Genomic DNA, 55328 nt, shown 5'->3' with positions numbered 1-55328 from the left:
CCCGGACAGGTCGACGGTCATCGGCACGGTGCCGCCACGGCTGCGGCGCAACAGCTCCTGGCGTACGGCGGAAGCAGTCACCGCATCCACCGGCCCTTCCACCCGGACCCGCGCCTCGTCGTCCCCCGGAAGCTCGGTGATCGCCAGATCAGCGACGGCCCCTGCCCCGGCGCCCGTCTCGTCGAGGCTGGTCAGCAGGCGTCCTGGACGGCTCAGCGGATGCCGCAGGGTGGCGACCGTGCCGTCCGGGCCCGGCTCCACCCGCAGGCTCTCCACCAGCTGCGCGGTGAGCGCCAGACCCCGGCCGCGCGCCGGTTGCCGTTCCGGCGCCCGCCAGCCGCCGTGATCGGTGACGATGGCCTCGACCACCCCGGACGCCTCCAGCCGGGCCCGGATCTCCACCTTGTCGCCGCCGGCCGCGTGCTCGATGGCGTTGGTGGCCAGCTCACCGATGGCGTGCTGGAGCAGGAAGACGTCGCCGGCGCCGGCGCCGGCCGCGCCCAGCCAGCGGGCGAGCTCGACCCGGGAGCCGCGCAGAGCGGCCGGCTGCGCCGGAAGTTCCAGGACCATCTCGGGTACGGGGGGAACGCGCTGCGCCGCCAGCAGGGTGATGTCGTCGGCGTGCCCACCGAAGCGGACCAGCAGCTCCAGGGTCTGGGTGCAGACCCGTTCGGCGACCGTGGCCGCCGGATCGTGCAGGGCCCGCCCGGCCGCCGCGTCCGCCGCGACCCGGGCCAGCTCACCGTCGGGGTCCGGGCCGGCGCCGGGCCGTTCCAGGATGCCGTCGGTGTAGAGCAGCAGCGTGTCCCCGAGTTCCAGACGGGCCGTCCGCACCGGGAACGTCCCGCCGGTGCCGAGCGGTGTGCCGCGGGTGCCGGGCAGGTACCGGGCCTCGCCGGACGCCGGGATGACCAGCGGCGCCGGATGCCCGGCCGTGCAGTACTCCAGATCTCCGCTGCCCGGGTCGAGCACGGCCAGGCAGACCGTCGCCGCGTACGCCGCACGCACCCGCCGGGCCAGCCGGTCCACCGCCGTCAGCGCCTCCACCACACCGGCCCCGGCGTCGAGCCGTTCCTGCAGCACCGCCCGTAGCTGCCCCATCACCCCGGACGCGGTCACCCCGTGCCCGACGACGTCCCCGGTGATCAGGGCGATCCGCCCGTCCGGTGTGGTGACCGCGTCGAACCAGTCGCCGCCGGCCCGGGTGTCCGCGTCGGCGAGCAGGTAGCCGGCGGCCACCTGCAGGCCGGGCAGCACCGGCAGCCCGGCCGGCAGGAGCTCCCGCTGCAGGGCGTCGATCACCTCCCGGCTCTGCTCGTAGCGTTTCCGCAGCCGGTCCGCCTCCTGCTCGGCGGCCTGCTGCTCGCGGGCCAGGGCGGTGACGTCGAACGCCGCCCCGATCACACCGCGCAGCCCGCCGTCCGGGCGGCGCCACGGGACGATGGTGAACGTGGCGTACATCTCGTGGACCGACCCGTCGGGCTGGTCCAGATGGGCCCGCCACTGCCGGCCCATGATCGGCGTGCCGGTGCGGTAGACCTCGTAGTACGCGTCCACGAACTGCTGACCGGTGAGATCGCTGAGCACGTCCCGGATCGGGCGACCGATCCCGTCGCGTCCGGGCAGGACCGCCCTGGTGGCCGCGTTGTACGCCACCAGCAGCAGGTCCGGCCCTTCACAGACGGCGACGATGAACGGCAGCTGATCGACGGCGGCGATCAGCGCCTCGAGATCGCCCGCTTCCGGTATGTCCACGCCCGCCACCCTGCCATCGTGCCGGTCCGCCCGCCAGAAGGCGCCGGGTGTCACTCGGCCAGGGGGAGTTCGATCGTGTGTGACGTGTGCGACGCCTTCACCGACAGGTACCGCACGTTCGCCGCGGACAGGTGCACCCCGGTCGGGATCCGCTGGGTCACCTCGATGCCGAGATCGGTGAGCTGGCCGGCCTTGTCCGGGTTGTTGCTGAGCAGCCGGACCCGGTCCACGCCGAGGGCCAGCAGCATCTGCGCGGCGGCCGTGTAGTCCCGCTCGTCCTCACCGCGGCCCAGGGCGACGTTCGCCTCGTACGTGTCCAGGCCGTCGTCCTGCAGCGCGTAGGCGTCCAGCTTCGCGTACAACCCGATGCCGCGGCCCTCCTGCCGCAGGTAGAGCAGGAACCCGCCCTGGTCGGCGATCCGCTCCACCGCCTCCCGCAGCTGCGGCCCGCAGTCGCAGCGCTGGCTGCCGAACACGTCCCCGGTCAGGCACTCGCTGTGCGGCCGCACCAGCGGCGCCCGGCCGCCGGCCGCCGACTTGGTCAGGGCCCGTTGCCAGTCGCCGAGACCGAGCGCCAGATGCTCCTTGCCGTCGGCGAGCCCGTCGAACGTCATCACCCGCGCGCTGGTCGTGTAACCGTCGGGAAAACGCAGCGGCACGGTGACCTGCCGCCGGATACTCGCCTTGGTGATCGCCGGGGCTTCGGACATGGGTCCTCCTCATTGGTTCGCGCCGTCAATGCTCTGCCCAGAGATCGCCTTCCGCACACGGGGATAATGGTGAGGACAATCTCTGGAGGCGTCATCAGTGGCTGATCGTCCTTACACCTTGCTCAGTTGTGGCATGTCCATCGACGGATATCTCGACGACGCCTCCGAGGAGCGGCTGCTCCTGTCCAACGACGCCGACTTCGACCGGGTCGACGCGGTCCGCGCCGAGTGCGACGCGATCCTGGTCGGCGCCGCGACGATCCGCCAGGACAACCCGCGTCTGCTGGTGCGCTCCGCGGCCCGCCGCGCCGCCCGGATCGCCCGAGGGGAAGATCCGGACCCGGTGAAGGTCACCGTAACGGGCAGCTGCCACCTCGACCCCGAGGCGTCGTTCTTCACCACGGGTGCGGCGGACAAGCTGGTCTACTGTGCGACGCCCGCGGCCGGCGACGCCCGTGAGCGGCTCGGCGACCGGGCGACAGTCGTCGACGGCGGTGATCCGGTCGACGTCCGGCTCGTCACGGCCGACCTGGCCGCGCGCGGCATCCGGCGGCTGATGGTCGAGGGCGGCGGCCGGATGCACACCCAGTTCCTCACCGCCGGGCTGGCCGACGAGTTGCAGCTGGTGGTGGCCCCGTTCTTCGTCGGTGACTCGCGGGCGCCCCGGTTCGTGCACGACGGCGACTTCCCGTGGACCTCCCGCCACCGGGCGACCCTCGCCGAGGTCCGCCCGATCGGCGACGTGGTGCTGCTGCGGTACGCGCTGTCGGAGCGGTTCGGGGAGGACTTCGCCGGCGGACATGGTGAACGGCTGGATCAAGCCGCGACGCTCCCGGAGTAAGCGGGCTGCCGCACCGGGAGCGGCAGGACGATCGGCTGCGGCAGGACGACCGGCTGCGGCACGGCGACCGGCTGCGGCGGCACCACGGCGGCGACCAGCGGCTTCCTCGTCTCGGCGCGGCGCGCGACCAGCCGTACCACCAGGATCGCCGCACCCGGGAGCGCCGCGACGAAAGCCAGAATGCCGTACGCCACCGCGATCGTCAGACCCTGCGCCGCGCTCAGGCCCGCCGCGCCGAACGCCCAGGCCATCACGCCTTCGCGCGGGCCCCAGCCGCCGATGTTCACCGGCAGGCCCATCGCGATCAGCGCCAGCAGCAGCAGCGGCGCCAGCTCCAGCAGCGAGGCGGAGGTGCCGGCCGCGTACGCCGCCACCAGGAACGTCGCCAGATGCCCGGCCAGCACCGCCGCCGACGCCACCAGCACGCCCGGCCCGTTGCGCCGCGACAGCAGCCCCGCGCGGATCTCCGCCAGGCCGGTGCGGGCCTTCGCGCTGCCCCGGTTCCGCAGGGCGCGCATGCCGAGGAAGACCAGGACGCCGGCCGAGGCGACGCTCGCGGCCACCGCGGCGACCTGCGATCCGTGCGCCTTCAGGAGATCAAGAACGGGTGAGGGTACGGAGAACAGCACCGCCGCCCCGACTCCCAGCAGCACCAGCTGCCCTGCCGTACGTTCCAGGACCACCGCCCGGACCCCACGCCCCAGGTCGCCCTCATCCCTGCCGTGCCGCACCGCGCGCCCGACGTCACCGAGGATCCCGCCCGGCAGCGCCGCGTTCAGGAACAGCGCCTGGTAGTAGTCGGCGGTCGCGTCCTTCAGCGTCAGCCTCATGCCGAGCCCGCGCGCCACCAGGCACCACCGCCACGCGCTGAGGACCGTGGTCGCCGCACCGATCGCCAGCGCCGCCAGCAGCGCGCCCCCATCCAGGACCCGCATGCCGTCCAGGAACGCGCCGGTCCCGAGTCGCCACAGCACCAACGCCAGAATCCCGGCGCCACCCAGCAGCCGCAGCCACGCCCAGATCGATCGGTTCACGGTTCCAGTCCCCTCGTCGCTTTCAGGAACTAGTACGCCCGTGCCGTGGCCCGCGGTTCACTTGATGATCGTGTTCACCCGAAGATCGGTGTTCCGCCTTCTTCCGCGTGTTGAGTTCGGCCGTCATGCACGCCCGAACTCAACACGCTCGGGTTGTCAGTCGAAGGTGGCGAGCAGATCCGCGTGGCCGACGGAAGCCTGCGGGAGGGCGGCCAGACGGCGGTCCAGGTAGTCGCCGAGCGGCAGGTCCGGGCGCTGCTCGCGCGCCGCGCCGACCCAGCCGCGCAGCCACTCCACGGTCAGTGCGGGGTGCTCCGGGCCCAGACGCCAGGGACTCGGGCGTACGGTCACCCGCGCGCCCGCCCTCCGGAACGCCTCCGCCGCGACCTCCGGGGCGTCCGGGCCGAGCAGGCGGCGGCCGTCGTGCGTACGCCGCTGGTGCTCGTTGAAAGCCGCCACCACCTGCGCGTCCAGGGGATCCTCCGGCGTCAGCCGCACCTCGCCGGTCACCGACAGGGTGAACAGCACTGTCACCCGGGCCTCGGCGCAGACCGCCGCCAGCCGTTCCACCTCACCGGCCGTGAGCAGGTCCAGCAGCGCCGAACAGGTCACCAGATCGGTGCCCGCGAGGTCGGCCGCGGTCAGATCCGTCACGTTCAGCTGTTGCGTGCGCACGGTCGTGCCGTCGGGCATCCCGGCCGCGGCCCTCCGGAGCAGCGCCGGATCCAGATCGGTCATGATCCAGTGCTGGGGTGTGCCCAGGTGCGGGGACAGCCACCTGCCGAGCGAACCGGTTCCGCAGCCCAGGTCGCGGACCGTCCGTACCGTCTCCGGCAACTGCCCCACCAGATCGAGCGCCCGCGCGGCGGCGTCCGCGGGCTCCCGCAGGTCCAGCCAGGTGGCACTGAACTCGCCGGCCGGTTCACCGCCGGGCCCGGTCTCGCTGAACGTCCCCAGTTCGCCGGCCGCGGCGTCGCGCGGCCCGGCTCCCGGCAGCGGCCCGTTCAACCTGCCGGCCCCGTCGCCGTCGGTCGCCGCGCGCCGGCCTGTCTCGATCCTGCCGTGCACCTCGGTCATCGGAAAACCTCCGTGGAAACCCCCGGCTTCAGCCGTGGGGAGGAAACGGAATCCCTGCGGAGCAGGGCAGGGAAAGCCGATCCGCCGCCGAGGCGGATAGGCGTCACCACGAGCGGGGCGTGACTTGCCGCAGCCTCGTGATGAAGCATCGGCGCCGCGAGGGCGACCTCGACACGGCGGAGCGTAACCGTGCCGGTGCTGACGATGTCAGACATGCGAGTCACCGTTCTTGGACAGCGGGTCGGGTGCTATCTGAGCTGGGAAATCCTCGGATTCATCCGTGGGGATGGCGTTAAGGTCGTGCCTCCCTCGGCATCGTCGCTCTCGTCAGGCGTGCGGCTCGGTATTCGCGGGACCCGTTCGCGCCAGGTCAGTGTTCGCCGGAAGTGGCGAGTCCATCCAGCACCTCCCGGAGGAGCCGGGCGGTCTCGTCCCAGCCGGTCAGTTCCGCGCGGCGGGCCAGGGCGTGGCGGCGCCAGCGTTCCCGCAGATCGGGGTCGGTCAGCCAATCACGCAGGGCGGCGGCCAGCGCCTCCGGATCGTCCGGGGGGATCAGGCGGCCGGGGATGCCGCCGTCCGGGGCGGCGCCGAGCGCCTCCGGCACGCCGCCGACATCCGCGGCCACCACCGGGAGTCCGCGGGCCAGGGCTTCGGTCACGACCATGCCGTACGTCTCCGCCCGCGACGGCAACACGAACAGATCCGCGTTCGCATAGACATCGTCCAGCGCGTCTCCACTGAGCGCCCCGACAAACCGCACACAGTTCCCATTGTTCCGGTCGTTCCCGCCATTCCGGTCGTTCCCACTGTTCCCGTCGTTCCCGCTGTTCCCGTTCCGGTCGTTCCCGCCGTTCCGGTCGTTCCCACGATTCCGGTCTTTCCCGGCGGCGTTTCCGGCGTTGCCGTTTCCCGCCGGATCTTGGGCGGTGGTTTCCCTTGGGGAGCGGTCGGTCGTCCAAGATCGGGAGATGTCGTCGGCGGTGTCCTTCGCGCTGTCCGGGAACGTTGAGCCGGCGTCGGAAAGGGTGAGGGTCGCGGGTGGGGTGAGAGTGGAGTTCGGGAGGTTGCCGGCGCCGGCGACGGTGCACGTCCACGGCAGGCCGGCGGGGAGCCGGTGGAGGGCGTCGAGCAGCAGGTCCTGGCCCTTGCGGTGGGTCAGCGACGCCACGTTGAGCAGGCGGTGACCGGTCGGGGAAGGGGCTGCCGGGGGTGCGGGGTCGACACCCGGGGGGATGGCGTGGACGCCGGAGATGCCGTGGAGTTCCTCGACGCGGCGGGCGGCGGGTGTGCTGGTGGCGATCACCGTGGTGGCCAGGCGCAGGGTTCGGGACTCCAGGGCCCGCAGCTCGGCGGCCTCGGAGGCGGGCAGGCCCGTCTCGTCGCTGAGCGGCAGGTGAACCAGGACGGCGAGCATGAGGCGGGCGGCGTGCGGTTCCAGCAGGTCCGGTACGCCACAGGCGATCAGGCCGTCGATGAGGACCACCGCGCCGTCGGGGATGGCACGGAGCGCGTCGGCGAGAGCCTTGCGGGCGGTCTGTTCCGGGCGGGGCCACGAACCAGGGATCAGCGACTCCGGGATCCCGTCGACGGCCCGGTCCGGAGGTGCGGCTGCGGGAGTGGGATCCGCGCGCGGGCGGTCCTCGGCGGTGGCACGGCCGGCGGGGGGAGCGGCGTGGTGAGGGCAGGGTGGGGGAGTGTGCTCCGGGCGTACCGCCGCAAGGGTTCGATCTCGGGGGGTGGCCGTGAGGTGGCGGAGGACCTCGCGGTCGTAGCGATTGCCGCCGCTCGGTGCTGCCGGGTCGTCGACGGACGCCGGCAGCACCGCGAACAGCGGGTGGGTCACAGGGTGCGCTCGTAGGACGCCCACGCGATGTGCGACTCGTGCAGGGTCACCGAGATGCCGGTGAGGCCGGTGGCGCCCGGGCCCAGCTCGCCGGCGTTCGCGCGGACGGCCAGGCGGTCGGCGATCACCTTGGCCAGGAACTCCGTCGACGTGTTGACGCCGGAGAACTCCGGGTCGTCGTCGAGGTTGCGGTAGCTGAGCCCGGAGCAGATGGTGTGCAGCTGCTCGCTCGCCCGGCCGATGTCCACCACGATGTTGTCGTCGTCCAGCTCCGGGCGGCGGAACGTGGCGTCCACGACGAACGTGGCGCCGTGCAGGCGCTGGGCCGGTCCGAAGACCTCGCCGGAGAAGCTGTGCGCGATCATGATGTGGTCGCGGACGGTGACGCTGAACAAGGGCTCGTCTCCTCTGTGGGGTTGCGGGGCGTAGTACGGGTACCCGGCGGTCAAAAGATCAAATCGGGTAGTCGATCACATGGCAGAGGGCCTCCAGGCTGCCGTCGGCCAGGGCGGGAAGAACCGTCGGCAGTTCGTCGAACGGGCTGTGGCCGGTGGTCAGGGCGTCGAAGCGGGGGTCTTTGAGCAGGTCAAGGGCTACTCCCAGTCGCTGAGCGTAGTCGCGGTGCCGGGTGGGGGAGATGCCGCCGACCTGGCTGCTGCGGATCGTGAGCCGCTTGGAGTGGAAAAACTCCCCCAAAGGGACAGATATCCGGTTATCGCCGAACCAGCTGAGTTCGACGAGGGTGCCCTCGGCTCTCAACAGCTCGAGTCCTCTGGCCAAGCCTTTTTCCGTGGCGCTGGCGTGGATGACGATGTCGCGCTCGACGGCTGCTTGATCAGGGTGCGCAAATCCGACATGTATTGATTTAGCGATCTCTTCTCGTGCGGGGTCGATGTCCACGAGCTGCACGTCCGTCGCGGGCAACCCGGCCAGGACCGCCGCGACCGACGACCCGACCATCCCGCCGCCGATGACCGTGATCCGGTCGCCGATCTGCGGGGCGGCGTCCCACACCGCGTTCACCGCCGTCTCCACCGTCCCGGCCAGCACCGCCCGCGCCGGGGGAACCTCGTCCGGGACGACGGTCACCGCGCTCACCGGCACGACGTAGTGCGTCTGATGCGGGAACAGGCAGAAGACGGTCCGGCCCAGCAGATCGGCCGGACCGGCCTCGACGACGCCGACATTGAGATAGCCGTACTTGACCGGTGCCGGGAAATCGCCGTCCTGGAACGGCGCGCGCATGGCCGCCCACTGGCTCTCCGGGACCCGGCCCTGGAACACCAGCGTCTCGGTGCCCCGGCTCACCCCGGAGTGCAGTGTGCGGACCCTCACCTCCCCTTCGGAGGGATCGGCCACGTGCTCGGCGCGTATCTCCCCGGCTCCGGGGGAAGTCATCCAGAAGGCTCTGGGCAAGGTTCGTCCTCCATAGCTGAACCAAAGGGCCCCGGAGAGCGTGTCAATCGGGGACAGCGGCTAAACCCTACGTCCAGGAGGAACGGTGACCATCAGTACCGCCACGACCACGACGAGTCCGTCCCGGGCTCCGCTGGCCGGGTTCGCCGCCCAGCTCCTGCTGCTGGCCGTTCTCGCCCTGACGATCGGTCTCAGCACGTGGGGTTGGGCCGCCGGGGTGCTGTACGGGGCCGTCCTGTGCGGTCTGCTCGCCCTCGCCCTGCAGCGTGCCGGGATGACCACGCTCGGATGGGCGAATTCGGTCACGTTCGGCCGGGCCATCCTCACCGGCGGGGTCACCGCGATGATCGCCGGCTCGGGCGCGCCGGACCTGCTGATCGCCGGGATCGCCGGGATCGCCCTGGCCATGGACGGGGTCGACGGGCAGGTGGCCCGGCGTACCGGCACCACCACCTCGCTCGGCGCCCGCTTCGACATGGAGATCGACGCCTTCCTGATCCTGGTGCTCAGCCTCGCTGCCGCCGCCGAATTCGGCTGGTGGGCCGTCGCCATCGGCGCCTTCCGGTACGCGTTCGTCGCCGCGTCGTGGGCGCTGCCCTGGCTGAACGCCCCGCTGCCGCCGAAGTTCAGCCGCAAGGTCGTCGCCGCCCAGCAGGGCGTGATGCTCGCCGTCGTGGTCAGCGGCCTGCTGCCGACGGTGGTCGCCGTGGCCGCCCTGATGATCGCGCTCGGCTCGCTGACCTGGTCGTTCGGCCGTGACATCGCCTGGCTGTACCAGGCCTCCCGAGTCCGCGACGCCGCCCGCAGCCGCTGGTCCGCCCCACGCCGGGAGCACGCACTCGCCCGCTGACGTGCCGTCGATGGCCGGATGACCGTTTTGCGGGGTGGTGTAGCGCGCTGTCGGAAGGCAGCATGTCCGGGTGCCCGAGAATGCCGCATTTCCGCAACTCCGTCAGCGTGCCGACGCCCTCGCCGAAGCCGGCAACCCGGACGGGGCCGTCGCCCTCCTCGAACGCGCTGTCGAACTCGGCCGGACCCGGCTCGCCGAAGGCGACCCCGAACTGCTGGCCACGATGCGGCAGCTCGCGGGGTTGCACGTACGGGCGGACGATCCGATGTCGGCCCGCCGGGTTCTGGAAGAGGCCCTGGAGGCGCGGCAGCGGGCCGGGGAGCCGGACGAACTCACCGTGATGCTGGCGTACGACCTCGCGGTGGTCGCTCAGGAACTGGCGAACCGGCATGTGGCGCGGACCAACTTCGCGATGGTGGCGGAGTTCGGGCCGGGACTGCTGGGGGTGGATCATCCGGCGGTGGTGCAGGCCCGCACCTACCTGGAACCGGAGACTCCCGCCGTTCCGCCACCGCCGCAGCCCACGCCTGCTCCGATCCCGCCCGTTCCAGCCGCGCCCGTTCCAGCCGCGCCCGTTCCAGCCGCGCCCGTTCCGGTTCCTGCCGCTCCAGCCCCGGCCGCTCCGGTTCCGGCCGCTCCGGCTCCGGTCCTCCCCGCCCCGGCAATCCCCGCGCCAGGTCCGGCCTTCGAGCAGCGGCAGCCGACGGCGGCGCAATCGCGGCGTACCTGGGTGCTCGCCGGAGTCACCGTGTTGTCGTTGACCGTCGCGGTGGTCGCGGTCTTCGCCCGGCTTCCCGGCGGATCGGAACCCGCCGAGGCCGGTCAGACCGCTGTCGCCGCGGCACCTTCCTCCGCGGCCCCGGAGTCCGGTGCTCTCTCCGCCTCCGCGCTGCCGGCCCCGGCGCTGACCACGGCGCCCAAGTCCGTTGCGGCTTCGGCGCCCGCGCCCGCCGCGACGACACCGCGGACAACAGCCGCCACCACCCCGGCGGCCCCGGCGCGGACCACTGCGGCGACCGGAGCGGCGACGGCGGCCACGGTACGGACCCGCATCGTCTCTCCCGCGAACAACAGCGCTGTCCCGTGGCCGTTCGACGCGAAGTTCACCGTGTCCGCTGCCGACGCGGCGGCCACCGGCACCGTGGTGTCACTGTCGATCTGCATCGCCGGCCGCTGCTACCTGGACGGGAAGCTGGACATCCACGGCAGCGAGGTGGCCCCGTACACCGTGTATCTGGGGTCGACCAAGCCGGAGGGTACGGGTGTGCCCTGGAAACTGCGGCTCGACCGGATCGCCGGCGGAACCTACGACAGGCTCGTCGCCGAACGGAACGCGGCCATCGCGGACGGCACGTGGGGCGACAAGGGAACCCGGATGGGCGCGCTGAACCCCACCCCGATCAGCACCCTGACGGTGACCAAGGCCGGTTAGCCGTTTCCGGTGTGTGGAGTTCGGCCGCCATGCACGCCCGAACTTCACACGCCGAAGGTGTTCCGGAGGCGGGCACGTCGCGGGCGGATGGAACCCCCGTACAGGTGAGTGCGGTGGTCGACGTCGTGGCCGGGTGTGCCGGAAAGCTCTCGGCCGTGCGCGAGGTGCACCGTCCAGCTCTCGTAGTACCAGCTCGGATTGCAGGGACACTCCGTGTGCCGGCGGCGGAAGTTGGCCCGGTACCGTGCGGTCTCCCCGGGCCGCAGGACGAACAGGCGGGCCGGCAGCTCGTGCCGGGGGTACGCCGCGATCACCGGCAGCCGTTCCACCCGCCACGCGGCGCCCTCCGGCGTGAGGCGCAGGCCGATCCGCTCGGTGTCGCCGGACCAGACCTCGGCCCGGGGCTGGTATCCGGCTTCGTCGGCGGCGAGGACCTCGTGAACGATCACCTCGCCGTCCGGGAGCCGGCTGGGCAGAGGGATCAGGCGGTCGAGGCCACGGCGGGCGTTCGCTTCTCGCGCTCCCCGCGATGCGGGACCCCACCGGACGCGCACCCGCTGAATCGTGACCACGCCACACCATGACGCACCGCGCCCCCGCATCACCACCGCGTTTCCCGGTGCCCTACCGCTATCCCGTGTTTCCGGGCGCCCACCGCTATCCCGTTCCGGTCGGCCGGCGGACGGAAAAGTCTGGAGAGCCGGGAGAACCGGGAGAACCGGAGGAGGCGGGAAGGCCGGGAGGATAGGGAGAGCCGGGAAATCCGATAAGACCAGAAAAGCCGGAGGAACGGGGAGGGCGGGAAGGCTCGCGGAGCGTACCCCGCAAGCCCTTGATCTTGGTCAGGGTCTGCCGGCCTCGGCGGGAGGGTGGGGATCGGTGGCGGGGGCGGGGCGCGCGTACCCGTTGAACAGCAGGTTGAGGAGGAAGACCACGATGACCGTGGTGGTGATCGAGCTGCCGAAGATGATCTCCAGCTCGTCCGGCATCCGGCTGTAGAAGGCGGGCGCGACCACCGGGATCATGCCGACGCCGATCGAGACCGCGATGATCAGCAGGTTGTTCGTGCCGTCGAACTCGACGCGGCGCAGGCTGCGGATGCCGACCGCGGTGACCGTGGCGAACATGACCAGGGCGGCGGCGCCGATGACCGGCCCGGGGATCGCGGCGATTATCTCGCCGAGCTTGGGGATCAGGCCGAGCAGGACCAGGATGACGCCGGCCGCGGTGACCACGAAACGGCTGCGTACCCGGGTGACCTGGACCAGGCCGACGTTCTGCGCGAACGCGGTGTCGAGGAACGAGTTGAAGACGCCGGCCAGGATGCCGGAGAGGCCGTCGGCGGCGAGACCACGGGCGATGTCGTTCTCGGACGGGCGGCGGCCGACCGCCTCACCGACGGCGAGCATGTCCGCCGTCGACTCGACGTAGATGATCAGCATGACCGTGCACATCGAGATGATCGCGGCGGCCTCGAACTCGGGCGGGCCGAAGTAGAACGGCCGGGCCAGGCCGAACCAGCTCGCGTCGCCGACCCCGGAGAAGTCGACCAGGCCCATGAACGACGCCACGATCAGGCCGAAGATCAGGCCGATCAGCACCGACAGGGACGCCAGGAAGCCCCGGGCAACCGGTTGACCAGCACGATCAGCAGGATGATCGCGGCGGCGAGGGCGAGTTTGTCGAGGGCGCCGTACCCGGGGGCCTCCTCGTTGTTCCCGGCGATCAGGCCGGCGCCCGCGTCGATCAGCGACAGGCCGATCACCGTGATCACCGTGCCGGTGACCAGCGGCGGGAAGAGGTGGATGATCTTCGCGAAGGGTTTGGCGATGAGCAGGCCGAAGACGCCGGCGGCCAGGAAGGCGCCGTAGATCGCGGGCAGGCCGTACTTCGCGCCGATCAGGATCATCGGGTTCAGCGCGGCGAAGGTGGCGCCGGCGACGACCGGGAGACGCACGCCGAGGATCTTCCCGACGCCCAGGTTCTGGATGATCGTGATGATGCCGGCGACGAAGAGGTCGGCGTTGACCAGGATCGCGATCGTGCCCGCGTCGAGCTTCAGCGCGCCGCCGACGATGAGGGGCACGGCGACGCACCCGGCGTACATGACGAGGACGTGCTGCAGACCCAGCACCGTGAGGCGGCCGACCGGGAGCATCTGGTCGACCGGGTGCCTGCTCCCGACTGTTTGCGACATTCCGCGGATTCTCGGGACGCTTTGTTTACGGCAGAGATCCGCGTGTTGCTTCCCGGTGAACTTCCGCTATGTCTATGCACACCCCGGCCCGGCGGCCACGCCGTCGACGATGCGGTACTTCGAGATGTCGCCCCGCACATAGCCCGTGATCTGCCGGATCGAGGTCGGCGCCTCTCCGTTGTTCATCAGGTACCCGGTGATCGCCGTGTTCACGGTGCGACAGGTCGCCTGGTCGGCCACTACCTGGACGCGTGACTGCGTCTCCGCGGGATTCAACGCGACGTAACCAACGCCGCAAATACTGAGAGTGATGGCACTGGTCATCGCAAGCTCGATCAAACGCACCGTCGCAGGTTAGTCATGATCACGCAAAGTAGGCATTGGGCCGTTCGGCTGAGATCAACAACTCTGTGTGATCAACGGGTGGGGCGAATGAATCGACGTGAGCCAGTGTCAGGGTGGTACCTTGATTACTCACCGCAACGGTCTGATAGCGCTGGAGGATCCCATGCGTCGTGCCGCTGTCGTTCTCGCCCTCGTCTTCGCCGGCCTCTGGATCGCCGCCCCGGCCCAGGCCTTCGCGCACAACGCCGTGCACAACCCGGCCCTGCACGCCGTGCTCGACGGACTGACCCTGCTGGTCGTCTCGTCCCCCGTCTGGACGGCGATGCTCTGGGCAGGCGGCCGCCGCTGGCTGCTCGCCGCGCTGATCGGGGTGGTTCAGATCCCGGTCGCGATCATCGGGTTCGTGCCGATCGCCAACCCGTACCTGCACCTCGCCCTGTTCGGGATCGCCCTCGGCCTGACCGCCGTCTCGCTGCGCGTCGTGCGCTCGCAGGCCCGGGCCGCAGCCGCCGCGGCACGATAAGGGCACCGAGGAAGGACCGGGCCTCTCAGCGGCCCGGTCCTTCGATGTGATGACGGCGTAACCTCGCTGTCAGTGAGCCTCCCCACAATGAACCCGTGGTACACGAGACGATGATGCCGGTCAACGGCATCCAGGTGTGCGTGGAGACGTTCGGCGAGGCCACCGATGCCCCGCTGCTGCTGCTCGCGGGTGACGCGAGCCCGATGGACCGGTGGGACGACGAGTTCTGCCGCCGGCTCGCCGCCGGCAACCGGTTCGTGATCCGTTACGACCACCGGGACACCGGCCGGTCGACCTCCTATCCGGCGGGCGCGCATGCCTACTCCGGCGCCGACCTGATGGACGACGCCCTCGGCGTGCTCGACGCGCTGCGGGTGCCGGCCGCGCATCTGGTCGGGTTCGCGCTCGGCGGCGCCCTGGGCATGCGCATCGCCGTGCGGCGCCCGTCCCGGGTGCTGAGCCTGACCCTCATCGCGACCAGCGCCGACACCCAGGGAGCGGATCCGGCGCCGGTTGCGGTCGGCGGCCCGGTCCCGGTCGTCGTGGCCGCGGTTCCGGGCGGCATCCGTACGGTCGAAGCCGCACCCACCCCCGACCCGGACCCCCTCCTCCCCGACACATCACCGCCCGGCCCCGATCTGCCCGGCGTCTCGTCGCCCGGCTCGCTTTCGCCCGGCGCCTCGTCGCCCGGCGTTGCGCTGTCTCGCCCGGGCGGTGCGCAGGAGCCCGCCGACGCCGGCACCGACTGGTCGAACCGGCGGGCCGCGGTCGCCGGGATCATCGCCGAGCTGCTCGACCACGGCGGCCCGTTCACCCCGGACGAACCGCAGTTGCGGCGGCTCGCCGAACGGATCTTCGACCGCTCCGCGGACCTGGCGGCCACCCGCCTCAACCACCGGCTCGCCGGTTACGGGCCGCCGGTGCGCGACTCGCTCGGCGCCATCGAAGCGCCGACGGTGGTCCTGCACGGAACCCTGGACCGGCGGTTCCCCGCCGAGCATCCCCGGGAACTGGCCCGCCGCATCCCCGGCGCCCGCCTGGTCTGGCTCGACGGCGTCGGCCACGAACCCCCACCCCGCGCGGTCTGGAACCAGGTCCTCACCGAGATCCTCGACCTCGCCGCCTGACTCGCGCCCCCGGGAAGCTGCTCTCCGCTGCCACCGCGTCGCGCTCGCCCGTCACCGGGGCGGGCGGACTGTTGTGGCCGTGTGCCAGCATCACGCCCGTGCGGATCCTCAAGACCGGTGGGACGGATCGGTTCGGGCGGTTCGTGCTCGTGCCGGCCGCGATCCTCGTCGCGGTGCTGCTCGTGTGCCATCCGATCCTGCCGGGTGGCAGCCTGCTTCCGGCCGTGCTGCCGTGGCTCGGGCTCGCCGTACCCCCGCTCCTGGCCCTCGCCCTCTGGCGCCGCTCCCGGCCCGCCATGATCGCCACCGCGCTTCCGCTGGCCGCCTGGCTGGTCCTCTTCGGCGGCCGTCTGATCCCGGGCGGCCCGGGCGACGGCGACGGGCACGACCTGATCGCCGTGCAGCACAACGTCAGCGACGAGAACGGCGACCCGGCCGGAACCGTCCGGGCGCTGACCGCGACCGGCGCCGACCTGATCGGTCTCGAGGAGGTCACCCCGGAGGCGCTGCCGGCCTATGCCGAGGCGTTCCCCGCCGAGTACCGGTATTTCACCTTCCAAGGGACCGTCGCACTGTGGTCCCGGCATCCGCTCGCCGAGGTCGCCGTTCTGGACATCCGGCCGGCGGATCTCGGCGCCGACTGGAACCGCGGGCTGCGGGCGGTCGCGCGCACCCCGCGAGGCGACATCGCGGTCTACGTCGTGCATCTCCCCTCCATGCGACTCGGTCCGGGCGGCCTGGACTCGGCGCGCCGCAACGAGAGCGCCAGCCGCCTCGGCGCGGCGCTGGCGGCCGAGAAACAGGACCGGATCGTGTTGCTCGGCGACCTGAACGCCACCGTGGACGACCGCGGCCTCGAACCCGTCACGGCCCACCTGCGCACCGACGAGTCAGCGTTCGCGTTCAGCTTCCCGGCGAGCCTCCCCGCGGTCCGTATCGATCACGTCATGGCCCGCTCCCTCGCTGTCGAATCCGTTCGCACGCTGCCGGAGACCGGCAGCGACCACCTCCCCGTCGTGGCGCGCCTGGGGTTCTGACCGCAGCGGGCGCCGCCTGTCACCACGACGGCCGGCCCGGCCTCCTGCCTGAGAACCGTGGGCGCGGCCGGACCCAGCGCTGAGCACGGTAAGGCGGTGTCGAGACACCCCCTAACCGAGACCGGCGCCGCCGCGGGTGTGGGCTCAGCCGGTCCCGCGGAGGGTCAGGCCGGCGGCGACCGAGCCGGCGCAGGAGGCCAGATAGAACAGGATCAGGCCGAGGCCGGTGAACACGCCACCGCCGGCGAACAGCAGGATGACCAGGAAGGTGCCGGCGACCGGGCCGGTGACCAGCAGCCAGGCCGCGGCCTTCTGCGCCGGGCTCCAGCGTGGCGAGCCGGCCGCGATCAGCAGCGCCGCGCTCTGTGCCACGAACGGCAGCACGAACGCCCCGCCGGCCAGCAGCGCGACCACGGTCCGGTCGGCGCCGTGACGGTCGGCGCCGTGACCGCCGGGGGCGGGAGCGGGCGATGGTGGCACCGGCAGGCGCAGGTGGGTGGGGGTGCCGCTGCGGCGCACGGCTGCCACCAGCTGCTCGGGCGGGCCCAACCGGGTGAGCGTCCGCGACGGATCGCCGGCCAGGTCGTGCCGCATCGCGATGTAGCCGGACACGGTGTTCATCAGCTCGTCCCGGGTCGCCGGGGGCAGGTCGTCGCTCGCCGCCCAGAGCGCGGCCAGGTAGTCGAGGACGAGCGTGTCGTCGTGGGCGAGAGGTGCCGTGGACATCGAGTTCCTTCCGCCGGAGTGGACGGCCGGACGGGCGTGGGGGAGGGTCACGCCCGTTCCGGTGCCTGACAGCATTCCCGCCCGCCGGCGCCCGGCGCATCGGACCACGGTTGTAAGAAACGGGGGAGGGCATCAGACTTTGGTCGTAGGCCTGCAGGATGGTGGACATGCGACTGGTCTCTCTACTGCCGTCCGCGACCGAGATCGTCTACGCCCTGGGGCTGGGGGACGACCTGGTCGGAGTCACCTTCGAGTGTGACGAGCCGGCGACGGCGCGGACCACCAAGACGGTCGTGGTGGGCGGCCGGGACACCCGCGGCATGACCCCGGCCGAGATCGACGGCTACGTGCGTACGCAGATGGCGGCCGGTGGCGACCTCTACACACTGCACGCGGACGCGCTCGCCGGCCTGGAGCCGGATCTGATCCTCACCCAGGACCTGTGCCGGGTGTGCGCGCTGCCGTCGGGGCACGTGGACGAGGCGCTGGACCATCTGGGCTGCCGGGCCGCCGTGCTGTCGCTGGACCCGTACTCCCTGGAGGACGTGCTGGCCACGTTCGCCGAGGTGGCGAGCGCGGTGGGCGTACCGCACAAGGGTCTCGATCTGGTCTCCGGTCTCCGGGAGAGGCTCGGGCGGGTGGCGGCGGCGGTCGCGGGACGGGCACGCCCGCGGGTGGCCGTGGTGGAGTGGGTGGATCCGCCGTTCACCGCCGGTCACTGGGTGCCGGACCTGGTGACCGCGGCCGGCGGCGAACCCGTCGCGGCCCGTCCCGGCAAGCGGTCGGTGCAGGTGACGTGGGCGGAGCTGGCCGCGCCGCAGCCGGAGATCGTGCTGGTCACGCCGTGCGGCTACCACCTGGACGGCGCGATCCGCCAGGCGGAGGCGGTGGTCGAGCATTTCCCCGGGGCCGCGGTGTGGGCGATCGACGGCGACGGCCTGGTGGTACGCCCGGGGCCGCGCCTGATCGACGGTGTGGAGGCGATCGCCGCGATCCTGCACCCGGACGCCGTGCCCGCCCCACCCCCGAACTCCGTGCACCGGGTGGCCTGACCTGCGGTTCCCGAAATTGTCGGACCCGCCTGGTATCAATTTCCGCATGAACATCGAGCACGTCGATCCCGCGGTCCTCGCCGAGCTTCGTGACGCCGTCGGCGCTGACGACGGCGGGGCGTCGGCGCTGGGCTGGCCCGCCGTGCACGCCTTCGAGGCCGAGCACGGCGTGGTGCTGCCCGAGCCCTACCGGTCGTTCGTCGCCGAGGTGTCCGACGGCTCGCACGCCGGCCCACCCGACTACGGCCTGGTCGGTCTCGCCGAGCTGCCCGCCGACTACGGCAGCGACGGCTCGGAGCGTGATCTGACCAGGCCGTTCCCGCTGACCGGGCCCTGGCTGTGGGAGGGTGACGAGGAGGAGCCGGATCCGGCCCGGCTTCAGAGCGTCCTCGACGACGGCTCGATCGTGCTCGGGACCGACGGCTGCGCGATGAACTGGCATCTGATCGTCTCCGGCCCGCAGCGCGGCCACGTGTGGATGATCTCCGGGGAGGGCGCGATGCCGTTCGGGCAGGCCGCCGGCGAGCCGGGATTCGCCGGATGGGTGCGGCACTGGGCGTCCGGCGAGGAGTGGTTCGACGCCGGGTGACAGGCCGGTGCGGCGGGCGATTTACGATCGGTGCGTAACACCGGACATGACGGGAACGGGTGACGATGGAGACGTTGGAGTTCCAGGCCGAGGCGCGCCAGCTGCTGCAGCTGATGGTCCATTCGATCTACTCGAACAAGGACATCTTCCTGCGCGAGCTGATCTCTAACGCGTCGGACGCGCTGGACAAGCTACGCCTGGCCAAGCTGCAGGACGGCCTCGAGGCGGACACCTCCGACCTGCACATCGAGGTCGAGGCGGACGCCGAGGCACGCACACTGACCGTCCGGGACAACGGCATCGGCATGACCCGCGACGAGGTCGTGGAGCTGATCGGCACGATCGCCAAGTCCGGCACGGCGGAGCTGCTGACCAAGCTGAAGGAGGCCAAGGAGAGCCCCGAGCTGATCGGCCAGTTCGGTGTCGGCTTCTACTCGACGTTCATGGTCGCCGACCGGGTCACGCTGGTGACCCGCAAGGCCGGCACCGAGGGGCACGGCACCCGCTGGGAGTCCGAGGGCGCCGGCACCTACACGATCGACGAGGCGCCGGACGTTCCGGTCGGCACCACGATCACGCTGCACCTGCGTCCCAAGGACGAGGACGACGCGCTCTACGACTACACCGACGAGTGGAAGATCAAGGAGATCGTCAAGCGGTACTCCGACTTCATCTCGTTCCCGATCCGCAAGGGCGACGAGGTCCTCAACTCGCAGAAGGCGCTTTGGGCGCGGCCGCGCAGCGAGGTCACGGACGAGGAGTACCACCAGTTCTACCGGCACATCAGTCACGACTGGACCGACCCGCTCGAGATCATCAACATGAAGGCGGAGGGCACCTTCGAGTACGAGGCCCTGCTCTTCATCCCGTCCCGGGCGCCGCACGACCTGTTCCAGCGGGACGCCCGCCGGGGCCTGCAGCTCTTCGTCAAGCGCGTCTTCATCATGGACGACAGCAAGGAGCTCATCCCCGACTACCTGCGCTTCGTCAAGGGCGTGGTGGACGCCGCCGACCTCTCGCTGAACATCTCCCGCGAGATCCTGCAGCAGGACCGGCACATCCAGATGATCCGGCGCCGGCTGGTCAAGAAGGTCCTGTCCACCATCAAGGACCTGATGAGCAGCAACCCGGAGAAGTACGCGACGTTCTGGCGCGAGTTCGGCCGGGCCGTCAAGGAGGGCCTGCTCGCCGAGCCGGACAACCACAAGCCGATCCTGGAGATCGCGTCCTTCGCCACCACCCACGGCAGCGAGCCCACCACCCTCGCCGCCTACGTGGAGCGGATGAAGGAGGGCCAGGAGGAGATCTACTTCCTGACCGGGGAGAGCCGCTCCCAGGTGGAGAACTCGCCGCACATGGAGGCGTTCCAGGCCGAGGGCTACGAGGTGCTGATCCTCACCGACCCGGTGGACGAGATCTGGGTCGACGCGGTCCCCGAGTGGGACGGCAGGAAGCTGCGCTCGATCGCCCGCGGCGCCGTCGACCTGAAGAAGGACGAGGAGGAGAAGGAGCCGGAGGGTGACTTCGGGCCTCTCCTCGGCTTCCTCAAGGAGAAGCTGGACGAGCGGGTCAAGGAGGTCCGGCTGTCGCACCGGCTGACCACCTCGGCGGCCTGCCTGGTCAGCGACGCCGACGACATCACCCCGGCGCTGGAGAAGATGTACCGGGCGATGGGCCAGGAGGGGCCGCGGGTCAAGCGGATCCTCGAGCTGAACCCGGACCACCCGCTGGTCGCCGGTCTGCGGGCGGCGCACGAGCGGGGCTCGGAGGACCCGGCGCTGCCGGACACGGCCGAGCTGCTGTACGGGACCGCGCTGCTGGCCGAGGGCGGGGACCTGGACGACCCGGCCCGGTTCGCGAAACTGCTCGCGGACCGGCTCGCTCAGACGGTGTGATCGATTCCCGGCCCGCCGGTGCTGCCGGCGGGCCGGGTTCTCACCTGATCTGTGCCAGCCAGGAGCGTGGGCCGGCGTGGGAGACCCGGATCGCGGCGATGCGGGACGCATAGGCGATCGCCGCGGGCAGGTCGAGGTCGCCGCGGGCGAGAGCCACGGCGAGGGCGCCGTGGAAGGCGTCCCCGGCGCCCGCGGTGTCGACGGCGGTCACGGGCGGTACCGGCACCTCGCCGGCAGCCGAGGGAGCGCTGAACCAGCGGACCGGTCCCGGCCCGTGGGTGATCACGACATGAGGGGCGGCCACGGCGGCGGCGGTGGCCGCGTCGTCCGCGCTCGCGGCGGGGCGATGGGAGGCGTTCGCGGCCGGGTGGCGGAAGTCGGCGGAGCAGGCGACGACCTCGGCGTACGGGAAGACGTCGGTGAAGACCGGCCGCCAGCTGCCCGCGTCGACCAGCAGGCGGCGTGCCGAGCGGGCCGCAGCCACCGCGAGCACCGGATGATGCCCGTCGACCAGGGTGAGGTCGGCTTCCGGCAGGCCGCCCGGTGGGACGGCCACAGCGCGGTTGCCGGCGTTGCGGCTGACGATCGTTCGTTCGCCGGTGGTGGCGTGCACGGTCACGGCGGAGACCGGCGGCGGCTCGGACGAGTCCGGCGACGCGTCGATCACGGTGACCCCGTGGGCGGCCAGGTCGGCCCGGACCAGAGCCCCGAGGGGATGCGATCCGACCGCGCTGACCAGGGTGACCTCGCAGCCGAGCGCGGCCGCGGTGACCGCCGCGTTGGCGGCCGGGCCGCCCGCCGCCACGTCCACCGACTCGGACTGGACCTTCTCGTCGGCGCCCGGGAACCGGGCCACCCGCTGCACCAGATCGACAGTGGCCAGACCGACGAGGAGCAGCCGCGGCGGGGACGTCACGGTCAGCGGTTGAACAGCTCGGTGAAGAACGTGCCGATGTTGCGGAAGATGTCGGCCACGCCGTCGCCGAGGCTGCGGGCCACCTCAGCGGCCGGTCCCGGGTTGGTGCCGATCCAGAAGACGAGCAGGAACACCAGGATCCAGCCCAGAACCTTCTTCATCGGGAATCGATCCTCCGCATGCCGGGTCGCCGGGAACGCCATCCAAGATCGTGGCACAACGCCGCAACGACCCGCAGGCTGGCACGCCGACCCTGAGCATACTCACAGGAAAGTGGTGCCGACTTTCTTTTGAGAGTTACTGTCATTTAATGGCTGCCATCACGAAAGTCACGCCCACGCGCTGGTACGCGCTCGGCGCCCTCGCTCTCTGCTCGGTCGTCATCGGCCTCGACAGCACGGTCCTCAGCGTCGCGCTGCCCACCCTGGCCCGTGATCTCGGCGCCGACACCGCTGACCTGCAGTGGTTCACCACCTCCTACCTGCTGGTCCTGGCCGCCGCCCTGCTCCCGGCCGGGATGCTCGGCGACCGTCACGGCCGCAAACGGCTCCTGCTGATCGCCCTGGTCCTCTCCGGAACGGCGTCCGCCGCCTGTGCCCACGCGCAGAACACCGGCCAGCTCATCACCGCCCGGGCCGTTCTGGGACTCGGGTCGGCGGTGATCATGTCGTTGATCGGCGCGGTCCTGACCGTCCTCTTCGACGAGCGGGAACGCCCCCGCGCCCTGTCGATCTGGGTCACCGCGAACGCCCTCGGCATCCCGCTCGGCCCACTGCTCGGCGGCTGGCTGCTGGACGAGTTCCACTGGGGCGCGGTCTTCCTGATCAACCTGCCGATCGTGGGGCTCGGGCTGATCGCGGTCACCGTCCTGGTGCCCGAGTCGTACGGCGACCGGCGGCGCCGCTTCGACATCCCCGGCATCGCGCTGTCGGTGACCGGGCTGGTCGCTCTCACGTACGGCGTCATCGAAGCCGGGGAACGCGGATGGAGTGACCCGCGCGCCCTGCTGACCATCGCCCTCGGGGTGGGCGCGCTCGTCGCGCTGGTGCTGTGGCAGCGCCGCGCCACGGAGCCGCTGATCGACCTGGCGCTGCTGCGCGACCGGTCGTTCGCCGGTGGCACGCTGCTCGCCACGGTCGCCGGTTTTGCCTTCTTCGGGCTGCTCTTCGCCCTGCCGCAACTGTTCCAGGCGGTCGGCGGCGCGGACGCGTTCGGCACCGGGCTGCGCCTGCTGCCGGTGATCGGCGGCCTGATGGTGGGCGCCCGGATCGGCGTGAAACTCGGCGCCCGGATCGGCGAGCGTCTCGTGGTCGCGTCCGGCCTGGCCCTGATGGCCGTCGCACTGGTGGCGGGAGCGGTGGCACCGACGGGATACGGCTGGGTGGCCGCCTGGATCGCGGTTTCCGGGATCGGCCTCGGATGCGCCATGCCGACCGCGATGAACATCGCGATCGGCGCCCTCGACGTGGAGCGCAGCGGCGTCGGAAACGCTCTGATTCAAGCGATCCGGCAGGTCGGCAGCGCGATCGGCGTCGCGGTCCTGGGCATGGTGCTCAATGCGGGATACCGGGAAACGGTTCAGGTCGGCGGTCTCCCGCCGGAAACCGCGGAAACGGTACGGGCCAGCGCGGCCGGTGGTGTCGCGGTGGCCGGGCGGCTCGGCGATCCCGGTCTGCTCACGTCGGTCCGGGACGCGTTCGTGCACGGGATGAGTCAGTCCCTGCTGATCGCCGGCGCCTTGGCCGGGGCCGGCGCGGTGTTCGCCCTGGTGATCCTTCCGCGGTCCGGGCGGCCCCGTACGGTGCTGGCAGAATCGGGGGTATGACCGCGATCCCGACCAGCCTGCGTGAACGTAAGAAGGCGAAGACCCGGGCCGTGATCCGCGAGCAGGCGATGCGGTTGTTCGAGGAGCAGGGGTTCGCCGCGACCACCGTGGACCAGATCGCGGACGCGGCCGAGGTCTCGCCGAGCACCTTCTTCCGCTACTTCCCGGCCAAGGAGGACGTGGTCCTCGCCGACGACCTGGACGAGGTCATGGTCCGGACCTTCCTCGCACAGCCGGCCGATCTGGCGCCGCTCGACGCGATGATGGCGGCCATGCGGGACATCTTCACCGGCATGGACCCGCAGATGTGGGCGTTCGAGCGCCGCCGCCAGAACCTGATCTTCGGCGTGCCCGAGCTGCGGGCCCGGGCGATGCAGCAGATGACGGAGACCATCGACCTCTTCGCCGGGGTGATCGCGCAGCGGCAGGGCCTGCCGGCCGGCCACTTCCCGGCGCGGGTAATGGCGGGTGCGGCGGTCGGCGCGATGATGGCGATCATGCCGTCCGGGGTCAGCGCCCAGGGCGTCAGCCCGGCGGACCACTCACGGATGGAGCAGGCCCTGACCCTGCTGCGCGACGGCCTCCCGCTGGACTGAGCCCGAGCGGTTCTTCCGCTGGTCTGAGGCCGAGTGGGTTTCTGCTGGTCCGAGGCCGGGCGGGTTGTCGGCGGGGCTGAGGCCGAGTGCCGCCCGGGCCGCCGTCAGCACCCGGTCGGACAGGTCGGTGCCCTCGGTGGCGCGGGCCAGGACCAGGGCGCCGACCATGGTGCTGAGAGCGGCCAGGTCCGGCTCCCCGTCGGCTCCGAGCCGCCGGGCGAAATTCTCGACCCCTTGGGCGTACGCCCACCGCGTCGCCTCTCCACCCGCGGCCCGTGCCACGTCCCCGCCGAAACCGGCGGTCGGGCACCCGCCGCCGGGGTCGTCCCGGTGCGCAGTCGTCAGATAGGCGTCCATCACGTCGTCCCGGTCCCGCGCCGTGGCCGCCTGCTCCGCGAAAGCGCCCGCCACCGCCTCCGCGACCAGCGCTTCCTTCGACGCGAAGTGCTTGTAGAACCCGCCGTGGGTGAGCCCCGCCTCGGCCATCACGTCGGCGACGCTCACACCGGCGATCCCGTGCTCGCGGAACAGCCGGGCCGCGGTGGCGACGATCCGTTCCCGGTTGCGCGCGGCCTGTTCCTTCGACACCCGTCCCATGCCCGCAACTATAGATGAGGTGTGTCATCTATTACCTGGTGCGCTTTAGATGATGGTCCTAATCTAAATCGCATGGATCTCACCAGTGCAGTCGCCGTCGTCACCGGAGCCAACCGCGGTTTCGGCCGTCATCTCGCCCTCCAGCTGCTCGACCGCGGCGCCAAGGTCTACGCCGCCGCCCGCAATCCGGAGACCGCCGACCTGCCGGGCGCCGTCCCGCTCCGGCTCGACGTCACCGACCCCGCCTCGGTCGCCGCGGCCGCCACCGTCGCCGCCGACACCACCCTGCTGATCAACAACGCGGGCGTCGCCGCGGGTGGCCCGGTGATCGGCGGTGACCTGGCCGGCATCCGGCTCGACATGGAGACCAACTACTTCGGGACCCTGCACGCCACCCGGGCCTTCGCGCCGGTGATCGAGGCCAACGGCGGGGGAGCGGTGCTCAACGTGCTGTCCGTGCTGGCCTGGCTGCACCCCGGCGGCTACGGGTCGTACTCGGCTGCCAAAGCCGCGGCCTGGGCACTCACCGGCGCCACCCGGGAACTGCTCGCCCCGAGCGGCATCACCGTCACCGGGCTGCACGTGGGATACATGGATACCGACATGGCCGCCGCCGTCCCCGCCGACCGGAAGAGCGACCCGGCGACGGTGGCGGCGCTGGCTCTGGAGGCGGTCGCCCGCGGCGACGCCGAGGTCCTCGGCGACGACCTGTCCCGGACGGTGAAGGCCGGCCTCGCGACCCGCTGACCGCCGCCGGCACGGTCCGCGGACCCGTCGGCCGCCGCGTCTCGCGGGCCCGTCGGCCGCCTCATGACCGCCTCTCGGAGGCCGGTGGGCGGCGCCCGTCGCTGGAACATCGACCCCGGTGGTTGAGAAGTGTTTCCGCGGGGTAACGCGGCCCCATGATGTCTCTCGCCGCCGAAGCGCCGATCACCGACGCCGGGACAACGCAACTCGTTCTCGCCGCAGTGCTCGGCATCGCGGCCGTGGTCGTGCTGATCGCCTGGGCCAAATGGCATCCGTTCCTCGCCCTGATCTCCGGCGCGGGCGTCCTCGGCCTGGCCGCGGGCGCCGCGCCGGGCAAGACCGTCGACTCGTTCATCGACGGCGTCGGCAACACGGCAGGCAGCGTCGGCGTGCTCATCGCGCTCGGCTCGATGATCGGCGCCCTGCTCGCCGAGTCCGGCGGCGCCGACGGCATCGTGAACCGGATCGTCAACGGCGTCTCCGGCGCCGCCCTGCCGTGGGCGATGGCCGGTGTCGCGGCGCTGATCGGGCTGCCGCTGTTCTTCGAGGTCGGCGTCGTGCTGCTGGTGCCGATCGTGCTGCTGGTCGCCCGGCGTACCGATGTCGGCCTGCTCCGCCTCGGCATCCCGGCACTGGCCGGGCTGTCGGTGCTGCACGGTCTCGTCCCGCCGCACCCCGGCCCGCTGGTCGCGATCGAGAGCCTGCAGGCCGACCTGGGCCTCACTCTGATGTTCGGCCTGGTCTGCGCGATCCCGACGGTGATCATCGCGGGCCCGATCTTCGGCAACTTCATCGCCAAGCGGGTGCCCCTGCAGGTCCCGGCCCTCGCCACGGCCGGCGCCGCCTCCGGCGGCAGTGGCTCGGCCGGCAGCGGTTCGGGTGGCAGCGGGCCAGTCGCGGGCCGCGACTTCGTGGACCGCGACGACCTCGCCGACCCGGTCAACCCCGGCGACCCGGTCGACGAGCAGCTCGGCCCGCGCCGTAACCCCGGTTTCTGGGCCGCGGTCCTCACCGTGCTGCTGCCGGTCGCCCTGATGCTCGCCCGCGGCCTCGCCGAACTGTTCCTCGCCGAGGGCTCCACCGCCCGCGACGTCCTGGAGGTCGTCGGCGAACCGGTCGTCGCGCTGCTCGCCGGCGTCTTCGTCGCCATGTGGGCGCTCGGCCACCGGGCCGGGTTCGACCGCAAGGAGACCAACGCCGTCCTCGGCGGCGCCCTCCCGCCGATCGCCGGCATCCTGCTCATCGTCGCGGCCGGTGGCGGCTTCAAGCAGGTCCTGGTCGACGTCGGCGTCGGCAACGTGATCGCCGACGCCGCCCAGGACGCCAACATCAACGCGCTGGTCCTCGGCTTCCTGGTCGCCGTCGGCATCCGTATCGCCACCGGGTCCGCCACGGTCGCCACCATCACCGCGGCCGGCATCGTCGCCCCGCTCGCCACCACCCTGGACCGGCCCGAGGTCTCGCTGCTGGCCCTGGCGATCGGCGCCGGCTCGCTGTTCTTCTCGCATGTCAACGACGCCGGTTTCTGGATGGTCAAGGAGTACTTCGGCATGACCGTCGGCCAGACCATCAAGACCTGGTCGGTGATGGAGACGATCATCTCGGTGGTCGGTTTCGCCTGCGTCATGCTGCTCTCCCTCGTCGTCTGAGCCGGCCCCGGGCGTATCTCGATGGACATTCCCGGGGCGCTCCCGCATGGTCCGGACATGGACACGCTCAGCGGGAACCGGCGCGCCTGGAAGACGGCCTCCGGCAAATACGTCCGGGAGCATCAGGAGTTCCTGGCCGAGGCGGCCGCCGGCACCTCGCTCCTCGACCTCGAACGCGACCTGCTCCGCGACATCCTGACCACCGCCCCCGACGTCGTGCACTGGCAGAGCGGCAACGGCACCGACGGCATCGCCCTGCTGCGGGCCGGCGCGCGGTCGGTGGTCGGCCTGGACTTCAGCGCCGTCGCCGCCGGGGCCGCCCAGCGGCGGGCCGGAGAACTCGGCGCGGCCGCCCGTTACGTGGTCGCCGCGCTGCCCGGCGCCCCACTGGCGGCCGGCTGCGCCGACCTCGTCTACACCAGCAAGGGCGGCCTGGTCCGGTCGCCTGCCGAACTCCTTCAGCCTGCTGGCCGGCCGCTGACTTCCCGGCCGCCGTCATGCCCGGACCGGGGCCGGTGTGCGGAACCAGGCGTTCGCCGGCGGTGTGAACATCAGGGTCAGACCGGTGAGGACGGCGGCGACGTGGAGGGCACGGCTGGCGCCGAACGCCAGGTCGGCCGGCCCGCTGCCGGCGATCAGGCGGGGCACCGAGTTGCCGGCGGCCAGCCAGGCGATCGGATCGGCGATCAGCGAGGCGAGACCGACCACGCCCAGCCCGACGGCCAGGACGAGGCGGGCCCACCGGTGGCCCGCGTACATCTGCCAGGCGACGGCGACCGCGACCGCGAAGACCGCCGTGCGGACCGCGGCGCCGGTCGCCACGTCACCGCTCAGGCCTTCCCTGGCCACGATGGAGCAGGTCTCGAACACGCCCGCGCCCACGGCGACGAGCCAGCTGCCGAAGGCCACCCGTACGGCGGCAGGTGCTCTCCGCGAATTCCGCATGGCCCGATGGTGCGCCGCGGCGCGACGGCCTCGACATCCCGCGGGCTCTACTCTTCGGCGTAGTGCCAGGTCTACTGTCGGCCGGCCTCGCGGACCGTAGCATCGGCGACCATGCGGCTCAGCTCACACAACCCCGGATCACCGGGCCTCCGGGTCCGGGCCGTTCACCGCGCGGCCGCCGTCGACCGGCAGGATCACGCCGTTGACGAAACCGGCCGCCGGCGACAACAGGAACGCCACGGCGCCGGCGACCTCGTCCGGCGTGCCGGGACGGCCGAGCGGATGCAGGGCGGCCATCTGCGCGTCCACCTCCGGATGCGCCACCCGGTACTCGTCGTACCGGGCGGTGACGATCGAGCCGAGCGCCACCGCGTTCGCCCGGATGCCGTCCGGCCCGTGATCGACGGCCACCGCCCGGGTGAGGCCCTCGACGGCGGCTTTCGCGGTGGCGTACGGCAGCGCGCCGCGGACCGGCCGTTGCGCCTGGTGCGAGGAGACGTTCACGATCGCGCCGGGCCGCCGGTGCCGCAGGAAGTGGTTCACTGCGGTGTGGCAGCCCGTCACGGCGAGCGCCAGGTTGGCGGTGATCAGCGCAAGGACCTCAGGCGCCCCGGCGCCGGCCAGCCCGGCGTCACGGAAGATCGCCGCGTTGTTGACCCATCCGGCCAGCGGGCCGGCCGCCTCGGCTGCCTCCGCCGCGTGCCGCGCCATGACCGGATCCGCGGCATCCCCGCGGACCAGGGGCATCGTGTCCGGCCACACCTCGCCCGGATCCGGGGCGAGGTCGAGGACCACCACGTGCCCCTCGGCGGACAGGCGCTCGGCGATGACGCGGCCGACCCCCTGAGCGGCCCCGGTGACGACGAAGGACGGGCGCGCGGTGACAGGCATCCACTCATGGTGCGTGCTGTGGACAGTCCCCGCAGTGTCGGAGCGGGGGCGGAGAGGTCGCGTGACCACCGCATCCGCCCGGTGACGGGACCGCCTGACGGGGACTGGCAGGGGCCAGGGATCCGGTGGGGGCGGCCCACGGCGTACCGGAGCAGGGGTTTGATCGGCTGTTGTGGCTACCCTGTCGCGGTGAGGTTGCGGGTGGTCGTCCGGGGTGTCTCGATAGTGGCGGGCCTGATGGTGTGTTGCTGGGGAGGGCAGTTCCTGAACCTGATGATGTTCGGGGACGAGGGCGCGATGCCGCCGCGATGGCGGATTCCGGAGGTGCCGGCGGGGGTGACGGTGGTCGAGGACACCAAGGTGTGTGGGTCGGGCGGATGTGGTTGGAGCCTGACGCTGCAGCCGGCGGCGGGCCAGACAGCCGAGGAGTTGGCGCAGCGGATGGATGTGGCGCAGTGGCGGGAGGAGCGGCCGACGTTGACCGATCCGGCGTTCGTCAGCGTGGGATCGCACATCCGGCGCGGGCAGGTGGTGGTCTACGTCGGCTACGAGTGAGGCGAGCCATATCCTATTCATTCCATAGGTAATACAGTCGATCGCATGGGTAGCCTGCGATCCCTCGCGTTCCTCACCCCGGGTAACTTTCCGGACGACGACCCGTTCAGTGGCCTGGACGCGACCCTCGACCTGTTCGCCTACGGGGAGCGGCTCGGCTTCGACGGCGCCTGGATCCGGCAGCGGCACCTGGAGCACGGCGTCGGCGCGGCGGCGGTCCTCCTGGCCGCCGCGAGCCAGCGGACCAGCCGGATCGAACTCGGCACGGCGGTCATCCCGATCGGGTACGAGAGCCCGTTCCGGCTCGCCGAGGACCTCTCACTGGCCGACGTGCTGTCCCGCGGCCGCCTGCAGATCGGCTTCAGCGCGGGCCTGCCGCCGCACGCCGACCTCCTCGGCGACCTCGTGTTCGACGGCGACTGGCGCGGTTTCGACCTGGGTTACGGCAGGATCGAGCGGCTCCTCGCCAACCTGCGCGGCGACTACCTCGGCGACCCGGACACGGTGATCCACTCACCGGGCAACACCCAGCGGCCCCGGCTCCAGCCGCACAGCCCCGGCCTTGCGCAGCGGATCTGGTACGGCGGTGGCAGCTCCCGCTCGGTCCGCTGGGCCGGCGCGCACGGGCTCGGCCTGCTGACCGGCAACATCGTGTCGGGGGAGCGCAGCGACGACTTCGTGACCGCGCAGGCACAGCTCATCGCGGAGTTCTCAGCGTTCGAGCAGGCCGGCCCGATCGCGGTCGGCCGGGTGATCGTGCCGCTGGACGGCGCCGACCGGCGGACCCGCAAGCGCTATCAGGAGTACGCGCGCAGCCGTCACGACCGGACCCTCGAACCGCACGGCGAACGGCGTACCCTCTTCGCTCCCGACCTGGTCGGCACGGCTGCCGAGATCGTCGAACGGCTGCACGCCGACCCGGTGGTCGCCGCGGCGAGCGCGTTGCGCCTGGAGCTGCCGTACGAGTTCGACCGTGCGGACTACGAACAGATCCTCGCCGACACCGTCACCCTGATCGCCCCACAACTCGGCTGGACGAACGGCCGAGAACCTCGTCGGTCAGGAACGGCAGGCGCCGCCACTCCCGGGTGAACCCGGCCCAGTCCTCGCCGATCAGGAGCGGGCGGGTCCGCAGATGGTCCCCGACGCGCTGGCCCTCGAAGGTCAGTCCGTCCGCCGGTGACAGGACGTAGCCGGTGTAGTCGTGCGTGACCGGGTGGCCCGCCGCATGCAGGTGGCGTTCCAGCAGCAGGGTGACCTCGGACGGGACCCGGCCGGTGAGCTCGATGCCGGCCAGCCGCACCTGCGGGCCCCGGACGGCGTCGGCGACCACGGCGGCCAGGCGGCCCGCCTCGTCGAAGAACGCCGTCACCGCCGGATCGGCGAACCGGATCCAGGCGCCGGCCTCCGGGCGCCCGGACTCGACCGGGTCACCGAGCGCCGCGCGCACCATCGCCTCGTTCGCGCCGAACTCCAGCGGGCCGACCCGCTGCAGCGGCTCGAGCACCCAGTCAGCCCGCACGTGCCCGGGCGCACCACTGTCGCCGTGCAGCAGCAGCGGTCCGAGGCGCCGCCACTCCGGCTCGTCACCGGACAGCAGCCGGTCGGTCCACCAGGGCGCGACGAGAACCGGCCGGGTGACCACCACGTCCACCCGGGACTCCGGGGTCAGGGCCAGGCCGAGACCTGGATGTACGGCGTCGTCGTGCGGGCCGACGGATACCGGGCCGAGGCCGTTCCGGTCGGCGTACCCCCGCAGCCAGGTGGTCATCGCCTCCGGATTCAGGCCGGCCAGCGGCATCCCGTCCAGGTGCGGCTGCGGGCCGTGCGACGGGTCGAAGAGAATCGCGCTGAGCCGGTCGTCGCCGTCGAAACAGGTGACAAGGCCGCATTCGAACCGGACCGAGGCGTCGTCGGACGAGAACCGGAACAGGTCTTCGAGGGTGTCCTCGACCTGCTCCCGGCTCATCCCGAAACGCACCGGCCCGGCGCCGGCCAGGGGGTCGACCGTCCATTCCCGGCGGCCGTGGCGGAGGGTGGAGGCAGCGAAGATCGACACCGCCGCAGCATAACGAGCAGACGCCAGCCCTCAGCCGGTCCGGCGGTGACACGTCGGTGCGCAGGTTCGAAGGTGGTGGGTCGGCCTCGGAGGGTCCCTGTGGACTGTCCGTCTGGCTGTACTCCCTTGGCTCAGACCCGGTCCAACGTGATCAAGGAGGTTCACGGCCGAGGAAGACGCCCGCGATCGGCCGCGCCGGCTGGGCCGGAACGGGATGTTCCGGGCCAACCGGCGCGATGATATTGCTCGAGATGATTCTCGGTGTGGCAGGCTGATCTTCGAGGGTCGGTGGACCAGCCTCCGGCCGTGAACGTCAGGCGTTGAGCTTGTCGCGCCAGGCGAGGTATTCGCGGAGTTCGGTGAGGTCCGGGTTCGGGCCGCTGACGTTGATGGTGAAGAGGCGGGCGCCCAGCTCGTACATCTTGTCCCGGTTCTCGGTGTGGCCCATCACGGAGATCTCGATCTCGCCGGGGTCGCGGCCGACGTCGGCGCAGTGCCGGCCGAGGATGCCGAGCTTGCGCTCGAGGGTCTCGGGGTCGGAGAAGCTGTGCCAGATGTCGGCGTGTTCGGCGGTGAGGCGCAGGGTCTTCTTCTCGCCGCCGCCACCGATCAGGACCGGGATGTCGCGGGTCGGTGGCGGGTTCAGACGCGACCAGCGGGACTCGATGCGGGGCAGTGCCTCCGCGAGGTCGTCGAGGCGGCTGCCGGCGGTGCCGAACTCGTAGCCGTACTCGGTGTAGTCACGTTCGAACCAGCCCGAGCCGATGCCGAGGATCAGGCGGCCCGACGAGATGTGGTCGACGGTGCGGGCCATGTCGGCGAGCAGGTCGGGGTTGCGGTAGCTGTTGCAGGCGACCAGCGCGCCGATCTCCACGCGTGAGGTGGACTCGGCCCAGGCGGCGAGCATGGTCCAGCACTCGAAGTGCAGGCCGTCCGGCTCGCCGCTGAGCGGATAGAAGTGGTCCCAGTTGAACAGGATGTCCAGACCGAGGTCCTCGGCTTCGGAAGCCGTACGGCGGATGGTGGCGTAGTCCATGTGTTGCGGCTGCAACTGCAGCCCGATGCGAACCGGCCTATCGATCATGTGACCGAGCCTACGTCCCGCGTCACCCGGTGAGGGCGCGGATCAGGCGGCGCGCCGGGTCGATGGACTCGCCGGGCGGTGTCCGGAACGCCGCCCACGAGCCGTCCGTGAACGTGATCCGCAGCCGTCGCCGCAGCCGGTGCCGGTGGATGCCGGCGGCGCTGATCCCGGTCCGCGGCACGGTCCCGATCGCGTCGAGGTGGTCCCGGCTCTCGTCCGCCCAGGACAGCAGCGCGTGTTCCGGGGAGACCGCGACCAGCAGCCGCCGATCGGTGACGGCCAGCACCGTCGTCCGGAGGCCGGGCATGCGCAGACACGCGCTGTACAGCGTGCCGGCTGTCGATCCGGGCGGTCCGTCCGCGGCGACGCCGAACAGCAGGCGCTCGAGCAGGTTGCCTCCGGGCGGCGAGATGTCGAGCGACGCCGCGGCGACGAGCCCGGCGCCCACCTTGCCGAGCGGGCCCAGCGGGGCGTCGCCGGCGGGCTCGGGTGGCGCCGGGGGAGTGGCGCCGTCAGCGGTGCGCATCTCCTCGGCGGCGAGCAGGTGTTCTCCCGGTTCGAGCAGCGCCTCGGCGGCCGGCGTCCACGCGGATGTCATCAGGGGGTCGCGGCCGGGCGGCAGGTGCCGTCCAGTTTCCGGGCGATGGTGGTGAAGTCGCCGTTGATGAAGGCGCGGGGGTCGGGCTCCTGCGAACCGGTGGCGAGCGACCCGGCGATCTGGTCGACGGTGGCCCGCTGGCCCGCCTGGTCGGCGCGGGAACCGACGGCGGACATCTTGGCCGACATGTCGGAGAGGGTCTGCCGCAGGCCGTCCCTGCGGTCCGCGGCGGCGTCCTCGGCGAGCCGGACCGCGCCGTCGGTGAGGATCTTGTAGGCGGCGGTGCAGACGTACCTCGGGTCGCCGGCGGACGCGGACGGGATCGGGTTGATGCTGACCGGGGCCGGCAGGGAGCCGGCCGGGACCTCGATCTCGATCCCGTCGCAGCCCGCGGCCAGGGCCGCGAAGGCCGCGAGGCACGCGACGGTCCGGGCGGTGCGGCGACGGTGCGACACGCGCATTCCCCTTCTTCGATGAGGCACGGATCGGGCGTACGGGGGAGCATAGTGCCCGCCGCGACTTTTGCGGATCTCGGAAGTTAGCTCAGACGTGGCACAGAACCCCAGAAAAGGTAAGAACGCGCTCCGTCGTGCGATGATCACGGCCCTGTCGACGGTTCTCGTCGCGGCCGGCGGCACGGCGTTCGCGGAGATCGTCTCGACTCAGCCGGCCAGCACCCCCTCGTTCAACGGCCCCGTCTACGCGGTCGCCTACGGCGGCGACACCGTCTACGTGGGAGGCGCCTTCACCACCGCGTCGGACGGTGGCCGTACCGCCGCGCGCAGCCGGCTCGCCGCGTTCGACGCCCGCACCGGCGCGCTGCGGGACTGGCAGCCGGCCGCGGACGCCAACGTGCGGGCGCTCGCCGTCGACAACGGGATCGTCTACGCGGCCGGGGACTTCGACGCGGTCAACGGCGAGCAGCGGGACGCGGTGGCCGGCATCGACGGCGCGAACGGCACGCTCACCCCGCTGCGCCACACCGTGCTCGGGCAGCCGAACGCGATCGCGGCCGGGCACGGCCGGGTCTACCTGGGCGGCCGGATCACCGCGGTGGACGGGACGCCGCGGGCGAACCTGGCGGCCTTCGACGCCGCGACCGGCACGCTCGACGCGGCCTGGGCGCCGACCACCGACGACACCGTCAACGCGCTCGCGGTCACCCCGGAGCGGGTGTACGTGGGCGGCAGCTTCCACCGCACCAACGGCGTACGTTCCACGCTGCGGCTGAGCGCCGTGGACCCGGCGACCGGCGTGCTCGACCGGAGCTTCGCGCCGAAGCCGGTGTCGCAGGTGTTCGCGCTGGCCCCGCACGCGGACGGGGTGTACGCGGCGCTCGGCGGACAGGGTGGACGGGCGGTGTCGTACACGAAGGAGGGTCAGACCCGCTGGACCCGGGTGTTCGACGGTGACGCGCAGGCGATCACGGTGCTCGACGACACGGTCTATGTGGGTGGGCACTTCGACAAGGCGTGCACGACCACCAACAACGGGGTGCGCGGCATCTGCACCGACGGTTCGGAGGCCCGGGGCAAGCTCGCCGCCGTCGACCGGGAGGGCAATCTGCTCGGCTGGGCGCCGCAGGCCAACGGGGTCGCCGGGACGCGGCAGCTGGCGGCCAGCCCGCGGCTCGGCGCGATCAGCGCGGTCGGTGACTTCACCGTGGTCGGCGGCGTGAGCCGGAAGCGGTACGTGGAGTTCCACGGGGTGTCGCCGCGCCTGGAGGCGACCCCGGCGGTCTCCGGCCCGGTCGCGTCAGGCGGGAACGTCGCGGCCTACAACTTCGACACCACGATCGCGGACGGCACCTTCGACGACGGCTCCGGGCACGGGCACCTGCTGCGGGCGGTCACCCGCAACGGTGGCGCGCCGCGCCTGGTGCCGCACGACGCCGGGCATGCCCTCGGGTTCCCGGCGAAGTGCGCGGGCGACAACTGCCCGCGGCTGATCCTGCAGGCGGGCGACACCCAGGACCTCAACCCCCAGAGCCGGGCGCTGCGGTACGGGGCGAGCGTGCTGCTGTCCCCGGCGGAGACCGGCCGGGGCGAGAACATCCTGCAGAAGGGCCACTCGAACGTGGGTTCCACCGGCGGCCAGTACAAGCTGCAGGTGGACGGCCTGTCCGGCAAGCCGAGCTGCGGCATCAGCGACAAGAACGGGACGGTCGTGCACGTGGCCCGCAGCCGGATCTCGGTCGCCGACGGCAAGTGGCACACCCTGGAGTGCCGCCGTACCGGCCCGACCCTGGCGATCCTGGTCGACGACCGCCTCGAGTCGGTGACCGCGGTGCCCGCGACGCTGTCGGTCGACACGAACCAGCCGTTCACCGTCGGCGGCAAGGGCGTCGGCCAGAACAACGACCAGTTCCACGGCACCCTCGACGACATCTGGGTCAAGATCGGGTAGGCGGGGCTTCTCTCACCCATTTCCGGGGTACGGGCCACGCACGGTTCCGTGCCTCGCGGCGGCCACGGCAGGCGTCCCCTCCCTGCCGTCCCGCGGCCGCCGGGTCATGCATGCACGTCACGGTCACCCCTCGGCTGGTTCGCAGGGCTGTCTCAGCGGTGCCGAGACAGCCCCCACAATCAGCCGGACGACAACCGCAACCAGCCCGCGAACCGCTCGTGACAGCGTGTGGAGTTCGGGCGCGCGGAGCGCCCGAACTCCACACACGAATGCGACAGCGCCGCATGTGCCGGTCGGTGGGCCGGCGCATACGGCGCTGATCGCTGATCCGGGACGGCCCGGGGTTACGGAGACGACCGGCGAGGACGGGGCCGGCGGCGCCGGGCGGCACTGGATCGAAGGTCATCGTTGCAGGCGTGTTGCGTACGCGCAACAGGCGGTTTCACTGCGGAAGGGCCCGCGGCAGGCGGGTGGCGATCAGCGCGCCGGCGGCCAGGATCGCCGCGCCGGTCAGGACCGCGGGCACCACACCGTCCACGAAGTCCTGGTGACCGGCGAAGCCGCCGTACGTGCTGAAGATCGAGGCCAGCACCGCGACGCCCGCCGCCACCCCGAACTCGCGCACGGTGTTGTTGGTGCCGGAGGCCATGCCGCGCTGCATCGCCGGCACACTGGCCAGGGTGAGCGTGCTGATCGGCACGATGGTCAGGCCCATCCCGACGCCGCCGAGCGCGAAGGCGCCGACCAGGCTGCTGTACGGGGTGTCCGGCGCGGTGACCAGCCCGATCCAGAGCATGGCGCCGGCCAGGCACAGCTGCCCGGCGACGATCAGGTTGCGCAGGCCGATCCGCGCGCCGAAGACGCCGACGAGCGGGGCGACCAGCATCGGCGCGCCGGTCCACGGCAGGGTCCGCAGGCCGGACTCGAGCGGGCTGAGGCCCTGCACCACCTGGAAGAACTGGGCGAGCAGGAAGACCGAGCCGAACGCGCCCGCGGAGAACGTCAGGGTCACCAGGATGACCAGGCTGAACGTGCGGGAGCGGAAGAGGGTCAGGGGCAGCATCGGCGTACGGTTGCGGCTCTGCCAGAACAGGAAGCCGGCGATCAGCGCGGCCCCGGCGACCAGCATGAGCGGCACCCGGCCGGTGGTCCAGCCGTGTTCCGGGCCGTCGACGACGCCCCAGATCAGCAGCAGCATGCCGGTGGACGACAGGGCCAGGCCGAGCGGGTCGAGACGGCGGGCCCCGCCGCGGGACTCGTCGAGCGTGAGGCCGGCGATGACGACCGCGGCGACGCCGATCGGCACGTTGATCCAGAAGATCCAGTTCCAGGTGAGGCCGTCGGCGACGGCGCCGCCGACGACCGGGCCGACCGCGATGCCGAGGCCGGTGATGCCACCCCAGATGCCGACGGCCTTGTTGCGCAGATGGTCCGGCACGGCCGCGGCCAGCAGGGTCAGGGAGAGGGGCGCGGTCAGCGCGCCGCCCAGGCCCTGGACCGCGCGGGCGGCGGTGAGCTGCCACGGCTCGGTGGCGAGCGCGGCGGCGGCGGACGCGAGCGTGAAGACGGTGATGCCGGTCAGGTACATCCGGCGGCGGCCGAACAGGTCGCCGAGCGCGGCGGCGGTGAGCAGGAAGGCGGCGAACGGCAGCGTGTACGCGTTGACGAACCACTGCAGCTGCGAGATGGACGCGCCGAGGTCGGCGCGGATGACCGGCAGAGCGGTGCTGACGACGAGGTTGTCGAGGGCGGCCATGAAGGCCGGGATGCCGACGGCGGCGATCACCAGGCCGAACGGGCGGGTCCTCGATGCGGGTCCCGCGAGGGTGGTGGACACGGACTGCTCCCCTGGAAGTTGTTATCCACTGATAACTAGGACCGTATGCATCGACTGATAACCTGTCAACGTGACCCGGACCCGTCTCACCGCTCAGGAACGCCACGCCCAGCTCGTGCGGGCCGCCGTCACCGCGTTCGCGCAGGGCGGTTACGCGGGCACGACGACGGATCAGGTGGCGCGGATCGCCGGCGTCTCCCAGCCGTACGTGATTCGCCTGTTCGGGTCGAAGCAGGAGCTGTTCCTGGCCACCCAGCGCCACGTCAGCGACCGTCTGGAGCAGACCTGGCGGGCCGCCGCCGCGATCGAGCCGACGATGAGCGGGCTCGGCCGGGCGTACAAGGAGCTACTGGCCGAGCGGGATCTGCTGGCGGTGTTCCTGCACGGGTTCGCGGCCGCCGAGGATCCGGCGATCGGCGCGGCGGTCCGCGAGTGCTACAGCCGTCTGTACTACGTGGTGCGTGAACTCACCGGCGCCTCCGCGGAGGAGGCGCGGGACTTCTTCGCGATGGGCATGCTGGTCACCGTGCTCGGCACGATGCGTGTCCTCGGGCCCGGCAGGATCGAGACGCCGCCGCCGGGGATCGCCGAGATCATCGGCACGCTGCCGCACGATCCTCACATGTTGTGACGGGTGTAGGCGGGCTCCCGCCACCCCAGCATCGCCTCGGTCATCCGGATCGCGTCGGTGGCGGCCCGCACGTCGTGCACCCGCATGATCCGGGCGCCGCGCAGGATCGAGAACACCACCGTCGCGAGGGTGCCGGCGAGCCGGTCCTGCTGCGGCCGGTCCAGGGTCTCGCCGATGAAGTCCTTGTTGCTCAGCGCCGCCAGCATCGGGTACCCGATCGCCGCGATCTCGTCGAGCCGGCGGGTCAGCTCCAATGAGTGGTGGGTGTTCTTGTTCAGGTCGTGCCCCGGGTCGATGATGATCTGGTCCGGCCGGACGCCGCGGGACAGCGCGAGCTTCACCTTCTCCCGCAGGAACGCGCCGACCTCGCCGGTCACGTCGCCATAGGTGGGGCGGGGGTACTCGGTGCGCGGCGCCGCCAGGCTGTGGCAGATCACCAGCTGGGCGCCGGTGCCCACGACCGCGTCGGCCATCGCCGGGTCCCGCAGGCCGGACGTGTCGTTGACGACCCCGGCGCCGGCCTCGATCACCGCGCGGGCCACCTCGGGACGGAACGTGTCGACCGAGACGACGGCCAGGTCGCGGGCGGCCTCGACGACCGGGAGCACCCGGTCCAGCTCCTCGGCGGCGGTCACCTCGGGTCCGGGGGCGAACGGGACGCCGCCGATGTCGATCCAGTCGGCGCCGTCCGCGGCGGCCGCGGCGACGGCCTCGGTCGCCTTCTCCAGAGCGAACGTGCGGCCCTTGTCGTGGAAGGAGTCCGGGGTGCGGTTGACGATCGCCATCACCACGACCCGGCAGGAGAAGTCGTAGGACCGGCCACCGATGACCCGCTGCAGTTCACTCACGGTCAGCGACCCTAACAAAGGCCTCCGGACGTACCGGCCGGTACGCCGTACCCAAGATCAGGTCTTTTATCTCGTGGGTTTTAGCGCCATTCATCACAACAGCAGGCGAATCGACTGACGTGGACGGGGTAGCCCAGGGATGAGCGCAACAACCCCTCGGAGGAACCCATGAGTGACGTCTCACCCGGCCGTGTGCCGGATCCCGCGTACGATCTCACGCCCCCGGTGACCACCCCGGGACAGGGCTCCTACGCTCAGGTCGCGGAGTCCTACGGCCAGGAGCCGGAGCAGAGCAAGCCGCGGCAGGTCGCCGAGCAGAGCAAGGCCGCCGCCGGTGACGTCAAGGACACCGCGAAGGAGCAGGCGCAGCGCGTCGGCGCGGAAGCCCGCGCCCAGGCCCGCAACGTCGCCTCGGAGGTCCGCGACAAGTTCACCGAGCAGGCCCACGCGCAGAACGGCCGCCTGGTCGGCAGCATCCGGCAGACCGCCGACCACCTCGACGAGATGCGCGGCGCGCGGGAGGACTCGCCGGCCGCCGCCGTGGTGGCGCGGGTCGCCGAGGGCGGCCGCCAGTTCGCCGACTACCTGGACCGCAACGGCCCGGACGGGGTGCTGCGCGAGGTCGAGGACTTCGCCCGCCGCCGGCCCGGCGCGTTCCTGGCCACCGCCCTCGCCGCCGGCTTCGTGGTCGGGCGGCTCGGCAAGAGCATCGCCAAGGCCGACTCCACCGCCGGCACCGGCAAGCCGGCGACCGACGACTTCACGCCGGGCTACGAGCAGGTCCGGCCGGCGGCGCAGGAGGGGTACGTCGGCACCGGCCTGACCGACGACACCCTCGGCTACACGCCCGCGGCCACCGGCACCGGGTACGTCACCCCCGCCACCACCCAGTACGAGGCCACCGGCACCGGCCGGCCCGCCGTGGTGGACACCGATCCGGAGTTCCGGTCATGACCTCGCCCTACCGCAACGACCCGGTCGGCTTCGACCCGGACGCCGGTAAACCGGTCGAGGAACGCTCGATCGGCGAGATCATCGGCAACATCAGCGACGACCTCTCCCAGCTGTTCCGGCAGGAGGTCGCGCTCGCCAAGGCGGAGATCCAGCAGGAGGCCACCAAGGCCGGCAAGGCCGCCGGGATGCTCGGCGGCGCCGGATTCGCCGGCTACCTGGCGGTGGTGCTGCTCAGCTTCGCCGTCGTGTTCGGCCTCAGCAACGTGATGGACCCCGGCTGGGCGGCGCTGATCGTCGCGATCATCTGGGGCGCCATCGGCGCGGTCCTGTTCGTGAACGGCCGCAAGAAGCTCAAGACCGTCGACCCGGTGCCGCGCCGCACCACCGAAACGCTGAAGGAGGACGCCCGATGGCTGAAGAACCCGACCGGCTGAAGGCCGACATCGAGAACACCCGGGCGTCGCTGACCCGTGACGTCGACCTGCTGGCCGAGAAGACGAGTCCGCGCCAGGTCGCCCGCAGGCGCTGGACCGCGGTGAAGGAGAAAGTCATGGGCACCACGGAGGACACCCGGTACGCCGCCAAGGAGCAGGCCCACCGGGCCGGCGACAAGGCGTCCGAGCTGACGGGCGCCGCCCGCGACAAGGCGTCCGAACTCTCGGGCACCGCGCAGGACAAGGCGTCGGCGGCCGCCGGCGCGGTCCGGCAGGCCCCGCAGGCCGTCGCGCGGCAGACCCAGGGCAACCCGCTCGCCGCCGGCATCATCGCCTTCGGCGTCGGGCTGCTCAGCGCCTCGCTCATCCCGGTCACCGAGGCCGAGCGCCGGGCCGGGCAGCAGCTCAAGGACCAGAGCGGTGATCTCACCGAGAAGGTCAAGGACGTGGCGAACGACCTCAAGGACGAGCTGGGCGGCACCGTGCAGCAGGCCGCCGGCCAGGTCAAGGAGACCGCTCAGGACGCGGCGCAGGCCACCAAGGAGTCGGCGCGGTCCGGCGCGCAGGACGTGCGCGGGACCGCCACCTCCTGATCGGTGCGACGGCATGACGTGGCGGCTCCGGCCGCCACGTTTGCCGTCCCGGAACGCGGGAATCGCGACCGGCATGAAACTGGGATACAAACTCGCGGCCGAGGGATTCGGGCCGAAGGAACTCGTCCGGCAGGCGATCCGGGCGGAACAGGCCGGGTTCGACTTCGTCGAGATCAGCGACCACTTCCATCCGTGGCTCGACGTGCAGGGGCATTCCCCGTACGCCTGGAACGTCCTGAGCGCGATCGCTGCGCAGACCCGCACCCTCGGCCTCGCCACCGGTGTCACCTGCCCGTCGGTGCGGTACCACCCGGCGATCATCGCGCAGGCCGCGGCGACCCTGGCGATCCTGTCCGACAACCGGTTCACCCTCGGTGTCGGCTCGGGGGAGCGGCTCAACGAGCACGTGGTCGGGCAGGGCTTCGGCAGCGTCCGGGAACGGCACGAGCGGCTGACCGAGGCGCTCGACATCATCAACCTGCTGTGGCAGGGCGGCTACCAGTCGTACGAGGGCAAGCACCTGCGGCTGGAGGACGCGCGGGTGTTCGACCTGCCGGACGAGCTGCCCCGGATCGCGGTCGCCGCCGGTGGCCGCCGCGCCGCCGAGCTGGCCGCCACCCACGGCAGCGGACTGTTCGCCACCGAACCGCGCGCGGACCTGGTCGAGACGTTCACCGGGCACGGCGGGACGGGCCCGAAGTACGTGGAGATCCCGGTGGCGTGGGCGCCCACCGCGGAGGCGGCGGTCACCGAGGCGCACCGGACCACCCGCTGGGCGGTCACCGGCTGGAAGGTGATGGCGGAACTGCCGAACCCGGTCAACTTCGAGGCCGCCGCGGCGACCGTCACCGAGGACGACGTCCGGGAGAAGTTCGTCGTGGGGCCGGATCCGGCGCCGTACGCCGAAGCCGTCCGGAAGCACCTCGACGCCGGCTACGACCACATCGTCCTGATGAACGCCGGGCCCGACCCGGACGGCTTCCTCGACTTCTTCGCAGGCACGCTGCGCGATCGGCTCGTGCGGTGAGCGGGCCGGTCACGGCCCCGGCCCGGGGTACGTCCGGCGCCGAGACCAGCCGCGTCACCGTCGTGGTGGCGACCCGGGACCGCCGGGACCGCCTCTTCGAGACCCTCCCGCAGCACCGTGCCCCGGTCATCCTGGTCGACAACGCCTCCACCGACGGCAGCCCGGAGGCGATCGGCGCGGCGTTCCCGGACGTCGGGGTGGTGCGCCTGGACCGCAACCTCGGCGCGGCGGCCCGCAACGAGGGGGTCCGCCGCGCCGCCACGCCCTATGTGGCCTTCGCCGACGACGACTCGTTCTGGACCGAGGGCTCGCTGGCCCGGGCCGCCGAGCTGTTCGACGCGTACCCGCGACTGGGCCTGCTCACCGGCGAGGTGCTGATCGGGCCGTCGGCCCGCCCGGACCCGATCTCCGCCGCCCAGGCCGCCGCGCCGCTGTCCGCCCCGCGCGGCGCGCCCGGGCCGTCGGTGCTCGGCTTCCTGTCGTGTGCCGTGGTGGTCCGGCGTGAGGCGTTCCTGGCGGCCGGCGGGTTCGAGCCGCGGCTGTTCGTCTACGGCGAGGAGGCGCTGCTCGCCATGGACATGACCGCCGCCGGGTGGTGGCTGTGCTACGAGCCGTCGCTGACGGTCCGGCACTTCCCGTTGCCGGCCGGCCGGGACCGGTCCGCCCGCGACCGCATCGAATCCCGCAACCGCCTGTTCACCGCCGTGCTGCGCCGCCCGCCCGCCGTGGTCGCCCGCGATCTGGCCGCCACGTTCCGGGAATCACCGCTCGCGGTGTGGGACGTCGCCCGTGGGCTGCCGTGGGCGCTGCGGAACCGGCGCCCCCTGCCGCCGGTGGTGGAGGCGTCGGTGGCCCGCCTGGAGGGATAGGGTCGGCGGATGCTGGAGACGCAACGGCAGCCGGTGCCGCGTGACGACGGCGGGGAGATCGACACCGCGCTGGCCTTCCTGACGTTCGCCCGGTCGTGCGTGCTGAAGAAGGTGGACGGCCTGGACGCCGAGCAGCTCGGCCGCCGCCTGGTCGTCTCGGAGACCACGCTGATCGGGCTGGTCCGGCATCTCACCGACGGCGAGCGGTACTGGTTCGGCTACACGTTCGGCGGCGACAGCCGTTACGCGGACGTCGACTTCGCCATGACGGCCGGCGACGGGCGCACCCCGGCGGAGGTCATCGACGGGTACCGGGCGGCGATCGCCGCCAGCGACGCCGTCATCCGGGGTGCGGCCGGGCCGGACAGCCCGGCCGCGCAGACGGTCGACGGGGAGGTGCGCACGCTGCGCTGGATCCTCGCGCACGTCACGAGCGAGACGGCCCGCCACGCCGGCCACGCCGACATCCTCCGCGAGCTCATCGACGGCGTCACCGGCCGCTGACCCTTTGCCGGTGGCCTCCGGCCGGCCGCTGACCCTTTGCCGGCGGCCTCCGGCCGGCCGCTGACCCTTTGCCGGCGGCCTCCGGCCGACTGCTGACCCCCTTGCCGGCGGTTGCCGGTGTGACGCGGGGTCAGCGGGGGATCAGGCGGAAGACGGGGAAGCCGGGGGCGGCGGCCGTGATGTCGGCCTCGGGCGAGTCGGCTTTCAGGCCGTCGAAGAAGGCGCCCGTCTCCCAGGCCCATTTCCGCAGGTAGAGGCGGATCAGCGGGGGCTTGTCGGCGTCCGGGATCTCGACGGCGGTGACCGGCTCGGTGCGGCGGCCCAGGCGCAGCTCGGCGTCGGGGGTGACGCGGAGGTTGCGGACCCACTGGGTGTGGCCGCGCGGGGCGAGCAGATAGCGCTCGCCGTCGTGGGTGAAGAGGTTGACGACGGTGGTGCGGGTCTCGCCGGACTTGCGGCCGCGGACGGCGATGACGCGGGAGCCCATCAGGCTGACGCCGCGGGCGGTGAGCCACTTGGCGACGTTGTTGAAGACAGCGGCGCCACGGCCGGCGGTGACGTATCGCATGATTCCTCCAGGGCTTGACCGGCGGGTGAGAGCACTGCTCTCGCATGAGAACAGTGAACACCCGCCTGTCAAGGGCCGGGAGAACGCCGCCGCTACCAGCCGGCCGGTGGGGCCTCCAGGTGGACGGCGGTGGTGGCGGTCATCTCGTCGAGGAGTTCCGGGCCGTACCCGAAGCCCTGTCCGCTGCCGCGGCGCGGATGCGCGGCGCCGCCCGGAGCACCGCCGAACACCGCGTTGATCTTCACGGTGCCGACCGGAAGCTCCCGCCAGGCACGCTGGGCGTTGCTCATCGACGGCGTCAGAACGGTCGCCGCGAGCCCGTACGGTGAATCCGAAGCCCTGGTCAGAGCCTCGGCGAAGGAGTCGAACGTGGCCACCGGAGCCACCGGCCCGAACGTCTCCTCCCGCATCACCGGCATGTCGTCGGCGCAGCCGGCCAGCACGGTCGGCGGATAGTAGGCGCCGGCCCCGGACGGGATCTCGCCGCCGCACACCAGGCGCGCGCCGTCGCGTACCGCCGCCCGCACCTGGTGGTGCACGGCCTCGCGCAGACGCCGGTCGACGAGCGGGCCGATCTGCTTGGCCCATGTCTCGGCCTCGCCGCCGAGCGCCTCGGTGAACGGTTCGGCCAGGTCACGGTGCACGTAGATGCGCTCCACGGCGACGCAGATCTGGCCCGAGTTGGCGAACGCGCCGAGCGCCGCCTGCCCCGCCGCCCACACCGGATCCGATCCCGCGTCGACGATCAGCGGATCGCTGCCGCCGTTCTCCAGAAGAGCTTTGGCGCCGGTACGGGCACACGCGGCAGCGATCGAACGACCGGCGGCGGTGGAACCGACGTGGGCGACCACGTCCACCTCGGCCGACGCCAGGGCCGCCCCGACCGGGCCGTCGCCGTGCAGCACCGCCAGCACGCCGTCCGGGAAGTGCGGGGCGATCAGCTCGGCCAGCCGCCAGCCGGTCGCCGGGGTGCGCTCGCTCGGCTTGTGCACGACAGTGTTGCCGGTGACCAGGGCGGCGCCGAGCAGGCCGCACGAGACGGCGACCGGGTCGTTCCACGGGGTGATCACGGCGACCACACCGCGCGGGCGGTAAGCCATCAGGTCGATCGCGTCGTCGTTGCCGGCCAGGGCGCGGCCGCGGTGGGTGGGGCCGAGTTCGGCGTACTGGCGCAGGGTGCCGACGCCGGCGCCGATCGAGTCGCGGGCGCCGTCGACCGGCTTGCCCATCTCGGCGGCCATGATCTCGGCGAGTTCCCCGGCGGCGGCCTCGATCGCGGTCGCGGCGGCGTGCAGAGCGGCGGCGCGGGAAGCAGGGGCGGTGCGCGCCCATTCCGGGGCGGCCGCGCGGGCGGCCCGTACGGCGGCGGTCACGTCGGCGTCGGAGGCGACCGGCACCCGGCTCACCGGGTTGTCGTCGCGTGGGTCCGAAACGGTCAGGGTGCGGCCGGACGTGCCGGGAGACCAACTGCCGTCGATGAGCTGAACGACCTCATACATGGCGGCAGTCTGCCCACACCGCATCGCATAAAACTTGGCTTCCGGCAAAAGTCCCCTTGTGGACAGTGCCGATCAGTGCAGGTCATGGGGTCCTTTCAGGAGAATGTCAGTCTTTTGGGAGAAGTCGATGATCATGTGAGTAACCGAGTTTTTCCGGGGTATCCGCCCCGCCATGCGTGTTCTCGGGATCAACGCGATCTTCCACGATCCATCGGCTGCTCTGATCGTCGACGGTCGCGTGGTGGCGGCCGCGGAGGAGGAGCGGTTCAGCCGCCGTAAACACGGCAAACGGCCGGTGCCGTTCTCCGCGTGGGAGCTGCCGGAACTGGCCGCGGCCTGGTGCCTGCGGGAGGCCGCACTGCGGCCGGGCGATCTGGACGCGGTCGCCTACTCGTTCGATCCGGAGCTGTGCGCGGACCAGGCGTCGCTCGGCATCAACGACCCGTGGGACCACCTGCGCGTCGACTACGCGCGGCGGGCCCCGCAGTTCCTGGCCACCGCGCTGCCCGGGCTCGACCCGGAACAGGTGCGGTTCGTGCCGCACCACGTGGCGCACGCGGCGTCGGCGGGACTCAGCGTGCCCGAGGACAGCGCGGTCCTGGTGCTCGACGGGCGCGGCGAGTCGGCGAGCCACCTGGCCGGGGCGTACCGGGGCGGTCAGCTCGAGACGCTGCGCTGCCAGGAGCTGCCGCACTCGCTCGGGCTGCTCTACGAAGACCTCACCCGGCACCTCGGGTTCATGCACTCCAGCGACGAGTACAAGGTGATGGCGCTGGCCTCGTACGGCCGCCCGAAGTTCCTCGACATCCTGCGTGAACTGGTCCGGGCCGACGGGGCGGGCGGATTCACCGTCGACCGGATCGACTGGGACGCCCTCGCCAAGGCCCGCACCGCCGACGGCGAGATGACCGAGGCGCACGCCGACCTGGCCTCCAGCGTGCAGATCCGCCTCGAGGAGGTGCTGCTCGACCTGGCCCGGTGGACGTACGAGGCGTCCGGCGGCCTGAAAACCCTCACCATGGCCGGTGGCACCGCGCTGAACTGCGTCGCCAACGCCCGGATCGCGGCCGAGGGCCCGTTCGAGCGGGTGTGGGTGCAGCCGGCGGCCGGTGACGCGGGCACCGCTCTCGGGGCGGCGCTCGCGATCGGGGAGAAGAACGTTCCGTTCGGAAGCGCTGCTCTCGGCCGGGGCTGGTCCGACGACGAGCTGGAAGCCGAGCTGAAGCGGGCCGCGGTCCCGTACACCCGGCCGGCGTCGATCGCCGCCGAGGCCGCCGCCGTGCTGGCCCGCAACGGGATCGTCGCCTGGTACCAGGGGCGCAGCGAGTTCGGGCCGCGCGCGCTCGGTCACCGGTCCCTGCTCGCCCACCCCGGCGACCAGGACACCCAGACCCGGATGAACGACGTGAAGGGCCGCGAGCAGTTCCGGCCGATCGCGCCGATGGTCCGGGCGGAACGGTTCCACGACATCTTCGAAGGCGTGTACCCGAGCCCGTACATGCTCTTCGTGCACCAGGTGAAGCCGGAGTGGCGGGACCGGATCCCGGCCGTCACCCACGTCGACGGCACCGCCCGCGTCCAGACCGTGCACACCGACACCGAGCCCGTGGTCGCCGCCATGCTCGCCGAGTTCGAGCAGCTCACCGGCCTGCCGGTGGTCGTGAACACGTCACTGAACACGGCCGGCAGGCCGATGGTCGACACCCCGCGCGAGGCCCTCGAACTGTTCGGGTCCGCCCCGGTGGACCTGCTCGCCATCGGCCCGTTCGCGGTGCACCGCAGCCAGGTGTACGGGGGCCCGCGTTGACCGGCACCGCGCCCACCTCCGGGCAGCCCGGTGTGACCGGCAGCGCGGCTACCTCCGGGCAGCCCGGTGTGACCGGCAGCGCGCCTGCCTCTGGGCGGCCCGGTGTGAACGGCCTTTCCGCTCCCGTGCGGCCCGGCGTCAGCGTCGTCGTGCCCACCCTCGGGCGGCCCAGCCTGCGAGCACTGCTCCGCGCGCTGGGCCCGCTGCCGGAGGGGATGGAACTGCTGATCGTCGACGACCGGCCGGATCGGCGTACCCCCCTGGATCTCCCGCCGGACACGCCCGCGCGCGTGATCGCCGGGCGGTCCGCCGGGCCGGCCGCCGCCCGCAACACCGGCTGGCAGGCCGCCCGTCACGAGTGGATCGCCTTCCTCGACGACGACGTGATCCCCGAGCCCGGCTGGCCGGTCCACCTCGCCGACGACCTGCGCGACGCCGACGCGGAGACGAAGCGGGTCGGCGGTGTGCAGGGCCGGCTGTGGGTGCCGCTGCCCGCCGGCCGCCGGCTCACCGACTGGGAACGCGTCACCGCCGGCCTCGCCGACGGCGAATGGATCACCGCGGACATGGCCTACCGCCGGTCCGCGCTCTCCCGCGCCGGCGGTTTCGACGAGCGGCTGCCACGCGCCTTCCGCGAGGACGCGGAACTGGCCCACCGGGTGCGCCAGGCAGGCTGGGAGCTGCGGTTGGGAACGAGATCAACTGCTCATCCGGTACGCCCGGAGCAGCGCTGGATCAGCATCCGCACCCAGCGCGGCAACGCCGACGACGCCCTGCTGCGCCGCATGTACGGCCGCTCCTGGCGCACCGTCCTCGAGATTCCCCCCGGTCGCCGCCACCGCCACGCCGCGATCACCGCTTGCCTCGCCACCGCCGTGGCCTGCACCGCCGCCGCCTCCGTCCTGGCCGCCACCAGCCGTTCCGCGAATCCCCGTTCCAGCCGCTCCGGCTTCGGGATCCTCGGTTCGGGCCGCTCACGCCCCGGCGCTGGCAGCTTCATCCGCTCCGGGCTGAGCACAGCAATCGCTCGCGGAGCAGCCTCGACGCGCAGCGTCGGGAACGCCTCAAGAGTCGGGAACGCCTGGAGCATCGGGAACGCCTGGAGCATCGGGAACGTCGAGAGCGCCGGGAAAGTCGGTAAATCCGGGAGAGTCCGGAACGCCGGGAAACCCGGGAGAGTCACGAAAACCGGGAACGTCGGGAACCCCGGGATGGTCCGGGCTCTGTCGGTGGCCGCGACGCTGGCTGCTGCGGGCTGGGCGGCCGGGACCGCTGAGTTCGCTGCGGCGCGCATCGCGCCCGGCCCCCGGGATCGCCGCGAGGTGACCACCATGCTGCTGACCAGCGTCGCCATCCCGCCGGTGGCGATCGCTCACTGGTTGCGCGGCTGGTTCCGCTGGCGCGGCGCTGAGCCGCTGACCGAGATCCCCGCCGGGCTGACCAGGATCACCGCCGACTCCGGGTTCACCGTGCCGATCGGCCGCGTCGGCGAGAGAGCCGAGGCGAGCCGGTGAGCAGTGCTCTCTATGAAGCGGTGCTGTTCGACCGGGACGGAACCCTGGTCGTGGACGTGCCCTACAACGGGGATCCGGACAAGGTCCGGGTGATGCCGGGGGCGAAGGCGGCTCTGGACCGGCTGCGTGCCGCCGGGTTGCGGGTCGGTGTCGTCACCAACCAGTCCGGGTTGGCGCGGGGGCGGTTCACCACGGAGCAGATGGCCGCCGTCAACCAGCGGATCGAGGATCTGCTCGGGCCGTTCGACACCTGGCAGATCTGCCCGCACGACGACAGCGCCGGATGCCGGTGCCGCAAACCGGAGCCCGGCATGGTGTACGCGGCCGCGGCAGCGCTCGGCACGACACCGGGATGCTGCGTCGTGGTCGGGGACATCGGCCGGGACATGGAAGCGGCGCTCGCGGCCGGTGCGACCGGGATCCTGGTGCCCACCGAGGTCACGCTTTCCGCCGAGATCGCCGCGGCCCCCTGCCGTGCCGCCGATCTGAGCGCGGCCGCCGATCTGATCCTGCAACGCCAAGAACTGCTGACGCCCGCCCTCAGGCCGGACGCCCTCGGATCGGTGCTCCCGGTAGCACCAGGAGCGGTGCTCGCGGCAAGCCCAGAAGCGGTGCTTCCGGGAGAACCGGGAGAGCCGGGAGAGCCGGGAGAGCCGGGAGAGCCGGGAGAGCCGGGAGAACCGGGAATGGTGCTTGCTGGGGGACCGGGAGTAGCCAGCCCGGGGAAGGCGGGACGGGCCGGCAGGGCCGGGCGAGTGGGCACCGTTCTCGCCGTGCGGGCGGACTCCGCCGGGGATGTGCTGGTGACCGGGCCCGCGATTCGGGCGCTGGCGGCCGGGGCGGAACGCGTCGTGCTGCTCTGTGGGCCGCGAGGGCGGGCCGCCGCGGAGCTGTTGCCCGGTGTGGACGAGATCGTCGAGCGGCGGCTGCCGTGGATCGACCCGGAACCCGGGCCCGTCGACGACCGCGACATGCGGGAGATCGTGGAACGGCTCCGGGAGATCGGCGCCGACGAGGCGGTCGTGTTCACGTCGTTCCACCAGTCGGCGCTGCCGCTCGCCCTGCTGATGCGGATGGCCGGGATCGGGCGGATCACCGCGATCAGCGAGGACTACCCGGGATCGTTGCTGGACGTGCGGCATCGCGTACCGGAGGAGATGCCCGAACCGGAACGGGCCCGCAGTGTCGCGGCAGCCGCCGGTTTCGCTCTTCCCGACGGAGACGACGGCCGGCTGCGGGTGACCGTCGCGCCACGGCCACGCAGCGGCTACCTCGTGGTGCATCCCGGCGCGAGCTGCGAGGCCCGGTCCTGCCCGCCGGAGGACATGCGCCGTATTGTGACCGTTCTCGCCCAGGCTGGGCACCGGGTCGTGGTGACCGGCGGGCCTGGTGAACGGCACCTGGCCGGCTACGTCGCCGGGACCGACGGCACCGACGCCGGGCCGATGTCGTTCGCCGACCTCGCCGCCCTGATCGCCGGCGCGGACTGCCTGATCGTCGCCAACACCGGCCCGGCGCACCTGGCCGCGGCCGTCGGCACGCCGGTGGTGAGCCTGTTCGCCCCGACCGTCCCGTTCGGCAAGTGGGGCCCGTACCGGGTGCCGGTGGTCCGGCTCGGCGACGCCGGGGCCGCCTGCCGGGACACCCGGGCCACCCGCTGCCCGGTCCCCGGCCACCCCTGCCTGTCCGGAATCGATCCGGACGACGTCCTCTCCGCGATACGCCGGCTCGGCGTGCCGCGTGCCGACCAGATTGAGGTTGCCGCGTGAACATCCTGCTCTGGCACGTCCACGGCTCCTGGACGACGTCGTTCGTCCAGGGCAAGCACCGATATCTGGTGCCGGTCAACGAGGAGCGGGACGCGTGGGGCCGCGGCCGGGCGCAGACCTTCGACTGGCCGGACACCGTCGCGGAGCTGCCGCTGGACCAGATCCGTGACGTGGACGTGGCGATCGCGCAGCGGCCCGAGGAACTGGACCTGATCCCGCCGCACGTGCCGGTGATCTATGTGGAGCACAACACCCCGAAGGGCGACGTGCCGAACTCCCGGCACCCCCTCGCCGACCGGGACGACCTGCTGATCGCGCACGTCACCGACTTCAACGACCTGTTCTGGGACTGCGGCGGCACCCGTACCACGGTGATCGAGCACGGCATCGTGGAGCCGAAGGCCCGCTGGACCGGCGAGCTCGACCGGCTCGCGATCGTCACCAACGAGCCGGTCCGCCGGGGCCGGGTCACCGGGACCGACCTGTTCCCGCGGTTCGCCCGGGTCGCCCCGCTGGACGTGTTCGGGATGGGCGTCACCGGCCTCGACGGCGCCACCGCGCACGAGGACCTGCCGCAGCACGAGATGCACGCCGAGGTCGCCAAGCGCCGCGCCTACCTGCACCTGTGCCGGTGGACGTCGCTCGGGCTGAGCCTGATCGAGGCGATGCAGATGGGCATGCCGGTGCTGGCGCTCGCCACCACCGAGGCCGTCGAGGCGATCCCGCCGGATGCCGGTGTGCTGTCGACCCGGGTGGACACCCTGGTCGAGGCGGCGCAATGGCTGATCGACGAGCCCGACGAGGCGGCTCGGCTCGGCGCCCGCGCCCGCCAGGTCGCGCTCGCCCGGTACGGCCTCGACCGTTTCCTCGCCGACTGGGACCGACTGCTGGAGGAGCTGTGACCGACCCGGAAACGACGTCAGCGGGCGTGGCGCCGCTGCGGATCGCGATGATCTCCGAACACGCCAGCCCGCTCGCCGCGCTCGGCGGTGTCGACGCCGGCGGCCAGAACTCGCACGTCGCCGAACTCGCCGCCGCGCTCGCCGGGCAGGGCCACGAGGTGCGCGTCTACACCCGCCGCGACAACCCGGACCTGCCGCCGGTGGTGCCGATGGGCGAGCGGGTCGACGTGGTGCACGTGCCGGCCGGCCCGGCCACCGTGCTGGCGAAGGACGAGCTGCTGCCGTACATGGGGGCGTTCGGCGAGTGGATGGCGGCGGACTGGCGCGGCGAGTGGATGCCGCACGTGGCGCACGCGCACTTCTGGATGAGCGGCCTGGCCGCCCTCGACGCCGGCCGGGCGTGCGGGGTGCCGGTGGTGCAGACGTTCCACGCGCTCGGCACCGTCAAGCGGCGCCACCAGGGCCGCGCCGACACCAGCCCGCCCCGGCGGATCGCCTTCGAGTGCCATCTCGCGCAGGCCGTCGACCGGGTGATCGTGCAGTGCCGCGACGAGATCGGCGAGCTGCTGAAGATGGGTGTGCCGCGCAGCCGGATGGCGCTGGTGCCGTCCGGGGTCAACACCGAACGGTTCAGCGAACGCGGCCCTGCCGTGCCCCGGCGTGACGGGCTCGCCCGGATCCTCACGGTGGCCCGGCTGGTGGAGCGCAAGGGCGTCGAGGACACCATCCGGGCGATGGCCGCGGTGCCCGGCGCCGAGCTGGTGGTGGTCGGCGGGCCGCCGGCGGCGGAACTGGGCGCCGACCCGTACGCCCAGAAGCTCCTGGCCCTGGCCCGGCACTGCCGGGTCGGCGACCGGGTCACCCTGGCCGGGGCGGTGCCCGCCCACGAGATGCCGGCCTGGTACCGGTCGGCGGACGTCCTCGCGGCCGCGCCCTGGTACGAGCCGTTCGGGCTCACCCCGCTCGAGGCGATGGCGTGCGGCGTGCCGGTGGTCGCCACCGAGGTCGGCGGGCTCACCGACACCGTCGTCGACGGCGTCACCGGCGATCTGGTCCCGGCCCGCGACCCGCGCGCTCTGGCGACCGCGTTGCGGCGGCTGCTGGGTGACGAGGTGCGGCGTTTCTCGTACGCCGCCGCAGCCGCCGACCGTGCCGCCGCCTCCTACTCGTGGCCGCGCATCGCCGAACGCCTGACCGCCGTCTACACCACCGTCGCCGACCTGGAGGTCGCCGCATGACCGCCGTCCCGGCCGACCGCGACCCCGACATCAGTGCCGTCGATGCTCACCTTACCGGCCTCATCCAGGCACTTCTGCCGTATCGGGCGCAGGCCGGACGATTGGCCCGCTGGGGCATGTATCTCGCCCGGCACCTGGCCGGCGGCGGCCGTCTGCTGGTCGCCGGCAACGGTGGCAGCGCCGCCGAGGCCCAGCACCTGGCCGCCGAGCTGGTCGGCAAACTGCGTGAGGACCGGATGCCGCTGTCCGCGATCGCGCTCACCCCGGACTCGTCGGCGGTGACCGCGATCAGCAACGACTACGGGTTCGACGAGGTGTTCGCCCGGCAGGTCCGCGCGCACGGCCGCCGCGACGACGTGCTGATCGTGATGTCGACCAGCGGCCGCAGCCCCAACCTGGTCGCCGCCGCCCGCGCCGCGACCGAGGTCGGGGTGCGGACCTGGGCGATGGTCGGGGAGCGGCCCAACCCGCTCGCCGACATCTGCGACGAGGCGCTGTGCTGCCCGTCCCCGGACAGTCAGGTGGTGCAGGAGCTGCATCTGGTGTCGGTGCACCTGCTGTGCGAGTACGTGGACCGGTACCTCCCGGCGTTCACCGGCCGGCCCGCGCTGGAGGACCGGGAGAGCCCTTTCGACCTGGACCACGGCGAGATCGAGGAGATGGTCAAGGTATGAAGCTGGTGATCGTCGGGGACACGCTGCTGGACCGGGACGTCTTCGGAACGGTGAGCCGGATCGCCCCGGACGCGCCCGCGCCCGTGCTGGACGAGGAGACCACCCACGAACGGCCCGGCGGGGCGGGCCTCGCGGCGCTGCTCGCGGCCGGGCAAGGGCATCAGGTCGCGCTGGTCACCGCGCTGGCCGGGGATGCCGCCGGGGCGCGGTTGAGCGAGCTGCTCACGGCTGCGGGCATTGCGGTGTACGCGCTCCCGCTGCCCGGCTCGACCCCGGAGAAGATCCGGATGCGGGCCGACGGCCAGGTGCTGCTGCGGCTCGACCGGGGTGGCGCCCCGCAGCCGCCCGGGGACGCGCCGGACGCCGTCCTGACGGTGCTGCGGGACGCGGGCGCGATCCTGGTCAGCGACTACGGCAGGGGAGTGGCGGCGCATCCGGCGCTGCGGGCCGCGATCGAGGCGTCGAAGGCGCCGGTGGTGTGGGACCCGCACCCGAACGGGCCGGCGCCGGTGCCGAACGTCCGCCTGGTCACGCCGAACGAGTCCGAGGCGCGGCGGCTGTCCGGGGACGCCGGGCACGGGCCGGGGCTGGCGACCGCGCAGCGGGCCGGGCACGCGCTGCGGCAGCGCTGGCGGGCCGGGGCGGTCGTGGTGACCCGGGGCGCCGGCGGCGCCGTGTTGTGCCAGGGGAGCCCGACGCCGCTGGTCGTGCCGGTGCCGTCGGCCTCCGGCGGGGACACCTGCGGGGCCGGGGACGCGTTCGCCACGGCGGCGGCGCTCGCGCTGGCCGAGGGGGCGCTGACGTCCGAGGCGGTGGAGGCGGCGGTCGCCGCGGCCAGCGCCTACGTCGGCGGCAATCACGAGGGCGAGGTCACGGCGGAGGTCGCGCCGGAGCGGATCGGGGCCGACGAGGCCGGCCGGTTCGCCGCCGACGTGAAGGCCCGGGGCGGGACCGTCGTCGCCACCGGTGGCTGCTTCGACCTGCTGCACACCGGGCACCTCGCCACCCTGCGCGCCGCCCGTTCCCTCGGCGACTGCCTGATCGTCTGCCTGAACAGCGACGACTCGGTACGCCGCCTCAAGGGCGAGGGCCGCCCGCTGACCCGGCAGGACGACCGGGCCCGGCTGCTCGCCGCCCTGGACTGCGTCGACGCCGTCGTGGTGTTCGACGAGCCGACCCCGGTGCCGGTGCTGACCTGGCTGCGCCCGGACGTCTGGGTGAAGGGCGGCGACTACGCCGACGGCGGCCCGGAGCTGCCGGAGGCGGCTGTCGTCGAACGCTGGGGCGGGCAGACCGTGATCGTCCCGTACCTGGACGGCCGTTCCACCACGAGAACCATCGCCACGATCGGGCGTGTGGAGTACGGGCGCGAATAGCGGCCGAACTCCACACACGCGATCTTCCAAGCACGCAGGAGGTAGCTGTATGGACGCTGTCATCGTCACCGGCGGATCGAGCGGCCTGGGCGCCGCCGTCGTCGACGCCGTCGTCAAGGCCGGCGGACGCCCGTACGTCATCGACCGCCAGGCCCCGAGAGAGGGCGTCGAGTGGATCGAGTGCGATCTGGCCGACACCCGGGCCGCCGAACGCGCCACCCGCGAGTTGATCGAACGGGCCGGCGGCAGCATCGACGGCGTGGTCACCGCCGCCGGAATGGACGTGCCGGGCGCGCTCGCCGACATCCCCGGCGAGACCTGGGACCGGATCGTCGCCGTGGACCTGCTGGCCACCGCCGCCGTGATCCGGGCCGCGATCCCCGCGCTCAAGGAGACCCACGGCGGGGTCGTCACCATCTCGTCGACGCTCGGGATCAAGGCGGTGTCGGACGCGACGGCGTACTGCGCCGCCAAGTTCGGCGTCGTCGGTTTCACCCGGGCCCTGGCCGCGGAACTCGCCGGCCAGGTCAACGTCACCCTGCTGATCCCCGGCGGGATGCGCACCAAGTTCTTCGACGAGCGCGAGGACCGGTACAAGCCGGGCCCGGACGCCATCCTCAACGACCCGGCGAACGTGGCGGCGGCTGTCGTCTTCGCGCTCAGCCAGCCGGCCGGCTGCGCGGTCCGGGAGATCGTCGTCGCGGCGGAGACGGAGAGCTCGTACCCGTGATCCTCGTCCTGCGCGCGCTCGGCGTGGGAGACCTGGCGACCGCGGCGCCCGCCCTGCGCGGGCTCCGCGCCGCCTTCCCCGGCGAGACGCTGAGCCTGGCCGCCCCCGCCTGGCTCACCCCGCTGATCCAGACGATCGGCGGCATCGACCGGATCGTCCCGGCGTCCGAGCTGGAACCCCTCGCCGGGGCGCCGGCGATGCCGCGGATCGCGGTCAACCTGCACGGTTCGGGCCCGG

At 72.3% G+C, this 55328-nt stretch carries 56 protein-coding genes and 2 pseudogenes (2 of these 58 only partly in view); 32 read left to right on the top strand and 26 right to left on the bottom strand.

What is annotated here, in order from left to right; translation table 11 throughout:
• Positions 1 to 1755: the 5' portion of a SpoIIE family protein phosphatase gene (locus tag ACZ3II_RS26725; RefSeq protein WP_465520479.1), read on the bottom strand. The gene continues 183 nt to the left of window position 1, outside the view; the window shows 1755 of its 1938 coding nt (coding positions 1–1755); the start codon lies at positions 1753 to 1755; the stop codon falls past the left edge of the window.
• A 50-nt stretch (positions 1756 to 1805) separates the two neighbouring features.
• On the bottom strand, positions 1806 to 2465 hold the full coding sequence (locus ACZ3II_RS26720) for a GTP cyclohydrolase II (RefSeq protein ID WP_465520478.1): 660 nt from the start codon (positions 2463 to 2465) through the stop codon (positions 1806 to 1808).
• A gap of 97 nt (positions 2466 to 2562) precedes the next feature.
• Between ACZ3II_RS26720 and ACZ3II_RS26715 the strand changes: the two genes are divergently transcribed.
• Positions 2563 to 3306 carry a RibD family protein gene (locus tag ACZ3II_RS26715; protein ID WP_465520477.1) on the top strand — a complete coding sequence of 248 codons (744 nt, stop codon included), beginning with the start codon at positions 2563 to 2565 and terminating at the stop codon, positions 3304 to 3306.
• On the opposite strand, the gene ACZ3II_RS26710 is transcribed toward ACZ3II_RS26715, so the two are convergent.
• The 6 genes and pseudogenes from ACZ3II_RS26710 to ACZ3II_RS26685 form a co-directional block, all read right to left on the bottom strand.
• Positions 3282 to 4340: a lysylphosphatidylglycerol synthase transmembrane domain-containing protein gene (locus ACZ3II_RS26710; protein WP_465520476.1), complete on the bottom strand. Its 1059-nt coding sequence runs from the start codon at positions 4338 to 4340 to the stop codon at positions 3282 to 3284. The genes ACZ3II_RS26715 and ACZ3II_RS26710 overlap by 25 nt on opposite strands.
• A gap of 156 nt (positions 4341 to 4496) precedes the next feature.
• Positions 4497 to 5417 carry a class I SAM-dependent methyltransferase gene (locus ACZ3II_RS26705; RefSeq protein ID WP_465520475.1) on the bottom strand — a complete coding sequence of 307 codons (921 nt, stop codon included), beginning with the start codon at positions 5415 to 5417 and terminating at the stop codon, positions 4497 to 4499.
• Between the two features lie 370 nt (positions 5418 to 5787).
• Positions 5788 to 6192 (bottom strand): annotated as a pseudogene (locus ACZ3II_RS26700) (glycosyltransferase family 4 protein); the annotation flags it as partial.
• A gap of 963 nt (positions 6193 to 7155) precedes the next feature.
• Positions 7156 to 7260, bottom strand: a pseudogene (locus ACZ3II_RS26695) (glycosyltransferase family 1 protein); the annotation flags it as partial.
• Positions 7257 to 7655: a 6-pyruvoyl trahydropterin synthase family protein gene (locus tag ACZ3II_RS26690; protein WP_465520474.1), complete on the bottom strand. Its 399-nt coding sequence runs from the start codon at positions 7653 to 7655 to the stop codon at positions 7257 to 7259. The gene ACZ3II_RS26690 and the pseudogene ACZ3II_RS26695, both read right to left, overlap by 4 nt.
• A 58-nt stretch (positions 7656 to 7713) precedes the next feature.
• Positions 7714 to 8658 (bottom strand): zinc-dependent alcohol dehydrogenase, encoded by a 945-nt coding sequence (locus ACZ3II_RS26685; protein ID WP_465520473.1) that lies wholly within the window; start codon positions 8656 to 8658, stop codon positions 7714 to 7716.
• A 103-nt stretch (positions 8659 to 8761) separates the two neighbouring features.
• On the opposite strand from ACZ3II_RS26685, the gene ACZ3II_RS26680 reads away from it, so the two are divergent.
• Positions 8762 to 9526 (top strand): CDP-alcohol phosphatidyltransferase family protein, encoded by a 765-nt coding sequence (locus tag ACZ3II_RS26680; RefSeq protein ID WP_465520472.1) that lies wholly within the window; start codon positions 8762 to 8764, stop codon positions 9524 to 9526.
• A gap of 70 nt (positions 9527 to 9596) precedes the next feature.
• Positions 9597 to 10958: a tetratricopeptide repeat protein gene (locus ACZ3II_RS26675; RefSeq protein WP_465520471.1), complete on the top strand. Its 1362-nt coding sequence runs from the start codon at positions 9597 to 9599 to the stop codon at positions 10956 to 10958.
• Positions 10959 to 11002: 44 nt separating this feature from the next.
• Here the strand turns inward: ACZ3II_RS26675 and ACZ3II_RS26670 are convergent, their stop codons facing one another.
• From ACZ3II_RS26670 to ACZ3II_RS26655, 4 genes are all read right to left on the bottom strand, one after another.
• Complete coding sequence (locus ACZ3II_RS26670) at positions 11003 to 11512, bottom strand: hypothetical protein (RefSeq protein ID WP_465520470.1); 510 nt, start codon at positions 11510 to 11512, stop codon at positions 11003 to 11005.
• 288 nt (positions 11513 to 11800) lie between these two features.
• Positions 11801 to 12559 (bottom strand): solute carrier family 23 protein, encoded by a 759-nt coding sequence (locus ACZ3II_RS26665; RefSeq protein WP_465520469.1) that lies wholly within the window; start codon positions 12557 to 12559, stop codon positions 11801 to 11803.
• Positions 12553 to 13155: a solute carrier family 23 protein gene (locus ACZ3II_RS26660; RefSeq protein WP_465520468.1), complete on the bottom strand. Its 603-nt coding sequence runs from the start codon at positions 13153 to 13155 to the stop codon at positions 12553 to 12555. Before ACZ3II_RS26660 ends, ACZ3II_RS26665 begins: the two co-directional genes overlap by 7 nt.
• 72 nt (positions 13156 to 13227) lie before the next feature.
• Positions 13228 to 13500, bottom strand: coding sequence for a hypothetical protein (locus ACZ3II_RS26655; RefSeq protein ID WP_465520467.1), 273 nt, complete (start codon positions 13498 to 13500; stop codon positions 13228 to 13230).
• A 163-nt stretch (positions 13501 to 13663) separates the two neighbouring features.
• Here ACZ3II_RS26655 and ACZ3II_RS26650 point away from each other — a divergent pair, with 163 nt between their 5' ends.
• From ACZ3II_RS26650 to ACZ3II_RS26640, 3 genes are all read left to right on the top strand, one after another.
• A complete protein-coding gene (locus ACZ3II_RS26650) occupies positions 13664 to 14023 on the top strand; it encodes a hypothetical protein (RefSeq protein WP_465520466.1) in 360 nt (119 codons plus the stop codon).
• A 95-nt stretch (positions 14024 to 14118) separates the two neighbouring features.
• Entirely contained in the window at positions 14119 to 15150 is a 1032-nt protein-coding gene (locus tag ACZ3II_RS26645) for an alpha/beta fold hydrolase (RefSeq protein ID WP_465520465.1), read from the top strand.
• 98 nt (positions 15151 to 15248) lie between these two features.
• Complete coding sequence (locus ACZ3II_RS26640) at positions 15249 to 16187, top strand: endonuclease/exonuclease/phosphatase family protein (protein ID WP_465520464.1); 939 nt, start codon at positions 15249 to 15251, stop codon at positions 16185 to 16187.
• A 144-nt stretch (positions 16188 to 16331) separates the two neighbouring features.
• Here the strand turns inward: ACZ3II_RS26640 and ACZ3II_RS26635 are convergent, their stop codons facing one another.
• Positions 16332 to 16913: an HAAS signaling domain-containing protein gene (locus tag ACZ3II_RS26635; RefSeq protein WP_465520463.1), complete on the bottom strand. Its 582-nt coding sequence runs from the start codon at positions 16911 to 16913 to the stop codon at positions 16332 to 16334.
• Positions 16914 to 17080: 167 nt separating this feature from the next.
• Here ACZ3II_RS26635 and ACZ3II_RS26630 point away from each other — a divergent pair, with 167 nt between their 5' ends.
• From ACZ3II_RS26630 to htpG, 3 genes are read left to right on the top strand one after another with little or no spacing between them, the layout of a single operon-like run.
• The gene (locus ACZ3II_RS26630) at positions 17081 to 17965 is read left to right on the top strand and encodes an ABC transporter substrate-binding protein (protein WP_465520462.1); all 885 of its coding nucleotides are present in this window, start codon (positions 17081 to 17083) and stop codon (positions 17963 to 17965) included.
• Between the two features lie 46 nt (positions 17966 to 18011).
• Positions 18012 to 18554: an SMI1/KNR4 family protein gene (locus ACZ3II_RS26625; protein WP_465520461.1), complete on the top strand. Its 543-nt coding sequence runs from the start codon at positions 18012 to 18014 to the stop codon at positions 18552 to 18554.
• Positions 18555 to 18613: 59 nt separating this feature from the next.
• The gene (gene htpG / locus ACZ3II_RS26620; protein ID WP_465520460.1) at positions 18614 to 20449 is read left to right on the top strand and encodes a molecular chaperone HtpG; all 1836 of its coding nucleotides are present in this window, start codon (positions 18614 to 18616) and stop codon (positions 20447 to 20449) included.
• A gap of 40 nt (positions 20450 to 20489) precedes the next feature.
• Here htpG and ACZ3II_RS26615 read toward each other — a convergent pair whose 3' ends face one another.
• Together ACZ3II_RS26615 and ACZ3II_RS26610 are read right to left on the bottom strand one after the other, a co-directional pair.
• A complete protein-coding gene (locus ACZ3II_RS26615; protein ID WP_465520459.1) occupies positions 20490 to 21365 on the bottom strand; it encodes a PfkB family carbohydrate kinase in 876 nt (291 codons plus the stop codon).
• Positions 21366 to 21367: 2 nt separating this feature from the next.
• Positions 21368 to 21526 carry a hypothetical protein gene (locus tag ACZ3II_RS26610; RefSeq protein ID WP_465520458.1) on the bottom strand — a complete coding sequence of 53 codons (159 nt, stop codon included), beginning with the start codon at positions 21524 to 21526 and terminating at the stop codon, positions 21368 to 21370.
• A gap of 149 nt (positions 21527 to 21675) precedes the next feature.
• Here ACZ3II_RS26610 and ACZ3II_RS26605 point away from each other — a divergent pair, with 149 nt between their 5' ends.
• Both ACZ3II_RS26605 and ACZ3II_RS26600 read left to right on the top strand, forming a co-directional pair.
• On the top strand, positions 21676 to 23190 hold the full coding sequence (locus ACZ3II_RS26605; protein WP_465520457.1) for a DHA2 family efflux MFS transporter permease subunit: 1515 nt from the start codon (positions 21676 to 21678) through the stop codon (positions 23188 to 23190).
• A complete protein-coding gene (locus tag ACZ3II_RS26600; protein ID WP_465520456.1) occupies positions 23187 to 23786 on the top strand; it encodes an acyl-CoA-like ligand-binding transcription factor in 600 nt (199 codons plus the stop codon). The genes ACZ3II_RS26605 and ACZ3II_RS26600 overlap by 4 nt, the downstream gene beginning before the upstream one ends.
• On the opposite strand, the gene ACZ3II_RS26595 is transcribed toward ACZ3II_RS26600, so the two are convergent.
• Positions 23733 to 24383, bottom strand: a complete 651-nt coding sequence (locus tag ACZ3II_RS26595; protein WP_465520455.1) for a TetR/AcrR family transcriptional regulator — start codon at positions 24381 to 24383, stop codon at positions 23733 to 23735. The genes ACZ3II_RS26600 and ACZ3II_RS26595 overlap by 54 nt on opposite strands.
• Positions 24384 to 24455: 72 nt before the next feature.
• On the opposite strand from ACZ3II_RS26595, the gene ACZ3II_RS26590 reads away from it, so the two are divergent.
• Positions 24456 to 25130 carry an SDR family oxidoreductase gene (locus ACZ3II_RS26590; RefSeq protein WP_465520454.1) on the top strand — a complete coding sequence of 225 codons (675 nt, stop codon included), beginning with the start codon at positions 24456 to 24458 and terminating at the stop codon, positions 25128 to 25130.
• Between the two features lie 155 nt (positions 25131 to 25285).
• Positions 25286 to 26779 (top strand): GntP family permease, encoded by a 1494-nt coding sequence (locus tag ACZ3II_RS26585; protein WP_465520453.1) that lies wholly within the window; start codon positions 25286 to 25288, stop codon positions 26777 to 26779.
• Positions 26780 to 27274: 495 nt separating this feature from the next.
• On the opposite strand, the gene ACZ3II_RS26580 is transcribed toward ACZ3II_RS26585, so the two are convergent.
• Together ACZ3II_RS26580 and ACZ3II_RS26575 are read right to left on the bottom strand one after the other, a co-directional pair.
• Positions 27275 to 27724, bottom strand: coding sequence for a hypothetical protein (locus ACZ3II_RS26580; RefSeq protein ID WP_465520452.1), 450 nt, complete (start codon positions 27722 to 27724; stop codon positions 27275 to 27277).
• Positions 27725 to 27862: 138 nt separating this feature from the next.
• On the bottom strand, positions 27863 to 28615 hold the full coding sequence (locus ACZ3II_RS26575; protein ID WP_465520451.1) for an SDR family NAD(P)-dependent oxidoreductase: 753 nt from the start codon (positions 28613 to 28615) through the stop codon (positions 27863 to 27865).
• A gap of 189 nt (positions 28616 to 28804) precedes the next feature.
• On the opposite strand from ACZ3II_RS26575, the gene ACZ3II_RS26570 reads away from it, so the two are divergent.
• Positions 28805 to 29170: a hypothetical protein gene (locus ACZ3II_RS26570; RefSeq protein WP_465520450.1), complete on the top strand. Its 366-nt coding sequence runs from the start codon at positions 28805 to 28807 to the stop codon at positions 29168 to 29170.
• Between the two features lie 45 nt (positions 29171 to 29215).
• Complete coding sequence (locus ACZ3II_RS26565; protein WP_465520449.1) at positions 29216 to 30262, top strand: LLM class flavin-dependent oxidoreductase; 1047 nt, start codon at positions 29216 to 29218, stop codon at positions 30260 to 30262.
• On the opposite strand, the gene ACZ3II_RS26560 is transcribed toward ACZ3II_RS26565, so the two are convergent.
• From ACZ3II_RS26560 to ACZ3II_RS26545, 4 genes are all read right to left on the bottom strand, one after another.
• Positions 30177 to 31229 (bottom strand): hypothetical protein, encoded by a 1053-nt coding sequence (locus ACZ3II_RS26560; protein WP_465520448.1) that lies wholly within the window; start codon positions 31227 to 31229, stop codon positions 30177 to 30179. The genes ACZ3II_RS26565 and ACZ3II_RS26560 overlap by 86 nt on opposite strands.
• Positions 31230 to 31542: 313 nt before the next feature.
• Positions 31543 to 32313 (bottom strand): LLM class F420-dependent oxidoreductase, encoded by a 771-nt coding sequence (locus ACZ3II_RS26555; protein ID WP_465520447.1) that lies wholly within the window; start codon positions 32311 to 32313, stop codon positions 31543 to 31545.
• A gap of 22 nt (positions 32314 to 32335) precedes the next feature.
• Positions 32336 to 32911: a hypothetical protein gene (locus ACZ3II_RS26550; protein ID WP_465520446.1), complete on the bottom strand. Its 576-nt coding sequence runs from the start codon at positions 32909 to 32911 to the stop codon at positions 32336 to 32338.
• Complete coding sequence (locus ACZ3II_RS26545) at positions 32911 to 33372, bottom strand: hypothetical protein (RefSeq protein WP_465520445.1); 462 nt, start codon at positions 33370 to 33372, stop codon at positions 32911 to 32913. Before ACZ3II_RS26545 ends, ACZ3II_RS26550 begins: the two co-directional genes overlap by 1 nt.
• Positions 33373 to 33505: 133 nt before the next feature.
• Here ACZ3II_RS26545 and ACZ3II_RS26540 point away from each other — a divergent pair, with 133 nt between their 5' ends.
• The gene (locus tag ACZ3II_RS26540) at positions 33506 to 35317 is read left to right on the top strand and encodes a LamG domain-containing protein (protein WP_465520444.1); all 1812 of its coding nucleotides are present in this window, start codon (positions 33506 to 33508) and stop codon (positions 35315 to 35317) included.
• Positions 35318 to 35759: 442 nt separating this feature from the next.
• Here the strand turns inward: ACZ3II_RS26540 and ACZ3II_RS26535 are convergent, their stop codons facing one another.
• On the bottom strand, positions 35760 to 37154 hold the full coding sequence (locus tag ACZ3II_RS26535) for a DHA2 family efflux MFS transporter permease subunit (protein ID WP_465520443.1): 1395 nt from the start codon (positions 37152 to 37154) through the stop codon (positions 35760 to 35762).
• 70 nt (positions 37155 to 37224) lie between these two features.
• On the opposite strand from ACZ3II_RS26535, the gene ACZ3II_RS26530 reads away from it, so the two are divergent.
• Positions 37225 to 37785, top strand: a complete 561-nt coding sequence (locus ACZ3II_RS26530; protein WP_465520442.1) for a TetR/AcrR family transcriptional regulator — start codon at positions 37225 to 37227, stop codon at positions 37783 to 37785.
• Here the strand turns inward: ACZ3II_RS26530 and folP are convergent.
• A complete protein-coding gene (gene folP / locus ACZ3II_RS26525; RefSeq protein ID WP_465520652.1) occupies positions 37773 to 38570 on the bottom strand; it encodes a dihydropteroate synthase in 798 nt (265 codons plus the stop codon). The genes ACZ3II_RS26530 and folP overlap by 13 nt on opposite strands.
• A 231-nt stretch (positions 38571 to 38801) precedes the next feature.
• Here folP and ACZ3II_RS26520 point away from each other — a divergent pair, with 231 nt between their 5' ends.
• The 6 genes from ACZ3II_RS26520 to ACZ3II_RS26495 all read left to right on the top strand — a co-directional run bounded on the left by ACZ3II_RS26520 (position 38802) and on the right by ACZ3II_RS26495 (position 43014).
• On the top strand, positions 38802 to 39587 hold the full coding sequence (locus ACZ3II_RS26520; RefSeq protein ID WP_465520441.1) for a hypothetical protein: 786 nt from the start codon (positions 38802 to 38804) through the stop codon (positions 39585 to 39587).
• Complete coding sequence (locus ACZ3II_RS26515) at positions 39584 to 40021, top strand: phage holin family protein (RefSeq protein ID WP_465520440.1); 438 nt, start codon at positions 39584 to 39586, stop codon at positions 40019 to 40021. The genes ACZ3II_RS26520 and ACZ3II_RS26515 overlap by 4 nt, the downstream gene beginning before the upstream one ends.
• Complete coding sequence (locus ACZ3II_RS26510; RefSeq protein WP_465520439.1) at positions 39997 to 40614, top strand: DUF3618 domain-containing protein; 618 nt, start codon at positions 39997 to 39999, stop codon at positions 40612 to 40614. The genes ACZ3II_RS26515 and ACZ3II_RS26510 overlap by 25 nt, the downstream gene beginning before the upstream one ends.
• 73 nt (positions 40615 to 40687) lie before the next feature.
• Positions 40688 to 41641, top strand: a complete 954-nt coding sequence (locus tag ACZ3II_RS26505) for a TIGR03557 family F420-dependent LLM class oxidoreductase (RefSeq protein ID WP_465520438.1) — start codon at positions 40688 to 40690, stop codon at positions 41639 to 41641.
• Entirely contained in the window at positions 41638 to 42510 is an 873-nt protein-coding gene (locus ACZ3II_RS26500) for a glycosyltransferase family 2 protein (RefSeq protein WP_465520437.1), read from the top strand. Before ACZ3II_RS26505 ends, ACZ3II_RS26500 begins: the two co-directional genes overlap by 4 nt.
• 9 nt (positions 42511 to 42519) lie before the next feature.
• Positions 42520 to 43014, top strand: a complete 495-nt coding sequence (locus ACZ3II_RS26495) for a DinB family protein (protein ID WP_465520436.1) — start codon at positions 42520 to 42522, stop codon at positions 43012 to 43014.
• Between the two features lie 130 nt (positions 43015 to 43144).
• Here ACZ3II_RS26495 and ACZ3II_RS26490 read toward each other — a convergent pair whose 3' ends face one another.
• A complete protein-coding gene (locus tag ACZ3II_RS26490) occupies positions 43145 to 43582 on the bottom strand; it encodes a nitroreductase family deazaflavin-dependent oxidoreductase (protein WP_465520435.1) in 438 nt (145 codons plus the stop codon).
• Positions 43583 to 43674: 92 nt separating this feature from the next.
• Positions 43675 to 45081, bottom strand: a complete 1407-nt coding sequence (locus tag ACZ3II_RS26485; protein ID WP_465520434.1) for an aldehyde dehydrogenase family protein — start codon at positions 45079 to 45081, stop codon at positions 43675 to 43677.
• Between the two features lie 172 nt (positions 45082 to 45253).
• Here ACZ3II_RS26485 and ACZ3II_RS26480 point away from each other — a divergent pair, with 172 nt between their 5' ends.
• The 9 genes in view from ACZ3II_RS26480 to ACZ3II_RS26440 are tightly spaced (at most 49 nt apart) and all read left to right on the top strand, a layout consistent with a single transcriptional unit that may run on beyond the window.
• Entirely contained in the window at positions 45254 to 46888 is a 1635-nt protein-coding gene (locus tag ACZ3II_RS26480) for a carbamoyltransferase family protein (protein WP_465520433.1), read from the top strand.
• Entirely contained in the window at positions 46885 to 48402 is a 1518-nt protein-coding gene (locus ACZ3II_RS26475; protein ID WP_465520432.1) for a glycosyltransferase family 2 protein, read from the top strand. The genes ACZ3II_RS26480 and ACZ3II_RS26475 overlap by 4 nt, the downstream gene beginning before the upstream one ends.
• Positions 48399 to 50171, top strand: a complete 1773-nt coding sequence (locus ACZ3II_RS26470; protein WP_465520431.1) for an HAD-IIIA family hydrolase — start codon at positions 48399 to 48401, stop codon at positions 50169 to 50171. Before ACZ3II_RS26475 ends, ACZ3II_RS26470 begins: the two co-directional genes overlap by 4 nt.
• Positions 50168 to 51073 (top strand): glycosyltransferase, encoded by a 906-nt coding sequence (locus tag ACZ3II_RS26465; RefSeq protein WP_465520430.1) that lies wholly within the window; start codon positions 50168 to 50170, stop codon positions 51071 to 51073. Before ACZ3II_RS26470 ends, ACZ3II_RS26465 begins: the two co-directional genes overlap by 4 nt.
• A 35-nt stretch (positions 51074 to 51108) precedes the next feature.
• Entirely contained in the window at positions 51109 to 52311 is a 1203-nt protein-coding gene (locus ACZ3II_RS26460) for a glycosyltransferase (RefSeq protein WP_465520651.1), read from the top strand.
• The gene (locus ACZ3II_RS26455; RefSeq protein ID WP_465520429.1) at positions 52308 to 52985 is read left to right on the top strand and encodes a D-sedoheptulose-7-phosphate isomerase; all 678 of its coding nucleotides are present in this window, start codon (positions 52308 to 52310) and stop codon (positions 52983 to 52985) included. Before ACZ3II_RS26460 ends, ACZ3II_RS26455 begins: the two co-directional genes overlap by 4 nt.
• On the top strand, positions 52982 to 54361 hold the full coding sequence (locus ACZ3II_RS26450) for a PfkB family carbohydrate kinase (RefSeq protein ID WP_465520428.1): 1380 nt from the start codon (positions 52982 to 52984) through the stop codon (positions 54359 to 54361). The genes ACZ3II_RS26455 and ACZ3II_RS26450 overlap by 4 nt, the downstream gene beginning before the upstream one ends.
• Before the next feature lie 49 nt (positions 54362 to 54410).
• Entirely contained in the window at positions 54411 to 55091 is a 681-nt protein-coding gene (locus ACZ3II_RS26445) for an SDR family oxidoreductase (protein WP_465520427.1), read from the top strand.
• A protein-coding gene (locus ACZ3II_RS26440) for a glycosyltransferase family 9 protein (protein WP_465520426.1) crosses the window boundary here: on the top strand, positions 55088 to 55328 show its 5' portion. It continues 689 nt past the right edge of the window; the window shows 241 of its 930 coding nt (coding positions 1–241); its start codon is at positions 55088 to 55090; its stop codon lies off the right edge, out of view. Before ACZ3II_RS26445 ends, ACZ3II_RS26440 begins: the two co-directional genes overlap by 4 nt.

It is taken from the genome of Actinoplanes sp. NPDC019969, from assembly GCF_055562375.1.
The sequence above is the reverse complement of the archived record's forward strand: the minus strand, read 5'-3'. Positions and strand labels throughout refer to the sequence as shown.

Coding starts and splice junctions, on each gene's coding strand:
- ACZ3II_RS26495 (WP_465520436.1), top strand. CDS start 42,520: ATGCTGGAGACGCAACGGCAGCCGGTGCCGCGTGACGACGGCGGGGAG.
- ACZ3II_RS26520 (WP_465520441.1), top strand. CDS start 38,802: ATGAGTGACGTCTCACCCGGCCGTGTGCCGGATCCCGCGTACGATCTC.
- ACZ3II_RS26705 (WP_465520475.1), bottom strand. CDS start 5,417: ATGACCGAGGTGCACGGCAGGATCGAGACAGGCCGGCGCGCGGCGACC.
- ACZ3II_RS26635 (WP_465520463.1), bottom strand. CDS start 16,913: ATGTCCACGGCACCTCTCGCCCACGACGACACGCTCGTCCTCGACTAC.
- ACZ3II_RS26650 (WP_465520466.1), top strand. CDS start 13,664: ATGCGTCGTGCCGCTGTCGTTCTCGCCCTCGTCTTCGCCGGCCTCTGG.
- ACZ3II_RS26610 (WP_465520458.1), bottom strand. CDS start 21,526: ATGAAGAAGGTTCTGGGCTGGATCCTGGTGTTCCTGCTCGTCTTCTGG.
- ACZ3II_RS26565 (WP_465520449.1), top strand. CDS start 29,216: ATGGGTAGCCTGCGATCCCTCGCGTTCCTCACCCCGGGTAACTTTCCG.
- ACZ3II_RS26580 (WP_465520452.1), bottom strand. CDS start 27,724: ATGCGGAATTCGCGGAGAGCACCTGCCGCCGTACGGGTGGCCTTCGGC.
- ACZ3II_RS26585 (WP_465520453.1), top strand. CDS start 25,286: ATGATGTCTCTCGCCGCCGAAGCGCCGATCACCGACGCCGGGACAACG.
- ACZ3II_RS26595 (WP_465520455.1), bottom strand. CDS start 24,383: ATGGGACGGGTGTCGAAGGAACAGGCCGCGCGCAACCGGGAACGGATC.
- ACZ3II_RS26505 (WP_465520438.1), top strand. CDS start 40,688: ATGAAACTGGGATACAAACTCGCGGCCGAGGGATTCGGGCCGAAGGAA.
- ACZ3II_RS26550 (WP_465520446.1), bottom strand. CDS start 32,911: ATGACATCCGCGTGGACGCCGGCCGCCGAGGCGCTGCTCGAACCGGGA.
- ACZ3II_RS26450 (WP_465520428.1), top strand. CDS start 52,982: ATGAAGCTGGTGATCGTCGGGGACACGCTGCTGGACCGGGACGTCTTC.
- ACZ3II_RS26445 (WP_465520427.1), top strand. CDS start 54,411: ATGGACGCTGTCATCGTCACCGGCGGATCGAGCGGCCTGGGCGCCGCC.
- ACZ3II_RS26515 (WP_465520440.1), top strand. CDS start 39,584: ATGACCTCGCCCTACCGCAACGACCCGGTCGGCTTCGACCCGGACGCC.
- ACZ3II_RS26575 (WP_465520451.1), bottom strand. CDS start 28,615: ATGCCTGTCACCGCGCGCCCGTCCTTCGTCGTCACCGGGGCCGCTCAG.
- ACZ3II_RS26485 (WP_465520434.1), bottom strand. CDS start 45,081: ATGTATGAGGTCGTTCAGCTCATCGACGGCAGTTGGTCTCCCGGCACG.
- ACZ3II_RS26490 (WP_465520435.1), bottom strand. CDS start 43,582: ATGCGATACGTCACCGCCGGCCGTGGCGCCGCTGTCTTCAACAACGTC.
- ACZ3II_RS26605 (WP_465520457.1), top strand. CDS start 21,676: ATGGCTGCCATCACGAAAGTCACGCCCACGCGCTGGTACGCGCTCGGC.
- ACZ3II_RS26590 (WP_465520454.1), top strand. CDS start 24,456: ATGGATCTCACCAGTGCAGTCGCCGTCGTCACCGGAGCCAACCGCGGT.
- ACZ3II_RS26630 (WP_465520462.1), top strand. CDS start 17,081: ATGCGACTGGTCTCTCTACTGCCGTCCGCGACCGAGATCGTCTACGCC.
- ACZ3II_RS26545 (WP_465520445.1), bottom strand. CDS start 33,372: ATGCGCGTGTCGCACCGTCGCCGCACCGCCCGGACCGTCGCGTGCCTC.
- ACZ3II_RS26660 (WP_465520468.1), bottom strand. CDS start 13,155: ATGTCGCAAACAGTCGGGAGCAGGCACCCGGTCGACCAGATGCTCCCG.
- ACZ3II_RS26455 (WP_465520429.1), top strand. CDS start 52,308: ATGACCGCCGTCCCGGCCGACCGCGACCCCGACATCAGTGCCGTCGAT.
- ACZ3II_RS26600 (WP_465520456.1), top strand. CDS start 23,187: ATGACCGCGATCCCGACCAGCCTGCGTGAACGTAAGAAGGCGAAGACC.
- ACZ3II_RS26625 (WP_465520461.1), top strand. CDS start 18,012: ATGAACATCGAGCACGTCGATCCCGCGGTCCTCGCCGAGCTTCGTGAC.
- ACZ3II_RS26685 (WP_465520473.1), bottom strand. CDS start 8,658: ATGACTTCCCCCGGAGCCGGGGAGATACGCGCCGAGCACGTGGCCGAT.
- ACZ3II_RS26555 (WP_465520447.1), bottom strand. CDS start 32,313: ATGATCGATAGGCCGGTTCGCATCGGGCTGCAGTTGCAGCCGCAACAC.
- ACZ3II_RS26510 (WP_465520439.1), top strand. CDS start 39,997: ATGGCTGAAGAACCCGACCGGCTGAAGGCCGACATCGAGAACACCCGG.
- ACZ3II_RS26720 (WP_465520478.1), bottom strand. CDS start 2,465: ATGTCCGAAGCCCCGGCGATCACCAAGGCGAGTATCCGGCGGCAGGTC.
- ACZ3II_RS26480 (WP_465520433.1), top strand. CDS start 45,254: ATGCGTGTTCTCGGGATCAACGCGATCTTCCACGATCCATCGGCTGCT.
- ACZ3II_RS26540 (WP_465520444.1), top strand. CDS start 33,506: ATGATCACGGCCCTGTCGACGGTTCTCGTCGCGGCCGGCGGCACGGCG.
- folP (WP_465520652.1), bottom strand. CDS start 38,570: ATGGCGATCGTCAACCGCACCCCGGACTCCTTCCACGACAAGGGCCGC.